This window comes from Enterococcus canintestini (assembly GCF_001885735.1).
In the GTDB taxonomy this organism is placed as follows: domain Bacteria; phylum Bacillota; class Bacilli; order Lactobacillales; family Enterococcaceae; genus Enterococcus_C; species Enterococcus_C canintestini.
The window spans coordinates 1-57,671 of the sequence record NZ_JXKG01000007.1; the positions used below are offsets into that span (position 1 = coordinate 1).

Consider the following 57,671-nt stretch of genomic DNA (forward strand, 5'->3'; position numbering starts at 1 on the left):
CTTTTGAAGGGTGGTTATGATTTGTCAAAAAAGAAAATTCTATAGTAATTTCTAATATTTTTATGAAAAAATTAGTATTTGTGTAATCTAAGTGAAATGTTGCAATCTAGTTGTAAATAAAAGTGTTTTCATTACAAAAGACAGTAGTTGCTGAAAATAAACTGTAAGTTTGTTGTCATCCTTTTCATGAAAAAACGTGCTAAATTAAGCAAGTCAAAAAAACGAAAAGGGGTCATTAATTGAAACTCAAAAAAACAATTTTAACAATTTCACTTCTCGGAAGTTTATTCTTTTCAGCCACAGCTTTTGCCTCAGAAAATACTGATAAATTAGCAACTGTAAAAACTGATGTAACACAAACTGAGGCTAAAATTAACGATTATAAATCACAAATTCAACAGTTACATGCTGAAATTGAAAATAATGAAACAACAAAAGCAACCTATAGTGAAGAGTTGGATGAAGAAATCGCCACATTGGCTACAATTAAAGCAGAATTAACTGAAAAACAAGCGCAACAAGAAGAAGTAGAAGCATCATTTTTAGGTACTTCCCTTGACTTATTCCAAGGTCTCCAAGGAAAAGAGCAAATTAAAGCGCAAGTTACCAAGCTAAAAGAAAAACAAAGTAATCAACGTATCGAAGTTGCCACTTTACAAGGTAAAATTACCCAAGTGGAACAAATGAACCAAGAGCTAACAGATAAAATCGCAAAGTTACAACAAACACAAGCTACGGCAGAAAAAAATGTTGCGGAAAAAAAGGCGACGATTGTCACTTTAACAGCAAAAGTGAAAGCAGAAGAAGAAAAAGCTGCTAAAGTAGCTCAAACTGGTTTTGCCGCACCGTTAGAAGGTAGTTTAAACATTAGTAGTCCTTTTGGTTGGCGCCAAATGCCTCTTGGTGGCGGAACAGAACATCATGACGGTATTGACTTAACTGGTTCTACGGGTCAAACAGTAATGGCAGCACGAGATGGCGTGGTAGTGGAAGCGGGCTTTGATGCAAGTTGTGGTAATCATGTTATCGTCAAACATGACAATGGTTACTATACTTATTATTTCCACTTAACAACTATTGAAGTCAGTAACGGTGCTAGCGTTAGTGTCGGCCAACGCATTGGTGGCATGGGAACCACAGGGAATTCAACCGGTGTTCATTTGCACTTTGGTGTAGCGACTGGTCTGTGGGAAGGCTTTGTTGATCCTGCTCCTTTGATTGGTGCGTAATAAAGTTATAGAATTAGCATAAAAATTAAAAGCACGAAAGTTGTGGCTATCATTTTCCAAAAAAGCAGTTATTGGGAAAACGATGCGGAACTTTCGTGTTTTTTTAGTTGAAATTTGAAGAAATTTGAAAAACAATTTATTAAAATTCTATCTTATTGCTTGAGAGCTGAACGAGTTCATTTAGCTTTTCTTATGATCCAGCACACAAACGAACTCTTGGCGACATTAAGGCGAAATGCTAAGAAATTTGAGGAGCAATTTCATATCATTTCGCCTTAATGCTAAAGAGTTAAGCGCGTTTGTTTAGCTTTTCTTATGCCCATAAGCCAGGAGATGCGGTAATGACTAATTTTTCTTTAGTAAAGGGGTGTTCGAGATGCATTTTTTGCGCATGAAGCATTAAACGTGGCGCTTTTTCTTTACCATAAAGAGGATCTCCGATAATAGGATGGCCGATGCTTTTTAAATGGACTCTGATTTGATGCGTGCGACCTGTTTCAAGTTGGCAATAGATTTGACTGTGTTTCCCACTTTTGAAAATGGTGACGTGGGTAATAGCTGTCTGACCATTTTTTTCATCGATAATTCGTTTGCGCCGATCGTGACGATCGCGCCCGATTTTTTTGTTAATTGTAGTCGCATGGGCCAAATTGCCACTAACGATTGCTTGATATTGGCGGTAAATATGCTTTTGTTCTAAGAGGCGACCTAAAATTGGTAAGACCAATGGATTTTTAGCAAATAAAATAGCACCACTGGTTTCTTTATCTAAACGGTGCACCACATAAGGGCGTTGTCCTTTTGGGGCAAGATAAGCCGCCACGTCATTTAGTAGCGTATCTTTTTCTGTCGGCTGATTAGGGTGTGTTTTAATTCCGGCAGCTTTATTTGCAACCAACAGATGTTCATCTTCGTATAAAACATCCACTTTTTTTGCCTTTCCCAAAGCAACTTCTTGATACGTATAATCTTCTGGTTCAATCTTAAGTGTAATACGATCGCCAGCGTGACAAAGTTCATGAAACATAACGGGCTCACCGTTTTTACGGACATTTTTACGAACGCGCAAAAAATGACGTACTTTACGAGGAACTAACCACTCTTTTTCAAGTAGTTCACGAATAGTCATTTCTTTTTGAGCGTTAGGGAGTGTGATTGTGTATTCCATAGTAACCCTCAATTCTTTTTTACATGCTAACTTTTATTAGATTTCTTAAATACAGCTTTATTTTAAAAGATATTTAAGAAAAATGTAACGAATTACTGCATTTTCTTTGCTAAAATGTGCTAGATTTAGTTTAATATGCTATTTTCAGTCTAAAGACGCAGGTTAGTTTGTAATTTTCCTGTTAAACTGACACAAATTAAATGAGTGGAGATTGTTATGGATATAAAAGAAATTTGGACAAAAATAAAAGAGGCTTTGCGCACTTTTTGGCAATGGTTAAAGCCTTATTTACAGCAATTTCATCAATGGCGCAAACGTGTTTGGAAAAAATATCACGTCAATAAAATTATCATTTTATTAGGCTTGATTGCCGTACTAGTTACTAGCAGTTATTTATTTTATTTATCCAAACAAGTCGATGTGGATCGCTTGCAATCAGACTTGAAGAACACAACAGTTATTTATGATAAAGACGGCGATACAGCTGGTAAATTGAATTCAGGCAAGGGGACGTATGTGGAGATGGATAAGATTTCTCCTAATATCGTCAATGCTGTCGTTTCAACAGAAGACCGCAATTTTTATAATCACCATGGGTTTGATATTAAAGGGATTGCCCGTGCAGCGGTAAGAGCGGTAATTAATCGCAATACTTCTGGTGGTGGTGGGAGTACCATTACCCAACAGTTGGCTAAAAATGCCTATCTTACTTTAGACCAAACGTTTAGTCGTAAGGCCAAAGAACTGTTTTTAGCGATTGAAATTGAAAAAAAATATACCAAAGATCAAATTTTGACGATGTATTTAAACAACGCCTATTTTGGTAATGGTGTTTGGGGGGTGCAAGATGCCTCGAAGAAATATTTTGGTGTGAACGCAAGTGAAGTAGAACTAAGTGAAGCAGCTACTTTGGCGGGGATGTTAAAAGGACCAAGTATTTATAATCCGATTGACCATCCTGATTTAGCCAATGAACGGCGTAATGTCGTTTTAAGTGTTATGGTGGATAACGGTAAAATTACCAAAGAGCAGGAAAAACAAGTGGAACAGACCAATATCGCCGATTCGCTGTACGATGCTTATGATAATGAAGATACTGGCAATAAATACCCGTATTTTATTGATGCGGTATTAGATGAAGCAGAACAAAAATACGATATTGATGACTCAGATATTTTAACCAAGGGCTACAAAGTATATACAACTTTAGATCAGCAACAACAAATTCAGATGCAAAATGTTTATGACAACAATAATAATTTCCCTAGTAATGCAGCTGACGGCGCGATGCCACAATCGGGTTCAGTTTCTATGGATCCTAATACCGGCGGAATTCGCGCGTTAGTCGGTCGCCGCGGTGAGCATACGTTCCGAGGCTTTAGTTTTGCAACACAAATGAAACGTTCACCAGGTTCAACGATTAAACCAATTAGTGTCTATACGCCAGCTCTTGAAGCAGGTTATAAGCCAGATAGTATTTTAAAAGATGAAAAAATGAGCTTTTATGATGTGAAAAACTACGATGGCACGTATTCTGGCGAAGTTCCTATGTATCAATCTGTCGCTTGGAGTTTAAATGCACCGGCAGTCTGGTTACTACATGAAATTGGCATTGACAAAGGCTATAAAAAAGCCCAAGAATTTGGTCTTTCTTTAACTGAAAAAGATAAATATTGGGGCGGGGTGGCACTAGGTGGTTTAGAAAAAGGCGAATCGCCAATGACGATGGCCGCAGCTTATGGCGTTTTTGCCAATGGTGGCCAATTGTATACACCACATGTAATTACTAAAATTGTCGATTCAAAAGGAACGGTGATTGTCGATAATACCAAACCAAAAGGAAAACGAATTATCTCAGAAGAAACTGCTAACCAAATGACCAGTATGCTGTTAGGAACATTTTCAAACGGGACAGCAGCACAAGCCAATCCAGGTTATACGATGGCTGGAAAAACTGGTACTACTGAAACAAACTTTGATTCCAGTAAAGCCAATGACCAATGGATTGTCGGATACACACCAAACGTGGTAATTGCTACGTGGTTAGGTTTTGAAAAAAGTAGTAAAGAGCATTATCTATCAGGAACTAGTGGGGATGTAGTCGGGAAAATTTTCCAAGCCGAAGCTGCTAATATTTTACCTTATGTAAAAGAATCTGGCTTTGCCGTAGCAGACGCCTATCAAACTAACGGTAAGGTAGTCGCTGCAGATGAAGTTAACCGCGATCAAAATAGTGAAACGGACTGGAATAAAACGATGGATGATTTTGCGGAAAAAGCCAAAGATGGTCTAAGCGAAATTGGTGGTAAAGTCAAAGAAGGCGCAAAACGAGTCTTTCAAGATATTTGGGGCAGATTAAATGGTAACTAAAGTTTTTATGTTACAATAAATCATATCAAATAAAAGTGAGGTTACAAGATATGGCGAACATTTATGACACAGCAAATCAATTAGAACGTGAAATTAGAGAATCACAACAATTTGGTGATTTAAAAGCATCTTTTGAGCGCTTAAAAGAAAACCAAGAAGCCCATGCTTTATTCCAAGAATTTCAACAATTACAACAAGGTCTGCATGAAAAAATGATGTCAGGCGAAGAAATTTCAGAAGAAGATGCAAAAAAAGCCCAAGAATTAGCTGAACGGGTGCAAAAAGAAGATTTAATTAACGAATTAATGCAAAAAGAACAAGCGTTTAGTGCAGTTGTTAATGATTTAAACCGCATTATCATGGGCCCAGTTCACGAATTATATAACTAAAAATGAAGAAGAGGTGTGACAAATATTTTGTCATACCTCTTTTTTTGCAAATAAATGGTTTTAAAGCAGCAATTTCTTTACCTTCTAGACCAGAGAAAAAATTTTTTAAGTTGACTGTGACGGGATAGTCAGTAATGTTGGTTTACAGGAAAAATATAGTTCTTTTTTGTTTTTACGCCAATCAATTTTCATAAGCTACGCCTTTTTTTAGTGGTTTTGTAGAAGAACGTTTAATCAATTTAACAGAAATTTGCTTATCGACAGGTTTTATTCCGGTTTGTAACCATTTTAACAACAATTGGGCCGCAGTGGTTCCAATCATTTTAAAATCTTGCAAAATAGTCGTTAGCGCCGGATCAAAAAAACGAGCCGCTTGGGTATCATCAAAGCCGACTACAGCTAGATTCGCTGGAATTTGCCAATTTTGCTGACGTAACTGTTGAATCGCACCTAAAGCAAAAAGATCATTCTCACAGACAAGGGCAGTGACTTCATTTTGTAACAGATAATGGCTTAAATCAGAAGCGTTCAAATAAGTATCTTCTAAGTGACTGTGAAAGGGAATATTTACTTCTGCTAAAGCACGCAAATAGCCAAAGTAGCGCTGGCGGGTAGATTGCGGGTGGTGTTTGCTACCAAAATAATAACCAATTTTTTTATGACCTAACTGAATTAAATAATTAGTCGCTAAATAGCCGCCGCGTTCATTATCAGCTGTGACTGCTGGAAAAGGTAAATCGTGAACTTTTTTGTCTAAAATAATCGCAGCAAAATTTTGGGCAGCTAAAGAAAGTAATAAATCCAGATGGGCTTCTTCATCTCGTGGATAGTACAAAAGGCCATCAAATTCGGCCATGATAGCAGTGGCACTGCGTTCAGTTAAAAAATCATAATTTGTCAAAAACACATCAATTTTTTCGGCTTGAAAAACCGCCATGACGCCTTCACTTAAAGGAGCAACTGATAGTTCAGTACTTTCTTCTAAAGGCAAAACTAGTAAAATACGCTGGGGTTGTTTTTGCTTTAATTCGTTTACAAAGCTACCACTTCCTTGAATGCGGGTAATGAATCCTTCTTGTTCTAAATCTGTCAGAGCTCGTTTGGCGGTAATCCGGCTGACGTGATAATCAGCAGAGAGGGCTTTTTCAGTGGGTAATTTACTCCCAGGCGTCATCATTCCGGCTAGAATTTTTGCTTTTAAATCTTTTTTTATTTTTTGATATAAAGGCTGCGTCATTTTAGGCACCTCCTAATAACTTTTAATTTTTGATATATTCTATTGCCATAATAGCATATTTTTTTTTGAAGCAGGATAATAAAAAAATATTCTGAAAGCGTAGACATAATTGGACTACCCAAGTATAATCAAAATATAAATTGATATATCAAATTTAGCGATAGTTATAGTATACGCTGCTAAAACTCTTTAGAAAATACATAAAGTAAGTAGCGTTCATTATTAAGGAGGAACGATATGTATTACGGTGGTATTGAAGCTGGTGGGACAAAATTTATTTGTGCTGTCAGTGATGAAAAACAAAATATTGTAGCCAAAACAAGTGTACCAACGACAACACCTGAGGAAACTTTGCAAAAAACATTTGAATTTTTTGATCAATACGAGATTCGTGCAATGGGGATTGGTTCATTTGGACCGATTGGAATTGACGAAAGCAAAGACAATTACGGCTATATTCTGGCTACGCCCAAACCAGGTTGGTCTGAATTTGATTTCTTAGGACAAATGAAAGAAAAGTATGACATTCCTTTTGTGTGGACGACAGATGTCAATGCGGCAGCTTTTGGCGAGTTGAAAAAAGGCGCAGCACAAGGGAAAAAGAGCTGTATCTATTTAACGGTCGGAACGGGTATTGGTGGTGGTGTGGTCATAGATGGTAAAATTTTCTCTGGCATCAATCATCCTGAAATGGGGCATATTCATGTAAAACGTCATCCAGATGACGATTATGAAGGGACTTGTCCGTATCATAAAGACTGCTTAGAAGGGTTAGCCGCAGGGCCTAGTCTGGAAGGTCGCACTGGCATTAAAGGTCAAGATTTACCTGAAGATCATCCAATTTGGGAAATTCAAGCTTATTATATTGCCCAAGCATTAATGGCGTATGTCCTAACATTAGCGCCAGAACGGATTATTTTAGGTGGGGGTGTAATGAATCAAGATCATCTATTGATGAAAATCCGCCAAAGTTTTGTAGAACAAGTTGCAGGTTACGTGGAAACACCGCCTGTTAGTGAATATATTGTTCGTTGGGGCTTACCAAACGAAAGTGGTATCACCGGCTGTTTATTATTGGCTGAAGAAGCTGTAAAAACAAAATAAAGCACCGAGTCAAACAATTTTCTTTCTGATTAGCATATTAGTTGCTGCGGAGAATTGTTTGGCTTTTTGATTGCGTTTTTTATGAGCTGGCTCAATTAAAAGGCGAACAAATTTTCGTACTTGTGGTGACGAGATAAGTAAGAAATGTTATGATATAAAGGAATCTAGCAACTTTAGCAGGATTAAAAAAGTTTGTTTTAAAAGTAGATTCCATTTTTTAATTTATTCAATAGTAGTTCACTACTGTTTTGAAATTATAGAAATAAGGAGGGCGTGACCATGCGCTTTATCCACGTCGCCGATTTACATTTTGATCGGACCTTTGAAGGATTGTCCGAAGAAATACCGGTAGATTTTTTAAAAAAATTAAATCAAGCCAATGAAAAAACATTAAAAAATATTGTTACCACAGCGATAGCGCAACAGGTAGATTTTGTCATTTTTGCTGGGGATACGTTTCACCAAATGAACCCTTCTTTGAAAAATCAACAGCTTTTAATGGCCCAATTTCAACAATTAGCCCACGCTGAAATTCCAGTTTATTTAATTTTTGGCAATCATGACTATTATGAAGAGAGTCGTTACTGGTTTTCTTTTCCTGAAAATGTCGTTTTATTTGAAACAGAAACAGTCAAAAGTATTGTCGCCACCACCAAAAATGAGGAAAAATATGCTATTTCAGGCTTTAGTTACCGTCATCAATATTTAAAAGCAGAAATGGTTAAACATTTTCCTGTGCGTAATTTAGAAGTTGACTATCATCTAGGTCTTTATCATGGGGATATAAATGATGCCAACTTTGCACCTTTTAGTTTAAACGAATTAAAAAGTAAAAATTATGATTATTGGGCGTTAGGGCATATTCATCAACCGACAAAGTTGAGTGATGAAATAATTTATCCCGGTACCCCTCAAGGTCATACGAAAAAAGAACGAGATCTAGGAAATGTCTTGTTGGTGGAGCTAGCAAAAAATGAGCTAACTGTTACAAGAATCCCTGTTGCAGCTTTACGTTGGCAAAAAAAGACGATTTCTTTAGCCGACTGTGAAAATAACGCGGCGGTAGTAAGCTATTTAACAAAGCAACTTACGCCTCTGACAGAAAATACCGCAATGTTGTACGAAATTACTTTAGCCAATACAGCCCATTTACAAAATTTTACTGCCATGATAACAAATGGCCAGCTACAAGATTTGTTGAATCAGCAGTGGCCTGACTTGGTCTTTGTGCATACTTTAAAACTTGAAGAAGTAAAGGAGAAAATTTCATTGCCTGCTAGTGAGGCTTTAAAAACGCAGTTATTACAAGAATTTAGCCATGAGGAAATTTTTAATGAAGTGCTGGCAGAATTGGCGGGCAATAAAAATACAACAAGATTATTAGCAGATCCTACCTTTCGCCAAGAAGTATTGACACAAGTAGCTGAGGAGTTAAATCAGCAATTTGAATGGGGGCAAAGCTAATGCGAATTTTAAGAGCTGAAATTACGGGTTTTGGTAAGTATCGCCACCAGCAATTTAATTTTGCTGACGGCAACCAATTGTTTTATGGCAAAAACGAAGCGGGAAAATCGACCCTGTACCAATTTATTTTAGCAATGCTATTTGGCTTTCCCATCAAAAGAGGACGAAAACGTGATTTTGAGCCTTTAGATGGAACTAGCTATGGTGGACGTTTAGTTATTGTCTTATCCCAACATGGAGAAGTAACGATTGAACGTTTTAAACAAGTCAATCGCGGGAAAGCTAAAGTCTACTTCGGACAACAGACCGGAGGCGAACAGCTGTTAACGCAATTGCTTGCGCCTTTAAATCGCGAATTATTTGAAGAGGTTTTCACCTTTCAACAAGAGCAGTTGTCGCAGTTGGATCGTTTGCAAGAAAAACCACTCCATGATGCTCTAATCTCATTAGGAATCACAGGGAGTAAAAAATTATTAGGCAAGCAACAAGAGTATGTTGATAATGAACAAAGGCTATTTAAAGTAAGAGGACAACGACAAGCGTTAAATAAAGCGTTAAAAGAGCAAGAACAAATTGCGCAACAAGTTTATCAACAAGAAGCAAAAGAAGCTGCGATGACGGAATTAATGGCCAAAAAACAACAAGATGAACAACAACAGCAGCAACTGACAGCACAACTGCAAAAAGCGCAGCAAGAGTACCTTACTTTAAAAGAACAAGAACGTAGCTTTTCGCAATACGAAGAATGGCAAGCACTCCAAAAAAAATATCCCCACGATGATTTAGGAGCAGAACCAGAAAAACTACAAGAATTTTACAATCAATATAATCAACTAAATACCCGCTTAGCCCAGGGCAAACAAGAACTTATTGCCTTAAATGAAACTCAAGGACTAACCGATCGCTATCGTTTTTATTTGGAACACGAAGCGCAAATTAAAGGTTTGTTACAAGAACAAGTAGCAGCGGTGCGTTTAACAGATGATTTTCAAAAACAACTGGAAGAACAACAACGTTTAATTGAAGAGGTTACACTTTTAGAAGATACGTATCATTTTCGTGTGGAAGAAGATGCGAAAAAAAAAGTTCAGACGACCAAAAAATTGGCCCAACACTACCAACAACTCACAACAGAAGTAACAGAGGCAAAACAAGAAGCCAAATGGCAAAGTAAACAAGAAGAACTGATCGCAATTCCCAGACGACAAAAACAACAAGAGCCAAGGTTTGCTCTTAGTACGCTGTTTAGTTTTGGGCTAGCGCTCCTTTTATTTATTAGTGGCTTTTTGATAGGGAATCTACGGGTTATATTGTGGTTTGTAAGTTTTTTGGCAGTCGCTTTTGGTTTTTACAGTCTGATCCAAAATAAATCTGAGACTGTAAAAGAGGCTAACTTAAAAGAACCCGAGTTGCAAAAAAATAATCTCCAAACTCTAGTAGCTAAAAAAAGTAAAGAGCAAGAAGCAATATGGTCTAAATTGCAACAAGAACTACCCAATCTGACAAACCCGCAAGATTTAGCTGTTGCATTAGTTCAACTAGATAAGGCCACAGAAGATTATGTCGAAAAAAATAATGCATTGATGCTAGCTGACCAAAGATTAGCGCAATTGGATCAAGCATACGGTGCGCTTTTACAACGGTTTAACTTTTTAGAAAAGTGGCTACCACAAGAAGGGCGAGATATTGTGCAGCGTTTACGGCTCTTACAAAACTTTGCCGATGAAATGCAAGAAGTAAAACTGCAACAAGAACAGCCGACTGCAGCCTTACTTATTCGTCAAAATCAACAATTACAAGAACAGCTAGATAAATTGTTAGCTGAAAATCAGACATTACTGCAAAGTGTCGGAATTACGCAACCTACCGAGATTCCACTGTGGATTGCGCAAATGCATCAAAAGGCTGGTGATTTAGCCCGTAAACAAGAACTAGCCAAACGCTTAACCAAACTTTTCCCTAAAAAAATAACGGCAAGTCAATTAGCAGTAGAATTATCTAACGCAAAAGATAAAGTCCAAGAGATTCAGCGACTAGATCGTCAATTAAATCGTAGCCTCCAAAAAACGCAGTTAAAAATTGAGCAGATGCAACGAGATGGTACGCTAGATGAATTACGCCAACGACTAGCTCAAGCCAATAGTAAAGTCTATGACTTGGCTTTACAATGGAGCAAAAATAAATTAACCGCTACGTTACTTGGGGATTTAGCCACAGAGCTTTCGGATAAACAACTACCGCAATTACTGCAAAAAAGTAGTCACTATTTAGCAATTTTAACTGGCGGAAATTATAAAGCGCTAGATTTTGTAGCAGAAGAACTAACTGTTAAAACAGAAAATAAAGCTTGGAAGATTTATGAACTTTCAACCGGAACGAAAGATCAGGTCATTATGGCAATCCGTTTTGGTTATTTGGCACTACAAGCAAGAATCTTATGTCCGTTAATTATTGATGATGGTTGGTTACATTATGATAGTAGCCGCAAAGAGCAATTAGCTGTACTGTTAAAAGAATTTGCGCAACAGTATCAAGTGATTTGTTTGTCTTCTGACGTAGAAATGGTAAGCTATTATGAGAAGTTACAACAAAAAGTTGTGGTTATAAAATAAATTTGTACCAATTTTTAATGCTAGCCAACTAGAAAAAAGCAGTAAAGGAGATCGCTATGAAAAAATTAAGAGATTTAGCAGTGGATGAAGAATTTCAAGCTTTTCTATTAATCAAAAATGCTGATGTGCGTTTAGCCAAAAATGGCAAAAAATTCATCGCTTTTACTTTCCAAGACACAACAGGTACTATTGATGGCAAATTTTGGGATGCTTCTGAAGAAGAAATTAATAAATTTGAAGCGGGAAAAGTCGTTGCATTACAAGGTAAACGAGAATTATATAATGGCAATCCACAAGTTAAAATTATTCACATGCGTCTAGCGCGCCCAGATGAGCCAAGTGAACCAACGCAGTATATGGAAAGAGCGCCTTTGAAAAAAGAAGAGATGGAAGAAGAAATCAATCAAACATTATTTGAAATCATTAATCCCCATTGGAATCGCATTGTGCGCTTTTTATTAAATAAATATCAAAAAGAATTTTTTGATTTTCCAGCAGCTAAGCGCAACCACCACGCTTTTGCTGGCGGGCTGGCTTATCACACGGTTTCCATGTTACGTTTAGCTAAAGCCATCGTAAAAGAATATCCTGAATTAAATCCGTCTTTATTATATGCGGGGGTTATTTTACATGATTTAGGTAAAGTAATTGAATTATCTGGTCCGATGTCAACTGAATATACATTAGTCGGAAATCTAGTGGGTCATTTGGTTTTAGTAGATGAGGAAATCACTAAAGCATGTATTGCATTGAAATTTGATGAAAATGAAGAAGATATTGTTGTTTTACGTCACATGGTGTTGGCTCATCACGGCCTGTTGGAGTATGGCTCTCCTGTGCGCCCGCGAATTATGGAAGCGGAAATTTTACATCAAATTGATAATTTGGATGCTTCAATGCAGATGATGTTGACGTCTTTACGCCAAACGCAACCGGGAAATTATTCTGATCGGATCTTCGGAATGGATAATCGCAGTTTTTATCTCCCAAAAGATGTTTAATATACTTGGAGCAATGAAAAAGCTTGTTTTGATGGTGTCTTTTAAAAAAGATGCTGTTTAAAACAAGCTTTTTATATTTTTAAATAGTTATGTTCTGTAGAAAATAACGTTAGCTTTCTTAAACTTTTTATAAGGGAATGGAAAATTTTCTGGTAATTTCAGTAAATCAAAATTTACTATGTTATCTTTTTTGATAGAGGATTGGTAAAGGAGATTTAGTGTTGTGGAAAATAAAACCGGCTTAAGTTTAGCTGAAGTAGAGTTACGAAAAGAACGCGGCTTACAAAATAATTTTACAGAAAGTGCCACCAAATCAACAGGAGCTATTTTTTATGATAATTTAGTTACGTTATTCAATTTTTTAAATCTATTAATTGGTATTTGTTTATTTTTAGTTGGCGCTTATAGCAATATGTTTTATTTGCTGATTATTTTCGTCAATATTACAATTGGAATCTATCAAGAAATTCATGCCCGCAATCTGGTACAGAAACTTTCCATTGTAAATAAAAAGCAAGTTCGTGTTATACGCGATGGGATTGAATTGGCGTTAGACTCTACGGAATTAGTAATGGATGATTTAGTCAAACTAGCAGCAGGTGAACAAGTTCCTTCTGATATGGAGGTAATTTCGGGCTTTGCTGAGGTTAATGAAGCGATGCTGACAGGGGAGTCAGATTTAATTGGTAAACAAGCAGGAGCAGCATTGTTATCGGGGAGCTTTTTAGTCAGTGGCGAAGTTTTCGCTCAAGTGATCCATGTGGGAAAAGATAATTATGCCGTAAAATTAACCAATGAAGCAAAAACCCATAAACCGTTGAATTCGGAATTGATTAGAGCGATTCGACAGGTGTCTAAATTCACGAGTTTTGTCATTATTCCTTTTGGTATTTTATTATTTTTAGAAGCTTTCGTTTTACGTTCTAGTGGCGTAAAAGAAGCGGTAGTGGTTTCAGCGGCAGCGGTTTTAGGGATGTTACCCAAAGGACTTGTTTTATTAATTAGTATCGCGCTGACAACTGGGGTAACCAAATTAGCCAAAAAAAGAATTTTGGTGCAAGACATGTATGCAATTGAAACATTAGCACATGTCGATACCCTTTGTTTAGATAAGACCGGAACGATTACTGAAGGAAATATGCGGGTCTATAAACTTCATAGTGTGGATGAAAATTATAAAGAGCAACTGCCGGCAATTATTGGCAGTTATTTAAAAAATAGTACCGATAGTAATGTAACCATGCAGGCCTTACGGGATTATTTTCCTGAAACTACAAATTATAGTGCCAGTGACATCACACCATTTTCTTCAGAGCGTAAATGGAGCAAAATGAATTTAGAAACAATTGGAACAGTATATTTAGGTGCACCAGAGCGAGTCTTGGCAGGCGATAATATTCCTCCAGTGGTTTTTAACGCCCAAAAAAATGGCTTACGCGTATTGGTGATTGCGGTAGCTGAAACCTCAGAAACTAATATACTTAAGCGTAAGGCAATTGCTGTTATTGAAATTGAAGACATCATCCGAAATAATGCCCAAGAAACATTGGCCTACTTGGAACAAGAAGGTGTCGCATTAAAAGTCATTTCCGGTGATAATCCGGTCACGGTGTCAAATATCGCCAAGCGTGCTGGCTTGCCAAATTATGATAAATATATTGATTTAACCACGTGTCAAACAGATGAGGACGTGAAAGCTGCAGCTTTGCAGTATACAGTTTTTGGTCGCGTAGCACCTCATCAAAAGAAATTATTAGTCCAAGCATTAAAACAAGCGGGTTCTACTGTGGCGATGACTGGTGATGGCGTCAATGATGTTTTAGCTTTGCGGGCAGCAGATGTCAGTATTGCCATGGCAGATGGAGATGCGGCTACACGTCAAATTTCCAATTTAGTCTTACTGGATTCTGATTTTACTACACTTCCCGCGGTTTTATTTGAAGGTCGCCGAGTAGTAAATAATGTCACTAAAGTTTCCGGCATATTTTTCATTAAAACGATTTATTCTTTCTTGTTATCCGTTATTTGTTTACTAAGTGTGCAAGCATTTCCTTTTATTCCGATTCAAATCACATTGATTGATTTGGCAATTGAAGGCTATCCTTCTTTCTTTTTATCTTTTGAAAGTAATAAACAAAAAGTTACCGGTAAATTTTTACCCACCGCGCTAAAAGCTGCCTTACCAAACGCTTTACTTGTGGTACTCAATGTCTTAGCTGTTACCGTTTTAGCTAGTCAGTTGAATTTGTCACAATTAGAGGCAACTACTTTAATGTATTATTTATTAATTGGGATTAGTTGCTTGGCAGTTATTAAAGCCTGTCTACCACTTAATTTTTTACGTCTCTTTTTAATTATCACGACAATTGGTGGGATTTATGTGGCGGCAATGCTCTTTTCTCACATTTTAGAAATTGGCTGGTTGACGGCTACAACGCTACCATTATTTGTAATTGGCATGTTAGTTAATGGTGTTTTATATAGTATCGTGACATTGTTGAAAAAGAAAAAAAGTTAGCAAAAGCAAAAAAACCTCGCAGCCTTAGGCTACGAGGGTTTTTAATCTTGAACTTAAAAGAGTCAAATAATTGGATACTGTTATTAATTTGATTCAGCAGTTGAACTTTCTGCTGTTTCAGAACTCTTTGTTTCAGAAGCAGTTGTTGATGAATTTTCAGATTCTTTGGTTGAGCTTGAAGTTTCTTTTGTAGAATCTTTTGTTTCAGCAGCTTCAATAAAGTCGCTTAAGATATTTTGTAATGCTTGATCTTTAACTTTCACGTTAGCATCTTTTAGTTCTTGCCCGATTACTTTAGCAGAGAAAGTAGAGTCAGATGCTTTGGTGTTAATCGCAATTTCTTTTAATTGTTTTTTGTAAGGTTCCATGTCGTTACCTTTAGCTTTGTTTTTGTCCATCCGTACAACATAGTAGCTTGTCATCATTGTAGATTGGTCAGTAACAGGAATTACGTCAGAAATTTCACCATCTTTAAGTTTAAAGGCAGCTGTTTTTACATCAGCTGGGACACTTGCTGTTTCTGAATCAAATGAAACTTTACCACCTTTTTCTTTAGTGGCAGAGTCAGTTGAACTCTTCTTAGCAATTTTTTCAAAGTCAGCATCTTTTTTACTTACTTCTTCTTTTAATTTTTTCGCTTCATCTTCACTGGCAGCTGCAATGATGTGGGCATCTACTTCTGGATGGAATGAATCCCAAGCAGTTTTCAAATCTTTATCGGTTACTTTAACGTGAGATTTGATTCCTTTTTCAAGGGCAGCTTGTTGTGTTAAATATTCTTTGAAGGTTTTTTTAGTGAAGCCAGATTGTTCCAATTGTTGTTCAAAGCTATCACCGTAAATTTTTGCTTGTTCATTGTATTGTTTGTCGATTTCTTTTTGGTCTACTTTATCACCGTATTTGTCACCGAAAACTTTTAAAATAATCATGTTACGGATTGTTTGTTGGTTAGTAGACTCATATTTTGCTTGATCGTAGAAATCTGAAACCGTGATTTTTGCCCCTTTCATAGTGGCGATGTCTTGATCTTTAGTGCCACATGCAGCAAGGGATAAAACAGCCATGGCGCTGATAGCGGCTAATAACATTTTTTTCTTCATTTAGTCGAGCACTCCTGTATTTTCAATTTAATTTTCACAAATATTACTATAGCACATTCTGTTTTTAAAAAAAATCACTGGTGTTAAGTTTCAAACAAAATTCACACAATGGTCGCTTTTCTTTATTTTTCCTTAGAGTTTGCTACTGCATTATCTGTTGTAGGATCAATTGCAGCCAATGCATTCGCATGATTTGTAAGGGTTGTGACTTGATCTTTAATTTGGGTGATGCGCGGTTCTGCCTGAAATTTAAAATCCGTGATATCTTGTTCTAGTCCAGCAGTAAAAGCAGGAATAATTTCTTGTGCTGTTTGTTGGGTCGTTAAAAGTGCTTTTTTAAAATTATTTAAACTAGCATTTAAATCTTGCGTGGTTTTAGTGGCCACTTCCAATTCTTTGGTTAGTTTTTCACGAGTTTCATTCCCACTTCTTGGCACGGTTAATAACGTTCCTACACCACCAGCGATAGAACCTACCACTAATCCTTTTAGAAAGCTTTTTATCATTTAGTTCACCTGCTTTGCAATCGCATCGGCAATAGCCTGCATTTCATCTGGGTTGTGCAAACCTTCATGATCACCAAAATGAACGGAAAAATCATCTGTTTTTTCATAACGTGGAATCAAATGAATATGGGAATGGAAGACAGATTGGTACGCTAATTCTTTATTGTTGTTTAAAATATTTAAACCTTCCATATCAGGAAATGCTGCTTCTAGTGCCCGGGCAATTTTAGGAATGCGGGCAAAAACGGCGCTAGCTAATTCTTCGTCATATTCAAAAATATCCGTAACATGTTTTTTCGGGATAATCAGTGTATGTCCTTTTGTAACTTGCGAAAGGTCTAAAAAAGCGTAGACGACTTCATCTTCGTATACTTTATAGCTAGGAACATCACCAGCTGCAATTTTACAAAAAATACAATTTTCCATGAAATTCATCCTCTCTAGTTGGCTGCGACTATTTAATGTCGCATTTTTGCCAAGTTTTATTATCCTTACTTTACCACAATCAGCTAGTTTTTTTCAGCGAAAGACTGTTTTTTGGTATAATGGGGCTTGTTAGCAATGAAATGTTACTACCAAGCTAAAGGAGCTTATAAAATGAGTTTAATAGTCAAAGACTTAACCGGTGGCTATGGCCAGTTTCCGGTTTTAAAAGATTTGAATTTCACTATCGCACCTGGTGAATTAGTTGGTTTAATTGGTTTAAATGGTGCAGGGAAAAGTACAACCATTAAAGAAATTATCGGGTTATTACAACCGCAAAAAGGGAGTATCACTTTAAATGATCTAACCTTAAAAAAAGATCCGGAAAATTATCGCAAACAAATTGGCTATATTCCAGAAACGCCATCTTTATATGAAGAATTGACTTTAAAAGAGCATATTGAAATAACAGCCATGGCGTATGATATTAAGCAAGAAGAGGCATTGAAGCGAGCAGAACCGCTCTTAAAAACATTTCGCTTAGAAAATAAGTTGGATTGGTTTCCGGCTAAATTCTCTAAAGGGATGAAGCAAAAAGTTATGGTGTTGTGTGCCTTTTTAATTGAACCAAGTCTTTATATTATTGATGAGCCTTTTTTAGGCTTAGATCCATTAGCCATTAATGCGCTACTAGAATTAATGGAACAAATGAAAAATAATGGTGCTGCGATATTGATGTCTACGCATATTTTAGCGACAGCCGAAAAGTATTGCGATCGTTTTATCGTTTTACATGAAGGAAAAATCATTGCTCAAGGTAGCTTAGCTCACTTGCAAGAAACTTTTGGTTTACAAGGGGCCGATTTGGATGAAATCTATTTGCACTTAACTAAAGCGCAGGTGACTGAAAATGCATGAGCTATTTAAAAAACGACTAGGCAATCACCAACGCCATATCCAAAAATATTTACGTTATGTATTTAATGATCACTTTGTTTTAATTTGTGTCTTTTTACTAGGTGGAGTCGGACTTTACTACTCTGAATTTATCAAAACATTACCGAGTCATTTTTGGCCGGCATCAGTTGTGATACTTTTTGTTTTGTTGGCAATTTTACCGCTTGGCAATTTTGCCACCCTCACCCAAGAGGCTGATATTGTTTTTTTACTTCCGAAAGAAAGCGCGTTAAAAGATTATTTTAAAAGTGCATTTTATTATTCTTTACTACTGCCTTTTTTTATCGAATTACTAATTTTAGGTTTTTTGATGCCATTACTGGTGGCAACAAGTTCACTTGATTTTTCGGCTTTTTTTCTTTTATTAATCAGTCTATGGTCTTTGAAGTTTGCTCAATTAAAATTAGCGACATTAAAAATTTATCAAGTCTCCTGGCAATTTTTAAGACAGGTGGAAGTAGTCTGGTTTATTGCTGCTGCAATTTGTCTAGGGGTAAGTATTTTCTTGAATGCTTTTATCGGAGTACTTTTAGCGCTGGTGACAGCCATTGGTGCACAACAGTTTGTAACCAAACGCGAAGATAACTTGGACTGGGAAAAAATGATTCACTTAGAAAAGAGTCGCTTGCATCGCATTTATCAGTTTATTAATCTTTTTACGGACGTGCCAGAAATCACAGCTACTGTCAAACGGCGAGCTTATTTAGATGGTATCTTGCGGCAGATTAAACCAATCCAACGTAATACTTATCTTTATTTATATGCTAGACGTTTTGTTAGAGGTTCAGAGTACAGTGGACTTTTTCTCCGCTTAGTGATTATTGGTAGCTTACTGTTATATTTTGTTCATGATCTTTACTTTAGTTTGGGACTAGGGATTTTATTTATTTATATGATTGGTTTTCAGCTAATTCCTTTATACAACCAATTTCGTTATATGATTTTGACACAACTTTATCCAGTTGCAAGCTTACAAAAAGCAAAAGCATTGCAATTTTTGCTATTTATTTTATTAGCAGTTGCCGCTCTTATCTTTGCTCTTATAGCAAACATTGCCTTATCTAATTGGACAGATCGTTTCTTAGTAACCATTGCGTATTTTCTCATGGTATTTTTCTTTACCAAATGGTATGTGCCAAGTCGATTAAAGAAGATGGCGTCCTAAGGCAAATTAAAATAAAAAAGCTCTTAAAAAAGGGAGCGGGGGAACGTATATGCGCTTGACGTTATGGCCTAAGACCGCTAGAATGGTGGTACTTTTGTTTTGAAGGAGGAAGAGCAGATGGATATTCAGTTAGGCCAAGAATGGAATTTAAGTCCTATTAAAGGCGATACCGGAAAAGCCTATATCGGTTCGCGGGAAAACGATAAAGTTTTTGTGAAACGGAATACGACGCCAATGCTTGCTGCTCTTTCAAAAGAAGGAATTACTCCTCGTCTAATTTGGACCAAAAGGACAGGAAACGGGGATACGTTTTCTGCACAAGAATGGCTAGAAGGTACGATTTTAACGGCAGAAGAGATTGGGAAAAGAAACGATGTGGTGGATGTTTTATATCAGTTGCATCACTCGCAGTCGTTAAAGCGGATGTTACAAAAAATTGGCGGTGAACTTTTAACGCCTAAAATGATGTTGGAACAATACGAAAGTGCGCTCGCTAACCCAATTGGTGAAAATCGTTTTTTGCAGTTAGTCTTGCATTATTTAAAACATAATATACCAGAATTTACCGCAGCCGATGCGGTAGTTGTTCATGGCGATGTCAATCACCGTAACTGGCTAGTTTGTCGCAATTATTTATATTTAGTTGATTGGGATTCTATTTGTTTTAGTGATCCAGCTGTAGATATTGGTACTTTTTTGGGGCATTATCTACCCAAGTCTTCTTGGAGTCGGTGGTTAATGAGTTATGGCATGATGCCAAATGGAACCAACTTGGAAAAAGTTTACTGGTATGCGTTAATGTCACTACTACAAGAAGTAAAAAAATATTATGTTCGTGGCGATTTTGAAACGATGAATGAAGTGATCATTCAGTTAAAACGAATTTTTAGTGAGTAGGGCGATGTCTTTTGCAAAAGCTTTAGACTTTGCTCTTTTTTTACGGTTATATTTTTAGGAAGAAGAAAGGAAGAAATTATGCGGGTAAGAAAAAGAAACGGTGCCGAAGAAATGTTAGTGGCACATCCAGAAATTGTAATTGCTGAACCAACTGCTCATAAAGGGCGTTGGCATGAAGTTTTTGGCAATAACCAACCGATTCAAATTGAAATTGGAATGGGAAAAGGCCGGTTTATTAGTGGAATGGCAAAACAAAATCCAACGATTAACTATATCGGGATCGATATGCAAGTCAGTGTAGTTTCCCATGCGCTAGATAAAGCTTTAGCGGCAGAAGTGGATAATTTGAAACTGTTACATGTTGATGGTTCAGCATTGACAGAGTACTTTGCTGAAAGTGAAGTCGATCAAATCTATTTGAACTTTTCTGATCCGTGGCCCAAAAAACGCCATATTAAACGACGCTTAACTTCTCCAGACTTTTTAGCGGTAGATGAAGCAATCTTGAAGCCAAAAGGTGAAATTCATTTTAAAACAGATAATCAAGGCTTATTTGAATATTCTTTAGCTAGTTTTTCTCAATATGGGATGACGTTAAAACAAGTTTGGTTAGATTTACATCACAGTGATTTTTCTGGTAATGTGATGACAGAATATGAAGAAAAGTTCAGTGGAAAAGGGCAACCAATTTACCGCGTAGAAGCTCAGTTTGCTGATAAAACAAAAAAAGTATCATAACAGCTGAAATCTTCTAATTTGTTTTGAAGAAAATTTCAATAAACTCAAATGAGGTTGTGACAAAAGCGACCAGTTTCAAGAAATAAGACGGAATTTTCGAAAATTGTTTTTTAAATTTGGGGAATTTCGTCTTATTTCCGAAGAAGCTGCTTCTGACATACCGTTTATTCGGAAATAGAGGTTGTGACAAGAATTTTGTCACAACCTCATTTTTTTAGTTTAAAGAGATTATAACGTTTTGATAATAGATAAGTTTATTTTAACTTATTGCTTTGAAGTTACCCGCAACCTTTCGCTTTTCTTTGATCTAGCTTTACGAACTAACTCGCTGCGACAATAAGCTAAAATTTGAAGAAATCTGAAAAGCAATTTATTAAAATTCTATCTTATTGCTAGCGAGCTGGACGAGTTCGCAAAGCTTTTCTAGTTGTCTAGCACATGTAGCAACTCTTCGGGAAAAATTCAAAAATTAGTTTCTGGTCAAGTGCACCAGAAAACGAATTTCTGAGATTTTTCCAAAGAGTTACCCACTACCTTTCGCTTTTCTTGTTTAAAAAATTTATGGCTTAAAACGAAAATTATAAATTTAGCGTATCTCATTATGAGGAGGAAGGAGAATGGATGTTACTTGTTTGTCAGAAAAATTGATCAGATATGGTATGACACATCAGATGGAGGACTTATACATTACCCCGCAAAAAGACCAATGGCAGCTTCAATTTAGACAAGGAAATAAGCGGATCGTCTTTGATACTCTCAAAAAAGAGCATGCGGAAAAATTAATTGCGCGGTTTAAATACTTAGGCCAAATGGATGTCGGAGAAAAGCGGAAAGTACAACTTGGGGCCATCACTTATGAAACTGCGGTTGGCAAACAGCGCTTGCGTCTTTCGATTGTGGGCAATTATGAAGGTAAAGAAAGTTTAGTTTTGCGTTTTTTACAACCTTTAGCAAAATCAGCTCATTTTTATTTTCCAGAACAGTTGGAAATTATCCGTCAGATGACAAATAGACGGCGTTTGTATTTATTTAGTGGTCCGACTGGTTCTGGTAAAACCACGTTAATGTATCGCTTGGCAAAACATAGCGTAGGACAAGTGATTACAATTGAAGATCCGGTTGAAATTGAAGAGGATACTTTTTTACAGCTACAAACCAATACTGTAATTGGTCAAACCTATGATACTTTGATTCAACTGGCGTTACGTCATCGACCGGACTGTCTTATTATTGGTGAAATCAGAGATTCCTTAACTGCAAAAGCCGCAATTCGTGCAGCATTAACCGGTCACAAAGTTTTTGCTACCGTCCATGCGGCCAATTTAGCCCAAACGAAAAGTCGCCTACGTGATTTATTGCCTAGTGAAAATGAATTGGACTATTGTCTAGGGGGAATTATCTACCAGCGCTTATTAACCGATATTAATCAAAAGACAGCCGGATTACTCGCTTATCAATTTGAAAAAGAAGTTCCTTTATCCAATTGGCAGCAAAATTTGAGGCAATTAGTTGAAGAAGGGCGAATTCATGAAGAAATTTTGCAACAAGAGCAATGATAAACAACGTTTAGTCAAAACATTGGCAGATTTATTATTAAGTGGCTTTACCTTACTGCAAGCAATTGAAGTGCTCCAACGTAGTCATGAATTTGATGAGTTGAAACTGGCGGCATTTCGTAAAGCACTGGCTGCAGGGACAGCATTAAGTGAAGTTTTTGTGACAATTGATTTTACAGCCGCTGAGATTGCACAAGTTCAATTAGCTGCAGAGCAAGGTTTATTAGCAGAAACATTGCGTCAAATTGCTGAACAACTGGAGTTAGTCACTAAACAAAAAAGAGCTTTGCAGCAAGTTTTAAGTTATCCCTTGTTACTACTGCTTTTTGTAAGTGGTGTCATGGGCAGTTTGCATCACTTTTTGCTGCCGCAGTTATTAGCTTCAGATATGTTACCTAAAAACCATTGGGGGCTTTTATTCCTACGCTATAGTCCTTATGTATTCCTTATTTTTGTGATTGGAATTTTAGGAACGTCTATTTTGTTAAAATGCTATTTCAATAAAATATCTGCTTTGAAACAAGCTACATTTTTTAGTCATTTACCATTAGTTAATCATTTTTATCGCTTATTCATCGGTAGTTATTTTGCACTAGAGTGGGGCAAACTCTTTTGTCAGGGACTAGAAATCAACCAAATTATTCAGGTAATGCAAAAGACTGCTCCGAATTCTTTATTGTGCCAGATTGCTTGTGAACTGGATGGTGCATTGCAACAAGGAGAACCGCTTAGCAAAAAGCTACAAACCTATCCGTTTTTGCCACCAGAATTTAGTCTGATTGTATTTCAAGGCCAAGCAACAGGAAAAATGGGAACGGAGTTGATTTTATACAGTAAATTATGTAGTCAAAAATTGAATTACAAAGTGGAAAGAGGCATTAGTCTGATTCAGCCAGTAGTTTTTGTCGTTATTGCGATTTTGATTATTAGTGTTTATGGCGCCTTATTTTTGCCGTTGTATGAAAATATACAGCTGAATAACTGAAAGGGGAGTAAGCTCGTGTGGTTTAATATCAATAAAATCAAAAAAATAAAGGAAAAAAAGAACTATTCTGCGTTCACGATTATCGAAATGCTAGTCGTGTTATTTATTATTAGTATCTTGTTATTACTGTTTGTACCTAATCTCTCAAAACAAAAAGATCAAGCTGAAAAAGGTGGCGAGACTGCGGTTGTGAAGACTGTCGAAACACAAATTGAACTATTCAAATTAAATAATCCCAGTGGTGTAGCCAATGAAGAAAGTATGGTACCAGAATATGTTACAAGTGAACAATGGGCAATCTATGAAAAATATAATCAAAATTCAACCGAGTAATCGTCAAAATGCTGGTTTTACCATTGTAGAATCTTTAATAACTTTGTTTGTGATTTCTATTTTTCTTTTCATACCAACATTAACGTTACAGCCATTAATCGCAAAAACGAAAGTCGAATTATTTTTAGCACAATTTGAACAAAATTTTTTGTTGTTACAACAAACCGCAATTACCCAACAAATTGAGACAACATTGAGATTTGATCAAGAAAAAAGAGTATTGCAGTATGAAATTTTAGAACAAGAAAGCTATCCTGATTTACCGCTACCAGAGGAGTTAAGTTGCAAGATGCCACAAACTATTGTGATAAAGGCGGATAGTGGTAATTATTCGGGGATGGAATCTGTCATTTTTCAATGGGAAAAGACAAAAATTATGTATCAATTTCAATTAGGAAGTGGTCGCTTTGTCAAAACAATTACCTAAAGGCTTTATTTTGTTAGAGGCTTTGGTGTCGTTGAGCATTTTAACCGGCTGTGCTTTAATTTTAATTCACCAGCAACAACAACTATTAATGAGAAGTGAAAACGCCAAAGCACAGTTATTGCAAAGCCGGATTATGTATGAAGAAGCACGGATCATCTTGCGACATGACGGGGTAAATTTCCATACTGTAAGTTATGAAAAGCAAGATTACGTTATTCATTATAATCCACGAACCTACTATTTTTATTGTCAAAGAGATAATCATCTCATGGAGGTTAAACTTGAAAATTAATGGGTTTACACTTTTAGAATGTTTAGTGGCGCTCTTCATTTTTAATTTGTGTTTGTTGTTAATTAGCAGCCTTTTTTTACGGACGATACATTTAAAAGAAATTGTTACCAAAAGACAAGAGCAGGAGTTTGCGACTTTTATGCTCCAATTAGAAAATGAATTGCAAGATACAACGTTACTTTCTTGCACTCCAGCAGTTTTAAAGTGCAAAACTACTGAAGGTAAGACAATTTCAATTGAAAAAGGAGATAATATGATTCGTAAAAGAGTAGATAAAGAAGGACATCAGCCGCTTTTAATGGACGTTTATCATCTCCGCTTTTCTAAAAACTTGATGACCAAAACCGTTACTTTACAAGTCTTTTTTCAATCAGGAGATGTTTGTTATGGAAAATGGGTGGAAAACTGAGCATAAGGCCGGTATTTTATTATCAACACTACTCTTAGTTGCCCTAATTAGCTTACTAAGTTACAGTGTCTTAACGCACCATTTCATAACGGCGACTGCCGCGATTAAAACAGAGCGCTTATATCGGGCTAAAACAATGAGAGAGTTATTTTTAGTTTACTACTTCACATTATCAGATGAAAAACAACAAAAAGGGACAGTGGAGTTCTCAAATGGGTCTTGTCAATTTGAAAAAGAACAAAAAGACTTAAAATTATTGATTGAACTAGAGAAACAAAATTTTCATTTTACCGTCAGTGAAACAGAATTAACTAAGCTATCCCAACGATTTAAAGATAACAAAAAATCTGTTTCTTATTAAGAATATAACAGTTGCTGAGAAAACCTTACCATTTGTGTTTCTCAGCTTTTTGGTATCCTTATCAAAAAAGGTCTATGTTCGTTGTTTCACAAACAAAAATGTGAATTTTTGATTGATAAATTTTAGGGAATCGGCTATCATTAAACAGGTATAAAAGGTGTTATAATCTCCAGAAAGAAGGTGTCTTATGTTTCCTGATCAATTTGAAGAAGCTTTTTCATTGAATCTTGAAGCCATCCAATTGCTGCAAAATGCTTTGGGGTCCTCATTTCTGGATGCATACATCGAGAATGTGGAAAACCAATTGGACGGATTTAGTGTACGAGTACTAGATGGCGTGCCAGATGACAAAACAGTTGCTAAAATCGACACACTGTACACAAAACTAAAGGAAATCTCTTTATCAGGTGAAGATTTACGGAAATTATCCCAATTACTTTTACTAAAGGGCAGTAAAACAGAACAATTACAAGCTAATCATCAATTAACACCAGATGGGCTCGGATTTTTATTTGTCTATTTACTAGAACAGTTTTATCCCGATAAAAAACAAGCAGTGACTATTTTTGATCCTGCGGTGGGAATGGGCAATCTATTATTGACAGCGCTATTAAATCTGCAAGCTGCTGGCTATCAGGCAAAAGGAGTCGGTGTGGATATTGATGATACATTACTTGCAGTTGCCGCAGCTGATACCGAGTGGACCAAAGGCGATTTACAACTTTTCCACCAAGACAGTTTACAAGATTTATTATTAGATCCAACTGATGTAGCTATTTCTGATTTACCAATTGGCTATTATCCTAATGATCAAAAAGCACAAGAATTTATTACCGGTGTAAAAGACGGCCATTCTTATGCGCATCACTTATTAATGGAACAAGCAATGAATTACGTTAAAGAAGCAGGCTATGGCTTGTTCTTAGTACCAAGTAATCTATTAGAATCTGAACAATCAGCTTATTTTAAAAAGTGGATGGCAGAAAAAGTCTTTTTACAAGGGCTAATTCAATTGCCAGATCAACTTTTCCAATCCGAACAATCCCGTAAAAGTATTTTGATTGTCCAAAATCGTGGAGAGTCTGCTATTCAAAAAGAGGTCTTTTTAGCGAAACTTGCTTCACTAACTGATGAAAAAGTAATCGCTAAATTCTTTAAACAATTTGAAGACTGGAAATCAGCCAATTAATTATTTAAAAGGAGAGTAACATGTCTAAAACAATCGCAATCAATGCAGGAAGTTCAAGTTTAAAATGGCAATTGTACCAAATGCCAGAAGAAAGTGTTGTCGCTAAAGGAATCGTCGAAAGAATTGGTCTAAAAGATTCTATTTTCACGATTAAATACGGCGAAGGCCAAAAATATAATGAAGTTGTCGATATTAACGACCATGAAGTCGCAGTTAAAATGCTATTAGACAAATTAATTGAATTAGAAATCTTAGCAAACTACGATGAAATCACAGGCGTTGGTCATCGTGTTGTACATGGTGGTGAAACGTACAAAGATTCTGTTGTAATTGATGATGAAGTCATGAATAATATTGAAGCATTAGCTGAATTTGCACCACTGCATAACCCTGCCAATTTAATGGGCATTAAAGCATTCAAAAAAATCTTACCTGATATTATCAGTGTGGCAGTTTTTGATACTTCATTCCACGCAACAATGCCTAAACATAACTATTTGTACAGCTTACCAATGGAATACTATACTGACTTTAAAGTACGTAAATACGGTTTCCATGGCACAAGTCATCGCTATGTTTCCCAACGTGCGGCTGAAATGTTAGGAAAACCAATTGAAGAATTAAAAATCATCACTTGCCATTTAGGTAATGGTGCTTCTATTACAGCTGTTGATGGCGGAAAATCAGTGGATACTTCAATGGGCTTCACACCACTTGCTGGGGTGACAATGGGAACACGTTCTGGTGATATTGATCCTGCTGTTTTACCATACTTAATGGACAAATTAAACATTAACATTGAAGCGATGGTTGATATTTTAAATAAAAAATCTGGTTTACTTGGTTTAACTGGCCTTTCAAGTGACATGCGCGACCTTGAAGCAAACTACGACAAAGAAGAAGTAAAAGTTGCGTATGATGTATTCACTGACCGTATCCGTAAATACATTGGTGGTTACGTAACCACAATGAATGGCGTTGACGCAATCGTCTTCACAGCTGGTATCGGCGAAAACGATGCTCACGTTCGTAATGAAGTCATCAAAGGCATGACTTGGTTTGGTTGCGAAATTGATCCAGAGAAAAATAAAGTACGTGGTGAAGAATTAGAAATTTCAACACCAGAATCAAAAGTCAAAGTGTTATTAATTCCAACTGATGAAGAATTAATGATTGCCCGCGACGTTGAACGTTTACGTTAATTTAAAGAATAGCGAGTCATTTGCAAACATCCTATGCTCCTAATAGTGTAGGATGTTTTTTTATTATTTTTTACGATTGGAGTGTATATGCGAACAATAACAGAACAATTTGCGCTTGATATCGGCTGTTTGCCCACAGACTTAACTACGGATACTTTTTGTTATGGACAACCTACCAAAGCTATGTTTTCTTATCATCGATTTGCCGGTGTTGCGATTGTGTATCAGGGAAAGCTCTATATACGAGCAGATAATGTATCCTTAGTTTCACAATAAAAAAAACAGTATCAAGGCAAAAATAATCAATGGTTTTTCGACCTACAAAATATTCAAGCTTTTCAAGCAATTTTAATAAAAAATGGCTATCGTCTAAAAGAATGGGGAACTTTTTTATTGCCACAAAAAATAGTTAACAGTGAAGAGGAGGCTTTTCAATTTTTTTATGGAGACGATATCAAACAATTTAGAAATCAAAAAGATTTTGACCAATGTTTTATGTATAGCAAGGAAGACCCGGATAAGCTAGGTGTAGCCTATCAAATAAATAATAAAATTATTGGCATGGCGGGGTGTAATGAAAACGGTAAGTACTGTTGTGAAATTGGAATAAATATTTTGCCAAATTATCGTAAGCAAGGTTTGGCTACAAAATTAATTCAGAAACTGACAGCTGAGATTATGAAGGCAGATATGGACAGAATTCCTGTCGCTAGAACAGAATTTTCCCACACCGAATCTTTAAATGCTTTTATAAACGCAGGATACAAATTAGGCTGGACGGCTATTAGTTTTGAAAAAGAAGAGTAAATAATTCACTTGTGCGATAGAAAATAGTTGCTTATTTTCTCTTCTTTAGTTGTTTCAGTAAAAAATGAGCTATAATTCACTATTTATCAGCTGACTGCACAAACATATACTTATTAGTGATGAAGTAAAGAGTAGGCAAACATTTTTTTATGTTTGCTTTTTTTAGTCAAAAATTCTAATAAGTTATTGACCTTTACATAGAAATCGATTACACTCATTTTATAAAACGTCATATAACGTTATACAAGATAAAATCGCACTGTTCTATTCGAAAAACAGGGATGTACCTGTACGTAATTTAAAAAGTCTGCAAAATTTAGGAGGACAAAAAATGGATGTAACAAAAACAGTTGAGAATATTTTGGCTAAAAATGAAGGACAGCTTTCCGGTGTTTACTTTGTTGCTTGTGGTGGCTCTTTAGTGGATATGTATGTAGCCGAATATTTTATGAAAGCTGAGTCAAGCAAATGTTTTACTGGTTGGTATACTGCAAATGAATTTTGCCATGTGCCACCCAAAGCTTTAGATGAGCAGGCAGTGGTAATTTTATGTTCTCATGGTGGCAATACTAAAGAAACAGTTCAAGCAGGTCGAGTTGCCCAAAGTTTCGGGGCTCAAACAGTAGGATTAACCCATAACAAAGAAGCGGACTTATTTGAAGTTTCAAACTATAGCTTTTTGTATGATTGGGGCGCAGATGCTGAAGTGAAAAATAATCCAATGGCTATTATTTTAGATTTAACTGTTTCATTAGTTGCGCAAACAGAAGGCTATGCTCACTACGACAAATTTAAAGAAGGTATGGGGATTATTGATACAGTTGTAAAAAACGCCATTGCCCAAGTACAAGAGCGGGTAAAAGTTTTTGCTGATAAATATCAAAATGACACGATGTTCTATATTATGGGAAGTGGCCCTAGCTATGGCCATGCCTATGGCTTTTCTATTTGTTCATTAATGGAGATGCAGTGGCTGGATTCCACATCAGTCCATTCTGGTGAATATTTCCATGGGCCTTTTGAAGTGACCGATCAAGATCGCAATTACATTATGTTAATGAGTGAAGGACGCACTCGGCCTCTAGACGAGCGGGCAAAAACATTTTTACAAGAATATGCCAAAAATGTCGAATACGTCGATGCCAAAGAATTAGGGTTGGATTTAATTCCCACTGAAGTAAATGAATTTTTCAATCCGATTTTATTTTATAGTGTTTTAGCTGAGTATCGTTTGGCTTTGTCTAAAGTACGCAATCATGATTTAGATGTGCGTCGTTATATGGGAAAAGTTGCTTATTAAAATCATTATGTGTGAGGCAGTTAGAAGATAACCTAACTGTCTTCTCCTTAATCAAAAAAATGCAATTGTTATTTCATTTTTGAATGGACAAAAAGAAAGGGGCAGTTTTATGAAAGTTCTTGGATTAGGCGATAATGTAGTGGATAAGTATGTCAATTATAAACTGATGTATCCAGGAGGCAATGCACTGAATTTTGCCGTTTTTTCCAAAAAATTGGGTGTAGACAGTAGTTTTATGGGTGTCTTTGGTACAGATAAAGAAGGACAGTATGTTAAAAAAGTGGTAGAAGAAATTGGTTTAGACAATAGTCATTCTCGGCTAGTTGAAGGTGAAAATGGCTGTGCTCGCGTAGAAATTAAAGACGGGGATCGCATTTTTTTAGGCAGTAATGAAGGCGGCGTGACCCAAACCAATCCGATTCGTTTAAGTGCAGAAGATCAAGACTATCTTAAAACCTTTGATCTGATTCATATGGGACTTTATAGTCATGTCAATCACCTGTTGCCAGTGTTAAAAGAATTGCCTGGCAAAATTTCTTATGATTTTTCTGACGATTTTACAGAAGCTGAAGTTCAAAAGGCGATTGCTGCGGTAAATTTTGGCTTTTTCTCTATGAGTGATGAAAACGATGAAGATGCAAAACAATTTTTACATGAACATTTTACTGGCAACAATGAAGTCTTGGTTATAACAAGAGGTGCCAATTCTGCTATCGCCTATGATGGCCAACGTTTTTATGAGGTGGTTCCTGTGTTAAAAGAACCTGTGGATACAATGGCTGCGGGAGATTCTTTTTTAACTGCTTTTTTAATTAATTATTTAAGTGGGGATGATATTTCTACTGCCATGAAAAAAGGAAATGATTTTGCCGGCGATTCTTGTCTGATAGAAGGATCTTTTGGCTATGGAGTTAGCTACGAGTAACTTGTGTTCAGCTAAGGCATTTGGTACTCTACTTTAGGAGAGATCTTTTGATCAAAAACTAAGTGAGGGACGAATATGCTTGATGCAAATGCACAATTGCCATTATATAAACAGTTAAAAGAAGTTATCAAAACAAAAATAAATACCGGTGAATATACCGAAAATAAACGTATCCCGACAGAACCAGAATTTATTAAAAACTACGGTGTGAGTCGTATTACCGTTCGTAAAGCGATTGAAGAGTTAGTTGCTGAAGGCTATTTGGTAAAAAAACAAGGTAAAGGGACTTTTATCAGTGGGCACAAGGTCTTGCGAAAAATTGAGTATGTTACAGGATTTAGTGATAGTGGTAAAAGCAGCCAGTTAAAGACGACAAGTAGCCTATTAAAAGAAGAAATTTTAACAGCAAATCAAGAACTAGCTGAAAAATTGGAAATTCCCGTTGGCGCTAAAGTTTTATATACCCAAAGAAAGCGTTTGGGTAATGGGACGCCTCTACTATTAGAAAATAATTATTTTGATTATGCCCGTTTTGCTTTTTTACAAGAGGAAGATTTAACTGGTTCTTTGTATGAAATCTTACGCAAACACGATATTTTACCCATCAATCCAGGTGAAACGACTTTGGAAATTGTAACAGCAGATGATTTTATGGCCAAAACAATGGCGGTTGCGATTGGGACACCGTTTTTTTACATGCAGACAGTAGTGAAAGACCAAAATATGCGGCCCATTCATTTTGGCAAACAGTTTTATTTAGGGGATGCGTACACTTTTAGTATTTGATTCACCGCAAAGCTATGTGCTAAAAGGAGGAATCATGGAAAAAATTATTCGCACAAATTACCTTTTTGATGGGATTCATCCGGTGCAAAAGGGTCATATTGTGATGAAAGATGACAAAATCATTGCCAAAGAATTTAACTGGGATTATGGATTAATTTCGGATAAACGCAAATTACTTTGCTATGATGATGATTTTGTTATGCCAGGTTTAATGGACAATCACGTCTTTTTTAGCGGTTATTTGCGCATGCAGGCGGGAATTGATTTAAGTGATTGTCACACCAAAGCCGAAGCCTTAGCGAAAATCAAAGCTGTAGCAGCCAAAAAACATGGGGGACCTATCTATTTTCATGGATTTGATTGTGAAACGTGGCCAGAAAAACCGACCAGCCAAGACTTAGATGACTTAAATTATTCAGGTGCCATTAGTGGCATCGATCAAAAGCGTTCTTACTGTTGGCTAAATAACTATGCTAAAGCACGTTATGATTTGGATGAGACAGGTACTAGTGCAGAGGCTGCTGTAAAATTAATTAATGAATTATTGGCAGATAAAAAAGAGCTAACCGCAGCTTATCAGCAGTATGAAAAGACGCTGCTTGCTTGTGGTGTTGTAGCAACAAAAGAGATTGTTTTTGATAGTGCCGATTATTTCACCTGGCGACCAGAAGGGAAAATTCAGACGCGTTTTTATATTCAAGCCGTAGCTGAGTCTTTGGATATCCCACGGCTGATAAATTACCAACAAACTACTTTTCCTAAAAATGTAACATTTGGTGGCGCTAAAATTATGGTAGATGGCGTCGTGGCAGAGGAAACGGGGGATACTTATGGTGCTTATAGTTCTGGAATAGACCAGCCACAAATTGATTATAATAAAATTGCCTACTTGGTTAAAGCTTGCAATAGTCAAAATATCCCCTGTTGTTTAACAACAGAAGGAGATAAAGCGGCAGCAAAAGCTGCTGAAATTTTAGCTCAAAATAGTAAGCGTTTACCTAATGGTGTTTATAATTCAATTAGTGATTTGGAAATGATCACTAAAGAAACTGCCCAACATATGGCAGAGGGGAAAATTGTCGCCGAAATTTATCCCCAAGTATTAGGTTTAAATGAAAGCTATGAAAAAAGTTATATGGAAAAAGTTTTGCCATACAAGTACGCATCACGATTTTTTAATTATCGTGCTTTGGAGGAGGCGAATATCTTGATTACTAGCGGAACGGACTTACCACTTTTTATAACGAATTTACCAGAAGCAATTATGCGCAGCGTTTGGCGGAGATTTCCTCAAGGTAAAAAACGTTGGCAAGAAGAAAACGGACTTAATTGCCTTAGTTTACTCCAAAGTTTTACGAAAAATGCTTTTCTAGCTAATGGAATAAAAGATTGTGGCACGCTTTTGAAAGGACAAAAAGCGCATTTAGCGATTTTCAATGAAGATTTAACGACACAAGATATTACGCGACTAGAGCAAGCAAAAGTGATTGCTACGTATATTGACGGTCAGCTAGTCTATCAAGTATAAGTTTCAAGTTTTATACAACGTTATAAAACGTATATGCGTGTATCAAAGGAGGAAAAGATATGGAAGTAACAGAAAAAACAAAAAAGAAATTTACCTTTCCCCATAGTTATACTCTAATTTTTTGTTTGATTGTCGCAGCGGCAATTCTAACTTGGATTATTCCCAGTGGTCAGTTTGAAACAGTAATAGAAAATATTAATGGCACAGAAAAAACGACCGTGATTCCTGGCACCTATCACCAAATTGCTAAATCAGGTTATGGTCAGGGAATAGGTGCTATTTTAGAAGCGCCAGCAGCGGGAATTATATCAGCGGTTGAAGTAGTTGCTTTTGTATTGGTAGTAGGTGGCGCGTTTGGGGTGATTCTAAAAACAGGAGCGGTAGACCGCGCTTTGTTCTCCTTGGCTACGTCGCTTGGAGACAAAGGAATTCTAGTGATTCCTTTATCTATGATTTTGTTTAGTTTAGGTGGTTCTACCTTTGGCATGAGTGAAGAGGTGATTCCGCTATTCGCAGTATTTATTTCGCTGATGTTCTCATTAGGATATGATTCAATGACAGCTATTTTAATTTTATTTTTGGGAACACAAGTAGGTTATGTTGGTTCAACCATTAATCCTTTTAATGTCTTAATTGCTCAAGGTGTAGCTGGTGTACATGGTAATCCATTATTATGGTATCGGGTTATTTGTTGGTTGATTTTAACGGTGATTGCGATTATTTTTACTATGAACTACGCTCGTAAAGTAAAAGCTAATCCGAAAAGTTCTGTGGTTTATGCAAGTGATCAATTAGTTAAAAGCAAATTTCAAAATTTTGAACAAGATAAACCTTTTTCTGGCGGTGACAAGTTGATTGTGGCTGGTTTTATCGGTGGTTTAGGTGTAATGATTTGGGGCATTATTGCACAAGGCTGGTATATGGTCGAAATCTCAGCGCTATTTGTAGCTTTAGCGTTGTTTGCTGGAGTTGTGGCAAAATTTGGGCAAAAAAAAATTGCGGAAGCTTTTGTGGAAGGTTGCGCTGATTTTGCTTATGCTGCGGTCATTATCGGTTTGGCACGAGGCGTTTTAGTAATTTTAGAAAATGGCATGATTATCGATACAATTTTGAATAGTTTGGCAACTCTTTTGGGTGGACTACCTAAAGCCTTATTCTCTACCATTTTATTAGGTGCTCAAGTTTTAGTGACATTTTTTGTACCTTCGTCTTCAGGTGCTGCGGCTTTAACGATGCCTGTTATGGCACCTTTAGGAGATTTACTTGGTATAAATCGAGATGTCATTGTTTTAAGCAATCAGTTTGGGAATGGTTTGATGAACATTATTTCTCCAACAGGTGGCGTTTTATTGGCTGGTCTAGCGATTGCCGAAATTAATTTTTCGAAATGGTTTAAAGTTGGTTTAAAAGCTTTTGGTATACTAGCAGTGACTGCGGCGATTTTACTTTATATTGCCACTTTATTTTAGTTATAAGATAGAATGTCAATAATTAGCTTTTTTTCCTAGTTTAAAGATAAGGCAAATGTAAGATTCACCCAAATTAGTGATAAATCAGGTATAATAGTTGTGTGAGTCTAGCGTTCAACTTCAATTCGTTAGAATCATTTTTGCAATACTAAAAAGAAGCAGAATGTGATTATCTACGCCAAATGGGTAATTAACGACTGCTTCTTTTTAAATAAAATTTTTAGTAGCAGAAAGGTTGAAATTTCAATCTTTCTGCTACTTTTTTTTAGTCATTTAAAAATCAATTGAATTTTTTGAGGTAAAAGTATTGACAATTGTTCGGTACCGAAATATAATCGTCAACGAAATAAAGTTCGGTACCGAAATGTTCGGCACCGTAATAAAAGTGAGGTAATTTGAATGAGTAAATTAAGTGATCAATTATTAAAACAAATTCGTTTCATCAGTGATGCTGGTAATGCATTTATGAGTAAGCGTCAGAAATTAACTGGGCAACAACGTGTACTGGCAGTATTGCGTCTAGAAGATGGTTTAACACAGGGCTATCTAGCGGATATTTTGGGGTTGAGTCCAAGTTCTTTAGCAGAATTGTTGAAAAAATTGGAAAACAGCGGTGCGATTAAGCGCGTTGAAGACGAGCAGGATAAACGGATTAAAATGGTATTTTTAACAGCTGAAGGCAAGAAGCAAGCTGAAGCGTCAGCACAAGCGGCAGATACTATTGAAAGTGAATATTTTTTTGATGGTTTAACAGAAGCTGAAATGTCAGAATTAGCTACTTTGTTGCAAAAAATAATGGACGGTTGGAGTGAGGAAATGAAGCAAAAAGCAGAGGCTTTTGTCGATCCATTTGATCGTCTTGCAGCTGTTCAAAATATGAAAGCCGCTTTTAAAGAGCGTTTTGGCCAAGAATGGTCAGAAATGGATGCGGCTGAAATGAATAAATTTCGACGCCAAATGAAGAAAAAAATGCGGGAAATGTCATTTGAAGATTTTGAACAAATGCGCAATTTTCGTGGTGGTTTTGGCGGTTTTGGCTTTGGTGGCGGACCAAGAGGTGGACGCGGCGTGCATCACGGTGGTCGTAATTTTCACGAAAATCATCAACATAAAACTAGCGAACAACAAGAAGCTTGGTTTGATTTTTGGCAAAATAAATTTGGTGGTATGAAACCCAAACAAGAAAATCATGATGATTCTAACCAAGATGATGATTGGCAAGATTTCTAAAAAGTAACCGAAATGAGAGTGCGACAAAAGTCTTGTCGCACCTCCTATTTCCGAATAAACGTTGTGACAGAAGCAGCTTTTCTCACAACCTCGTGCTATAGGTATATTAATAAAATTATCTTGTCTAAAAGTTTGAAATTTCAGAGAAACTATCGAGATTGCAAACTTTCGTTGGAATTGAGTTTTATCTAAACATTTAATTTTGAAAAGAGGAATTTACAATGCCACAAGGTGGATGCGGCCGTGAAGCTGCAATATTTGATGATGAATTACCAAAACCAAAAGGAACATTTAAATTTAAAGATTTTTTGAAACTGATTAATAGTGTTAGTCCCAAAAAAGGGCTCTTTGCTTTTGGTCTATTATTAAGTTTAATTACCAGCGGTGCTAGTTTAATCGTGCCGCAATTAACTAAAGGATTAGTTGACACCAGTGAATTAGCAAAAATTGATGGTAAAATGGTGGCGGTCTTAGGCATAGCTTTTATCGTTTATTTGGGCTTTGGTGCAATTGGCGGTTACTTTTTACGTTATGTCGGTGAAAGCTCGATAAAGACATTACGGGAGAAACTATGGCATCATCTTTTGCATCTGCCAGTAGGTTATTACGACAATCACAAATCAGGTGAAAGTAGTTCCCGACTGGTAAATGATACAAGTGTCATTAAAGACTTGGTTACAACCCAATTCCCTAATTTTATTACCGGTGCTATTCAATTAGTCGGATCTGTGATCATCTTATTTATTATGGACTGGAAAATGGCAGCCTTAATGTTTATTTCAGTGCCAATTGTGATGGTAGTCATGCTACCAATTGGCAAAATTATGATGAAAATTGGTAGACAGATGCAAAGTGCATTGGCGGATTTTAATGCGGATACGACTGAAAAGATTTCTGAAATTCGTTTAATTAAATCCAGTAACGGTGAAAATTATGAAATGAAACATGGTGGTCGTTATATTGATAAAATCTTTAAATTAGGATTAAAAGATGCCAAGGTTGAAGCAATCTTACAGCCAGTTATGATGACGACGATGTTGGGATTGTTTGTTGGTATTTTAGGTTATGGCGCAGTGCGCGTACAAGCTGGGACGCTAACCAGCGGGGAACTGGTTGCTTTTTTATTGTATCTTTTTAATATCATTACACCAGCTGCTAGTTTTGCGACCTTCTTTTCTCAAGTTCAAAAAGCGATGGGAGCAACAGAACGGATTCAAGCAATCCTAGACACACCAACAGAAACAATTACTGTTGATACAAATATTACTGTCACCGGGAAAACGATTGAAGCGAGTCACTTATCTTTTAGCTACGATGAATCAAAAGTGATTTTACAAGACGTCTCTTTTACTGCAAAACCTAATACGGTGGTCGCTTTTGCCGGACCGAGTGGGGGTGGGAAATCAACTATTTTTGGATTGTTGGAGCGTTTTTATGAACCAAAATCTGGCACGATTACCATTGGTGGACAAAATATCAATGACTTATCTTTGAAAGATTGGCGTTCACAAATTGGTTATGTTTCACAAGATAGTGCTGTTTTTGCTGGCAGTATCCGGGATAATTTACAGTATGGATTAGATCATTTACTAACAGATGAAGAAATGTGGCAAGGGTTATCATTGGCTTTTGCAGACCAGTTTGTAAGAGAATTTCCTGATCAATTAGATACTGAAATTGGTGAACGAGGAGTTAAATTATCTGGTGGACAAAAACAACGGATTGCAATTGCTCGTGCCTTTTTACGTAATCCGAATATTTTGATGTTAGATGAAGCGACAGCTAGCCTAGATTCGCAATCAGAAGAAAAAGTGCAACGGGCATTAGATCAATTAATGGCAGGACGGACGACATTAGTGATTGCGCATCGACTTTCAACCATTGTTGATGCTGATAAAATTTACTTCATCGAACATGGAGAAGTTACCGGCAGTGGTACGCACCGTGAATTAATCGTGACACACCCGTTATATGCTAAATATGTTTCAGAGCAAGTAGTGGAATGAAAGTTAAAATTGTAACGTCCAGTTTAAGGCAAACTAGTTGTCTTAAACTGGGCTTTTTGCAATATTTATAAATTGGTAAAATGATATGGTGATACCTCTTTTTGAAGAAAAGCTAAATTATTTAATTATATTTTCAATTAAAAGTAAGTTTTATATAGCCATGATAGTATTTATTTAGCTGATAGTAGCTTTTTTAGAGAAAATATAGCAAACTTAAAACAAAGAGAGGATGAAGGAAATGGCAACGATAGGATTTTATGGTGCGGGAAATATGGGACAGGCAATGCTTGCTGGTTTGCTAGAAGCAAAACTTTACGCGCAAGATGCGATATTTGTCTATGATGCTTATAAACCATCTTTGGAAAAAATCAAGAGAAATTTTGGTGTTAAAACACTGACAGATAGTGATGAACTCATTCAAAAAAGTGATATTATCATTTTTGCAGTTAAGCCGAATGTTTTACTCGAAGTATTACCGCAAGTCGCAAAAGTTATAAAAAATGAACAACTTGTAGTGTCTATAGCTGCCGGGATTACCATTGATACGCTAGTGGATTGTCTTGGAGAAACTCAGAAAATTTTGCGTGTTATGCCTAATACTCCGGCATTAGTGGGAGAAGCAATGTCAGCGGTCGCGGCTAATGCAGTTGTTACTTCAGAAGAAATTGCGCAGGTTTTAGCTATTTTCCGTAGTTTTGGTAAAGCCGAAGTTGTTCCTGAAAAGATGATGGATTGTGTCACAGGATTAAGTGGTTCAGGTCCTGCATTTGTTTATTTGTTTATTGAAGCATTAGCCGATGGCGCTGTTTTTGAAGGCATGTCACGAGAGATGGCTTATGAATTTGCAGCACAAACAGTCTTGGGTGCGGCTAAAATGGTGATTGAAACAAAAGAACATCCGGGCGTTTTAAAAGATCAGGTAACTTCACCTGATGGTACGACTATTACAGGTGTAAAAGTTTTGGAGACTGAAGGCTTACGAGCAGCTATAATGGTAGCAGTCAGTGCGGCTACCAAAAAAAGTCGACAGCTGGGAAATTAGTGGAGGTCTTAAAATGCCGAAATCAACTTTTTTAAATCTAACCGCCGACAAACAAGAAAAAGTTGAAACAATTTTATTGGCAACTTTTTATAATCGGCATATTTCACAAATCAAAGTATCTGAGATTGTGGAAAAAATGGGTATGTCACGGGGGACTTTTTACAAATATTTTATCGATTTAGCTGATGCACACAACTACATCGTTCAAAAGGCTTCGATTGCGGTCCATCGCGATATTTTAACTTCAGTTTATACCACGTCAGAGGATTTATTTGAAGGAATCGCGAACTATTTAGAAAAAATCGCGGTAATTAATAAAACGGCCACAGAATGGCAACAAATTCAGTTGCTGACAGCAAATCCGGCAGTTTTTGCTAAGCGTAATCATAGTAACAACGGGCAAAATGCGATGGTATTGCAATGGCAGGAGCTGCTGTTGAAAAACGATATTGAGTTGGATACGCTAGAAGAAACACAAGAACTCTTATTTTTAATTATGGATTTTGTCATGGAGATTTTGACGGCTTTTATCGTTAACGATTGGGATGAAAAGCAGTTATTAAAAGTTTATCGGATGCGGATTAAATGGTTAAAAAATGGGATTCAAAAATAATAGATTGGAAACATTTGTTAAAACATTTAGCTTAAGTAGAACTCTTGGATGTTCGCTTAAGCTGAATGTTTGTTTTTATTTTGTAAACTTCCTATCCTAGTTAAAGTGAAGGAAGGTCATCGACTACGATATTGTCAAAAAGTTTATTCGATTTAGTGAAGGAAAAATTCGAGATTTGTTGACAACTTTAGCTGTCAATAAAAAGTTTGATGGCAAAACATTAAGAAAAAATTAAGCGGATTAGCGCTTATAAGCAAAAATAGTGACAAAATGTCACTGTGAGATTAAAGTGAACAACGTACTCAAGCAAGAAAATTGTAAATAGGTAAGGATGATGAATATGTTTTTAGCACTTAAAGAAATGCGCTATGCAAAACTACGTTATGGTCTAATCATTGGCATTATGCTGTTGGTTTCTTACGTAGTCTTCTTGCTATCAGGACTAGCTTCAGGACTAGCGCAAGAATTTATGCAAGCGGCAGATGATTGGCAAGCAGATACAGTGGTTTTGGCCAAAGACGCCAATAAGTCATTAAATGCTTCACAGTTAACGCTACAAGATTTTAATGATGTAAAGACAACAAGCAAAAAGGCGCCAATTAGTATTTATAATGGTGCTGCTAAATTAGATAAGAAGACAACAGATATTACATTATTTGGTACAAGTTCAGATGCGTTCATGTTGCCAAAAGTTACCAAAGGCAGTAATGATTTAAAGAAAAATGATATCATTATTTCACAAAATTTAGCAGATGAAGGTTATCAAATCGGCGATAAAATTACGATTGGGAAATACGAAGAAAAATTAACAGTCGTTGGTATTTTTAAAGCTACGTATTACACGGTTACACCAGTTATATATGCGGACACAGAAACATTTGTAAATGTGAAATATAACGGGCAATTACCACAAGATAACACTCAAATGCCAATCAATGGTATTTTAGTCAAAAAAGGTAGTCCGGATTTAACAAGTGATCAAAAAGAAGATTTGGATGCTTTATCATTAAGTGATTTTATTGAAGCCATTCCAGGTTATTCAGCTCAAAACTTGACGTTAAATGGCATGATTTACTTCTTATTTATCGTAGTCACAGCAGTCATTGGGATTTTTATGTACGTGATGACATTACAAAAGACAGCGACTTTTGGCATTATGAAAGCAGAAGGTATCTCAACTGGTTTTATTGCCAAATCAATTATTGCACAATCTTTCATGGTCGGGGTAATGGGCGTGATTGGCGCTGCTGTATTGGCCTTTTTAACTAGTCTGATACTACCGAGTGCCATGCCATTTCAAATTGTGACAAATGATTGGCTCTTATATGGTGTTGTCTTAATAGTTGTAGCTGTTATTGGCGGACTGTTTTCAATTCGAACAGTAACCAAAGTAGATCCAATTACAGCAATTGGAGGTTAAAAAAATGGAAAATGCTTTAGAAATGAATAATGTAAAAAAAGTTTTTGGTAGTGGTCATACGCAAATTACCGCTTTAAAAGGTATTGATTTTGCAGTTAAACCGGGCGAATTCGTCTCGATTATTGGTCCTTCTGGTTCTGGTAAAAGTACTTTTTTGACAATTGCTGGGGGGTTACAGACGCCTTCTAGTGGTAGCATTTTAATTAATGGCAATGACTTTACCAATTTAAATGAAAAAAAACGGAGCCAACTACGCTTTAAAGAAATCGGCTTTATTTTACAAGCTTCAAATTTAATTCCTTTTCTAAAAATTGAGGAACAATTTTTCTTAGTGGATAAAGTGAAAAAAGCCAATTTAGATAAAGAACGTGTGGAAACCATTTTACGTTCTTTAGATATTTTAAACTTAAAAGATAAATATCCCCGTGATTTATCCGGTGGTGAACGACAACGAGTAGCTATTGGACGGGCTTTATACAATGATCCGAGTGTTATTTTGGCAGATGAGCCAACCGCTTCATTAGATACAGATCATGCTTTTGAAGTTGTTAAACTTTTAGCTCATGAAGCGCATCAAAATAAAAAAGCCACTATCATGGTGACCCATGATCCTCGCATGACACAATGGAGTGATCGGGTGTTGAAAATGACAGATGGTGTATTACAACCAGTTCCAAAAGAAAATTAAAAAAACTGCCTGTTCTCAATAATTTGAGAGCAGGCAGTTTTTTTAGGTAAAGAGCTTTTATATTATTTTAGAAATAAGTTTTATTTACCGGCGTGATTGCTAGCAAAATGAACGTGCTCGCTACAACAATAAGCAGAAATTTAAAGAAATATGAAAAAATAATTGATTAAAATTCCCGCTTATTACTTGCGAGTGATCCACCTTTTTTACTTTTCATATTTTAAATGCTGTGTTTTACGGATTCATTTTCAATTTCCCCGAGTTCTACTTGAATGGTGATATGAGAAAGGGCAAAATTTTTCGTTAATTCATGATCTAACTTTTCTAAAAATTGATTGTTATCTGCCAGTGTTTGCCGACAAATGTGAACAGTCAGCGCATTTTCAGTTGTGCTTATTCCCCAAATGTGCAAATCGTGGATGGCTAAAACACCAGGAGTAGCTTCAATGAATTTCTTTACTTCATCGTAATCGACAGCTTTTGGAACAGCATCAAGGGATAAATTGCCGGCATCGCGTAATAATCCCCATGTGCCAATAAAAATGATGACAGCAATCACTAAGCTGATAACAGGATCTAACCAGAACCAGTGGGTGAATTTCACAATAACGGCAGCAACTACCACCCCAACAGACACCAGCGTATCAGCAGCCATATGCAAAAACGCACCTTTAACATTTAAATCGTGGTGTTGATCTTTCATAAAAAGATAGGCGGTAAAACCGTTAATTAAAATACCGATTAAAGCTACCACGATAACTTTATTTTCAGCGACTGGTTGCGGATTTTGTAGTCGTTGTAGTGCTTCTACTAAAATACCACCGATGGCTACTAATAAGAAAATTGCGTTAAATAAAGCGGCTAAAATCGAGCTGCGTTTATAACCATACGTCCGATTAGATGTGCGCGGTCGACTGCTTAATAAAACGGCTACCCATGAAACAACTAGTCCTAAAACATCACTTAGATTGTGACCAGCGTCAGCTATTAAAGATAGCGCATTAGCTGAAAAGCCAAAAATTGTTTCGATAAAAACAAAAATTAGATTAATTAAAATCCCCAATTTGAAGGCATGATTGATATTGGTGGGGGTAGAATGATGTTCATGCATGTGATTTCCTCCAAGTCTAATGTGATAAATTTATAATGATTCGGATATGTACATAAAACGCATGAATATGTAATCATATATATTGAGTTTAACATAATGATTAAAATTGTGCGAAGGATAATGAGCATCTTTTATAAATGAAACTTGTAAATAAAATCTCATTACATATTAGGGTGGACGTGTAAAGACAGCAATATTGTTTTGGATGAAGATAGTTTGCTTTAAAAATTACAGAAAAATGTTCAAAAAATGAAGGTTATTTAATGAAAAAATGAGTTGAAATACGATATTTTATTTAAAGATAAAATTATATAATAAAGGCGTATTTAAGAATTTAAACTATTGAAGTTGAAATGTAGAAAAAGTTATTTTTCTTATTTAAAAAATAAAGAAAAAATAGAGGAGAGGGCTATGAAAAAAAGAGAATTGCTATTTGCGAGCATTATGTTAGTTTGTCTTTTATCTGCTGGAATTAGCTTTTTTAAAGTCTACGCCAGTGCTGAACGACGGATGGATCAAGTGCTAGTCGACAAGATTACATTGCCCGCTGCCACAAAAAAGCATGTAATGAAAGAAGCATTATTAGAAGCTGCCCACTTAAATGAGATGCCGCAAGTTACAAAAGTAGAAATTCCGCAATTAGTTTCTATGCAAGAAGCTAAAATTGGCCAGTATCAAATTCCTTTAAAGGTTTATGTTCGTTTTAATAAAGTATTAACTCGTACCGTAACAGTGAATTTAGTTGATCAAACGGCGCCAGTTATTCACCAAGTAAAACCATTACAATTTTCTTATGGTGCAAAATTTAAGTGGGAAGATTACCTAGATATCAAAGATGATGTGGATGGTACAATCTCCTTAGCTGAAAGCCAAATCGACAAGGTAGACACTAAAAAAGTCGGGAAGCAAAAAGTGACAGTACAAGTCAAAGATAGGGCTAATAATATAGCAAAAAAAGAGCTAGAAGTAGAAATATTCCCAAAAATACAACATAATGCGACTGCCAGCGCAAAAAATACAGAATATGACAGTGTCAACCGCGCCCTTGCACCTAAAACAATTAAGGCGCAATCACAAGGTCAAACACAAAAAGAAATGTCTCCTACTTCTAATGAAGAAAGTCCTAATTCAAATAAATTAAAAAACGTCTTACAATTTAATGGTCAAACCATTCCTTTTAGACACATGCCAGGCGCTAGTGCGGCTCCTGAAACAGGGGCGGCAACTTGGAAGGGGACTGGCTTGGTTAAAGATGGGGAACCAACCCATTTTATTGGTCACAATCCAGGTGATTTTCATAGTGTGATGGAACTGTACGTTGGCGCACCGATTACAGTTTATGATGATTACGGTGACAAAAAGACTTACCATGTTTATGAAGTGATAGACGTTACAGATGAAGGATATAATGCAAATGATTTAAAAGATGACGTGTTGCCACGACTATTGGATGAAAAAGGAGAGCGCATTAGCTTACAGACGTGTATCGACGAACAGATTAATCGTTGTGTATTGGCTCGTTAATAAAAAACTGAAACAGGTGATTGAAAAGTCAACCACTCGTTTCAGTTTTTTTATTATCGTTAGCATTTAATCTTTTTCATTTTCTGGTTCTACTACTTTATTATCTAAATCAGTTCGAACCACCAACACATCACAAGGAGCGTTACGAATAACATATTCTGAAACAGAACCGATGAACAGACGTTCCACTGCATTTAATCCTGTTGCACCCAACATAATCAAGTCTACCTCGTGTTCTTGCGGTAGTTGTTTGGCGATAATTGGTTTTGGTGCGCCGTATTCAATCACAGTTTTAATGTTGTGACATTCTTGTTCTTTGGCGTAAGTGGCATAATCATCGAGAGTTTGTTTGGCCATTTCTGTCGCTTGTTCTGCTAACATGCCATCAAAAGAAGATACAGTTTGGAAAGCACGTGTATCAATAACATGAGCAATGAGTAGTTTTGCTTCATTTCGCTGCGCAACATTCACCGCTTTTTTAAAAGCTAATTCTGCTTCACTGGAACCATCAACAGCCACCATAATTGTTTTATATTGTTGTAACATTTTTCTCACTCCTTTACTTTGACAACGCCTCATAAAGCATCTTGTTATCTACAGTTTTATTGTAAACTACTTTAAGAGAATTGCAAAAAGGAAGCTATTGCAAAAAGATTATTTATTAAGTGATTTGGCTAATTTCAGACTAAAAAGAGCTGCAAGAATGAGTGCTAGAAAGATGTAGAGCAAAATGATAGTTTTTAAATTTACGACTGCTGTGATAAAGCCTAAAATTGCAAAAACAAAGTATAGTTGACCATAAGTATTTAAAAAACTTAAATCTTCTTTATTTGAAGCTAACAAAGGTGTTAGTAAGTGAGGCTTTTTCAATAAAATATAGCTTAAAAACAATAAAACTAAAGCAAATAAAATGACTAAGATCCGAATCATAAAATAAAACTCCTCTAAGTTAAAAATAAAAGCCGTCTGTCAAAAGACAGGCGGCTACATTCATAAAGAATGGGTAATATCCGTCGATGCCGTTATTCGTCCCATAGTATTGATCCCGCAGTTTCTAGCAGGTGGGTTCCACGGTTAGAGTATCGAACTACCAAAGGAAAAGGCATGTTACCAACTCTCACACAGGACGGATCCCAATATATCAATAAAAATGTTCGGTCAACACACAAAAAGGATAACTCGTACATCACAGAATTCCCACTTACATAGTAGCATAGGGGGACAAAAGTAGCAACCAGATTGCTTTAGTTTTGTAAACGCTATCTATGACAACTTATCTTATTAAGACTACTGTAGTGTCATGTAAAGCAGCTAACGTAAACAATTTTTGGAAAAAGTGTTCACATTTTTAAGCTACTTAAACGAAATAGTTTAGTCTGATAGTTTTTTCGTTTTACGGTTTTGTTGCTGCCACTCTTTGATACGGTAATACTGTTGACCTAAAGCTTGTTCATATTTACCGGATGCTTTTGGTTGATAATAGTGGGCATCTTTAATTTTATCTGGTAAATATTGTTGGTTTACCCAAGCGTCTTCAAAATTATGAGGATACTGATAACCGATACCACGAGCTAAATCTTTTGCCCCTTGGTAGTGACTATCTTTTAAGTGGTCAGGGACATCACCTGTAGCGCCAGTGCGGATGTCTTGAATAGCTGCATCTAGTGCTGCATAGGCAGAATTTGATTTAGGTGAAAGACATAAGTCTACTACACAATCTGCTAAAGGAATGCGAGCTTCTGGGAGTCCTAAGCGTTCGGCAGCTAAAACGGCATTAACTGTGCGCGCGGCTGCGGCTGGGTTGGCCAAACCAATATCTTCATAGCCGATAACCATTAGACGACGGCAAATAATCGCTAAATCTCCTGCTTCAACTAAACGTCCTAAATAATGGAGTGCAGCATCGACATCACTGCCTCGAATGGATTTTTGAAAAGCAGAGATCACATCGTAATGGGCATCGCCATTTTTATCATGGGTAAGAGCTTTTCTTTGGATACATTCTTCAATAATGCTAAGTGTTAAGTGGATAATGCCATCTTGTTCGGGAGTTGAGCGTACGGCTAACTCCAAGCCATTTAAAGCGCTACGTAAATCACCGTTAGTAGCTCGTGAAAGATGAAGGCGGGCGTTTTCATCAATTTTGACTGGATAATTTCCCAGACCGCGCTCTTTATCTGCTAAAGCCAAATCGACCGCTTGTAAAATATCTTCTTCTGAAAGTGGCTTGACTTCAAAAATTTGACAGCGACTTCGAATCGCCGGATTGATGGTAATATAAGGGTTCTCGGTTGTAGCTCCAATCATGATAATGCGTCCACTTTCTAAGTGAGGCAAAAGAAAATCTTGTTTCGTTTTATCTAAGCGATGAACTTCGTCTAGTAATAAAATTACGGTTCCGCTCATTTTAGCTTCTTCAGCTACGACTTGTAAATCTTTTTTAGTATCAGTAGCGGCATTTAACATGCGAAAAGCATATTTAGTTGAGCCTGCAATAGCAGAGGCAATACTCGTTTTGCCAGTACCTGGTGGTCCATATAAAATCATCGAAGACAACATCTTGGCCTCCACCATCCGACGAATAATTTTACCTGGTCCAACTAGCTGTTGCTGGCCGACGACCTCATCTAAATTACGAGGGCGCATACGATAAGCAAGTGGCTTTTGCATAGGAAGAAAGCCTCCTTTTTTAGTTTATAAAATTAATTGAAAAATTTTGAATTGTAATTACTAAACGTGCATTTTAGTTACAAGAACAGATTATAAAATTTTGCTCTTTTTAGCTACGGATAGTTAACCCGATAAGCTGATTAAAGTATAACATAGCTTTTTTGAAATGAAATTTTAGCGCTGAAGAGATGAGATTGGGGAATTTTTAGAAGCAATTTGCAGAACAGTTTCACACAATTTCGTCTTAATGCTAAAGAGTTAGCCACGTTTGTTCCACTTTTTTTATAATTGTGGTAAATCCTTAAAAATCAACTGATTTCGTGGTCAGAAGGACGTCTTTTGTGTACAATGAGAAAAGGTGAATGTCATGCAAACATTAAAAGAAGTAAAAGAAATTTTGAATACAAAAACAACATCGGAAATTGCGGAATACTTAATTGGCATGTATATCGAAAATATCACACCAAAGGGCATTACAGCCGGATATATTGTCGATTGCGAGGCGTATTTAGGACCAGAAGATGAGGCCGCACACAGCTATGGTATGAGAAAAACGCCCCGTGTACGAGCGATGTATGAAAAAGCGGGAACGATTTATCTTTATACGATGCATACGCATTTGATTTTAAATATTATTACGCAGAAAAGTGGTTTGCCGCAAGGTGTGATGATTCGCGCACTTGAGCCAGCAGAAGGAATAGAATTAATGAAAGAAAATCGGGGCGGAAAAAATGGACCACAACTTAGTAACGGTCCAGGTAAGTTAGTGGCAGCTTTAGGGGTCACCAAAGATTTGTATGGACAGTCTATCTTTTCTAGTTCCTTACGATTGGTGCCAGAAAAAAAGCGCACTGCCAAAGAAATTTTACGACTACCACGAATTGGAATTCCTAATAAAGGTCAGTGGACACAAATGCCGTTGCGGTATGCGGTAGCTGGAAATCCCTATATTTCACAACAAAAGAAAAATCAAATTAGAGAAGATTGGGGCTGGAAATAAAAATGAAAACGAATATTTTAACTTATTTAGATGAAGCGTTAACTAAAAAGGTATCTGATTATGATGTCGCCCTTGATTGGGATAAAAAAAATCATACGATTGAAATCGTCTTACGTCTTTTTGCAGAAAACAAAGAAAAACTGACCATTGACGATGCCACAGGGGTGGAGTCAGAAGAAGAAATTATTGAATTTGAAGATGGTATTTTATTATTTAATCCGGCAAAATCAAAATTTAATGAAGCTGATTATTTAGCCGTTTTACCTTATGAAGGCAAAAAAGGTATGGCAAAAGCGATGCTAGACGGTTTAGTGGACTACTTAAAAGATGTCTTAGATAAAGGTCAAAGTGACTTGTTAGACTTTTTAACAGATGAATCAGCGGCTGTTTTTGAGCTGACGTTTGACCATGATGTTTTATTTGCTTTAATGAACAGTTATAAAGCAAAAGATGGGGATAGTTATATTCCTTATCCTGCTTACTAAAATGTATAAAGTAGTGTAGAGCAAGTAAAATAGCGTTTAGCGCTTTAAACTGCTGAAAATCTTAATTGAGGTGTACAACAATGAAATGGAATGAAATTAAAGTAGAAACCGCCAGTGAAGCAGTTGAAGCTGTAGCCAATATTTTAATGGAAGCTGGTGCTAGCGGGGTGGCCATTGAAGATAGTCTAGATGCAGAGTATTTTCAATCGGACGCTTTTGGTGAGATTTTAGATAAGACAGATTTTATTAACTTAGAAAAAGGGGCCGCAACAGTACAAGCTTACTTCCCAGAAACAACCTTTTTACCAGAAATCTTGCCTTTTATTAAAGAGCGTATTAATAAACTACCTGAATTTGGTTTAGCGGTGGGAAAAAATAATGTGACCACAAGTGAAGTTTCTGAACAAGATTGGGCGACAGCTTGGAAAAAATATTATCATCCAGTCCGTGTCACGCGCTATTTAACGATCGTACCGCAATGGGAAAGTTACCCAGCGACAATGCCAGAAGAAAAAATTATTACGTTAGATCCCGGCATGGCTTTTGGGACAGGAACACACCCGACAACAAATTTAACATTACAAGCATTAGAGATGACTTTACGTGGTGGCGAAACGTTACTAGATGTCGGCACTGGTTCAGGGGTATTAAGTATTGCCAGTAAATTTTTAGGTGCAAAAGATGTTTATGCTTTTGATTTAGACGAGGTGGCGGTGCGCTCTGCCCAAGAAAATATGGATTTGAATCCTGTCGCAAAAGACGTTCACGTGAGCGCTAATGATTTATTAAACGGGGTTACAATTGAAGCTGACGTAATTGTTGCCAATATTTTAGCTGACATTATCATCAAAATGGTTCCCGATGCTTATCGTTTATTAAAGGATACTGGAACGCTGATTGTTTCAGGAATTATTGAAGATAAAAAAGCGGAAGTACTAGAAGTGCTGGAGGCAAATGGATTTTACGTGGCGCAAGTCTTGCAGCAAAAAGATTGGTTTGCGATTATTCTGAAAAAAGAGGAAGTTTAACATGCAACGTTATTTTATTTCAACGCCTTACCAAAGAGAGGAAATTCGTTTAACCGGCGAAGCTTTCCACCATATGATTCGGGTAATGCGTATGAAACCAGATGATGAAGTTTATCTTGTTTACGCAGATCAAATTGCGATCGTTGCAAAAATTGTCGCAATTGAAGAAAATGCGGTTATTTTAACAGAAGTGGCAAAAGAGTTGCAAAACAAAGAATTACCCCTTCTAGTTACGATTGCCAGTGGTTATCCAAAAGGTGATAAGTTGGAATGGATTGTTCAAAAAGGGACCGAGCTTGGTGCTTATGAATTTATTGGTTTTCCCGCACAAAGTTCAGTCGTGAAATGGGATGAAAAAAAATTAGCTAAAAAACAACAACGTTTAGCTAAAATTGCCCAAGAGGCAGCTGAACAATCCCAACGACAATTAACACCAAATGTAACTCTTTTGGCAAATGAAGGACAGTTGTGGGATAAATTAACCGACTATGATGCGATTGTGGTAGCTTATGAAGAATCAGCTAAACAAGGGGAAAAGGCACAGTTAGTAGAAGTTTTGCAAAGTTTGCCTGCTGGTAGTCGGCTGTTGGCTATCTTTGGACCAGAAGGTGGTATCACACCTGCTGAAATTAAAAAAATGACCGCAGCTGGCGGTAAATTATGTGGTTTAGGACCGCGAATTTTGCGAACTGAAACTGCCCCTTTGTATTTATTAAGTGCAATTAGCTATCAATGGGAATTACTATAAAGAGGTGAAAGTATGGACGTTAGTGAGGTTGTCAGCTTACGCTTAGTTAACCCAGCTATGACAGATTGGGATTTTAAAGATCAACTTTTAGCATTACAAATCCAACCGGTAAAAGAAATCGTTGTGTTGCCAAATCACCTAGAACGTGCAAAACAACTTTTGGCGCGAACAACTATAAAAATTGGCACAGTGATTGACTATCCTTTAGGAAATGGTACGATTGCTAAAAAAGCTTTTGAAGTGGGGAAAGCTTTTCAAAGTGGAGCTGATTTTTTAGAAATTACGGTTTCACCAACTATGCTAATTCAGCAAAGTGAGCAAGCACAAGTTTTACAACAGACATTACATTCATTGGCAATGGCTTGGGGTGAAATCAGAATTCGGGTGGATAGTCGTCATTTAAAAGAGCTCCAAAAAATTGAAATTGCAGAAACTATTAAAAAATTAGGTTGGAATCATCTTGTACTAGGAGAAGGTGATTCTTTTGAAAATGCCAAGCATGATGCTACCATTTTTGCCTATGACGCAGGTAAGGCTGTGGAGTTACAAATTAATCTGATTAAACCCGATACAAAACAACTACAAGAATTACTTTTAAGTGGGGCAGACTGCTTTGGTGTTTTTACGTTAGAGAATTTAGATTTAACGGCAAAATTAAGGGTAGTTTAAATAAGGTTGCAGTAATTGAAATCACGTTTACATCTAGTGTATAATAAGCCTAATTATGGAAAAGTACCGCTTTAAAGTCGGTACTTTTCTTACTAATCGCACTAGTAGTGTTTAGAATTAAAGCGTAACGATGTTTAACTTTAGAGAGGAACTTTTGGGACTATTAAGTCGAAATTTTGAATCAGTACATGCTGAATGATCAAGATTCCGCCTTAGTACTTCGTGAAAAGTCCTTTGTAAAGTTTTTCTTATCAGTTGTGAAAAAGAAAAGAGGTATGCTTGTGGCAAAAGATGAAATACTAACAGGTCCTGGCGTGATTCGTTTAGTTAGTCAATATATGAGTGCCGAACATGTGGCTTTTGTACAAAAAGCTTTAGATTATGCTACTGAGGCCCACAAAGAACAATTTCGCAAATCTGGGGAACCTTACATTATTCATCCGATTCAAGTTGCTGGTATTTTAGCTGAACTGCATATGGATCCACACACTGTTGCTACGGGCTTTTTACATGATGTAGTAGAAGACACACCCATTACTTTAGCGGATTTAACCCGAGACTTCGGCAGTGATGTGGCTATGTTAGTGGACGGGGTTACAAAACTTGGGAAAATTAAATACAAATCTCATGAAGAACAGTTAGCGGAAAATCACCGTAAAATGTTAATTGCCATGGCACAAGATTTACGGGTAATCATGGTGAAATTAGCCGATCGTTTGCATAATATGCGCACGTTAAAACATCTAAGAGAAGATAAACAACGCCGAATTGCCAAAGAAACACTGGAAATTTATGCGCCATTAGCCCATCGTTTAGGGATTAGTCGGATTAAGTGGGAATTAGAAGATACGGCACTTCGTTATTTAAATCCACAACAATACTACCGCATTGTGCATCTTATGCAGACAAAGCGAGATGAGCGAGAAGCTTATGTGGCAGAAACAGTTGAAGAAATTCGCGTAGCCACCGAGGAATTGGATATTTACGCCGAAATTTATGGTCGTCCTAAACATATTTATTCAATCTATCGCAAAATGGTCGACCAAAAGAAAAAGTTTGAAGAGATTTATGACCTGTTAGCTATTCGAGTTATTGTAGATACTATTAAAGATTGCTATGCCGTCTTAGGTACCATTCATACAAAATGGAAACCAATGCCAGGCCGTTTTAAAGATTATATTGCAATGCCAAAAGCCAATATGTATCAGTCTTTACACACGACAGTAATTGGACCTAAAGGCAATCCAGTGGAAATCCAAATCAGAACCCATGAAATGCACGAAATAGCAGAATTCGGGGTAGCTGCACATTGGGCTTACAAAGAAGGCAAAACCGATAAAGTGAAGCCGGATAAAATGACCAATCAAATCAGTTGGTTCCGTGAAATTTTGGAACTTCAAGATGAAAGTTACGATGCTTCTGAATTTATGGAAGGTGTTAAAGGCGACATTTTTAGCGATAAAGTGTATGTTTTCACACCAAAAGGCGATGTCACCGAGTTACCTCAAGGATCTGGACCACTTGACTTTGCGTATAGTATTCATACGGATGTGGGCAATAAAACCACTGGTTCCAAGGTTAACGGCAAAATGGTACAGTTGGATTATAAATTAAAAAATGGGGATATTGTTGAAATTTTAACCTCACCAAATTCTTTTGGTCCTAGTCGCGACTGGTTGAAATTAGTGGCAACGAGTAAAGCCAAAAATAAAATCAAACGCTTCTTTAAAGCGCAAGATCGCGAAGAAAATGTTCAAAAGGGTCACGATGCCGTTTATAAAACGTTGCAAGAAATGGAATTCTTACCAAAAGATTACATGAACAAAAATAAAATGGCAGAACTTTTGGAACGCTTTAATTATCAATCAGAAGATGATTTATATGCCGCTGTTGGTTATGGCGAAGTGAGCCCTACCACTGTAGCTAATCGTCTCACAGAAGAAGAACGTCGCCTACAAAAAGAAGAAAAAGAAAAACAAAAAGTACAAGATTTAATGAATCAGCCACCTACTAAAAAAGAAGAACGGATGAAAGTTCGTCATGATGGTGGTATCGTTATTGAAGGGGCAGACAACTTATTAATTCGTATTAGTCGTTGTTGTAATCCTGTGCCAGGAGATGACATTGTCGGTTATATCACCAAAGGCCGTGGCATTTCCATCCATCGCCGTGATTGCCCAAATGTTCAGACAGAAAACGCTCAAAAGCGTCTTATTGAAGTAGAATGGGAAGATACTTCTAATAATTCAAAAGAATATGACGCTGATTTAGAAATTTATGGCTATGATCGTTCTGGTTTATTAAATGATGTTTTACAAACAGTTAACGCTATGACCAAGCGTTTACAAAGTGTGGAAGCAAAATCGAATAAAGATAAAATGGCAACGATTCGTATTACAGTTGGCATTCAAAATTTAACCCATTTAAAACAAATTGTGGATAAAATTAAACAAATACCTGAAGTTTATAGCGTCAGACGGACAAAGGGGTAAAAGATGAAAGCAGTTATTCAGCGCGTCAAATCTGCTAGTGTAACGATTGATAATCAAATTGTTGGCAGTATTCAGCAAGGATTTATGATTTTACTGGGAATCCATGAAGAAGATACTAAAGAAGATGTGGATTATTTAATCCGTAAGATTACCATGATGCGCATTTTTGAAGATGAAGCTGGTAAAATGAATTTGAATATTGAGGCAGTTGCCGGCAGTATTTTAAGTGTTTCGCAATTCACACTTTATGCAGATACTAAAAAAGGTAATCGTCCTAGTTTTGTCAAAGCCGCGCGACCAGAACAAGCGATTCCGCTTTACGAAGCGTTTAATGAAGGCTTACGACAAAGTGGTTTGCAAGTAGAGACTGGAAAATTTGGGGCCGATATGCAAGTAGCACTAGTAAATGACGGACCGGTAACAATTATTATAGATACACGAGATAAATAAAATATGACCTGAAGGAAAATGCTGTTAAAGTGTTTTTCTTCAGGTCTTTTTTAATAAAAGGTGTTTATCTTTTATAAAGATAAAAAAGATAAAGTTAAATTGCTCCAGTTGTTAGTGATGCTGGGTATAGTAACTTCGTAAAATATCTAAAGGATCAACGTCTGCTTTTTCTAAAGGCTGTGATGAAAAGTCTCCTGGTGGAAATACTACTGGTTGATCATTTTTTAAAATTTCAGTTTTAACGATCTGGCCATAAGCGATAAAATAAATTTTTTGTTTTTCTTCTGTTACGGGGATTTTTAAAAGCAATTGTTGTTGTTGGCAGAAATCTGTGCGCTGTTTTATATAATGATAGAAGTGTTGGCACAGCTCTAATTGTTCTTTTAGTAATTGGGCATGTTCAAAGTTTTGCTGGTTGGCGCTATAGGCGATACGTTGGTTTAATAAAGTAAAAAAAGTGGTTTCTTTACCAGCAAAAAAGGACTGGCAATTTGAAAAACGGGTCGCTAATGGTATTGTTTCTACTTCCGGTAGTTGTTGGCGAATCATTTGTTGCGTTACCCGATTGGTACCAGGCAATAGATAGGTCTCAGCTAAGATGGATAAAATCTGAGGTAATTTTTTATATTGACGAAATGGCCCAAAGCTCGTGTTAGTAGACGTTGGTGTTAGTTGCATTTTTGCTGCGCTAAAGTCGACATAACAGTAATTTTGATAATAGTTCATGATGCGATTGTAATGCGGATGAATTTCTTGGATTAATCGGCACTCCAATAATAACGCGTCTAGTTCAGTCTCCACTAATCGAACTTCCAAATCGGCAATATTAAAAATCATCCGCTGCACTTTTTTAGAATGTTGCTGGTTTTTTTGAAAATAAGAACGAACGCGCTGTTTTAAATTTTTTGCTTTCCCTACGTAAATCACATCGCCGTGAATATCTTTCATTAAATAAATTCCTGGTGTGGTAGGTAATCTTTTTAATTTATCTTGTAAAGTCATATTCTCGTCTCTTTTTATCATTTTAGTGGGTTTAGTATAACGTAAAAAGCTCATTTAGCCAAAATACATTTAACCAAGTAATTCTCAAAAATTAAGGGTACAATAATAACGAGGTGAAAGAGATGGAAACAATTTTTGTTGATCGTTTTAGTATTGATTCTTATCAATTTGTGGTTGGGCGCATTGCAAATGGCGTTTGTTACATTGGCATAGAAGATGTCGCAGCTACTGAATTAGCTAAATTTTTTAAAGGCTGGCCCTTACAAGCTGTAAAAGGGAGCAGTGAGGATGTCAAAAGAGAATTAACGGCATATTTTAATGGAACATTAGAAAAATTTAATTTTCCTGTTGCTCTAATTGGAACTGATTTTCAAAAGAAAGTATGGCAAAAAGTAAAAGAAGTTCCATATGGTACCACGACTTCATACAGTCAGATTGCCCAACAAGTTGACAATGAAAAAGGAGTACGAGCCGTCGCGAATGCAGTAGGACGCAACCCGTTAATGATTGTTGTTGCCTGTCATCGCATTATCGGTAAAAATGGTCGGCTAACAGGTTATCGTGGTGGTATCCCAATGAAAGTAGCTTTGCTGGAAAAAGAAGGAATATCTGAATTTGCATATTAAATTTTTTTAAAGAAAATAAAAAGACAAGTAACCATTGTTGTATTATAATTAATTTATTATCATGTAAACACTTTAATTTTAATATAATTGATTGGAGGACGACAGATGGCAACGATTGGCACTTATTCGCATCAGGATATTTCACCTGATAATTCTTTATTTTCTAGTTTTAAAACAATGGTAGAATCGGTTTTTTACGGTAATAATGTCACGCCGGTTTTAGATTTAACGACCGCTTATAATTTAGCAAAAGAAGCACCAGGGGCAGTTATTACCGATATGCCGGTAATTCACACCAAAGAACTAGGCTTACCGGAGGATGCTAAAATACTTGTTTTTAATGATGGGAAAGTCACCGGCCGAACAGCTGCAGCTCGTAGAGTAATTGGGCAGCCAGGCATTGACCGGACACTTTTTGAAGGAATATTACGGCAGGCATTGTATACAGGACGCAGCCAAAAGTTTTATCGTGGTGAAGTTGTTGTCGGCTTGGATTCAGAATTTATGGTAAAAGGGCATTTATTATTGCCAACGGGTTATGAAACCAATTTTTATTCTTATTTATTGAATTTTCAAATTTTAACCAATGAGTTTCAGAAGTTATACGGAAATTCTATTTCATATCCTGAAAACGATATTTATTTATATGCTGATCCAAATTGGTCACATCCTGATTTTCCTCATGGCTTAGCATTATTTGATCCAGAACATAACGTTGCAGCAGTGTTAGGTTTAAATTATTTTGGCGAACTAAAAAAAGCCACCTTAACTCTAGCTTGGGCCACAGCTCATCGTAATGGTTTTATTGCCTGTCATGGTGGCATGAAACAATATCACAAAAAAGATAGCAAGTTTACAATGGCAGCTTTTGGTCTTTCTGGATCAGGTAAATCTACTATTACGTTAGCCAAACACGGGGATAAATACCAAGTAGATGTTTTACATGACGATGCTTTTGTTATCAACAAAGAGCATGGCTCAACGACTGCCCTAGAACCGGCTTATTTTGATAAAACACAAGATTATCCTTTAGATGATGAGGCTGTAAAATATTTTCTGACTTGTCAAAATGTCGGTGTCACCTTAGACAATGAAGAGAAAAAAGTCATTGTTACCCAAGATATCCGCAATGGGAACGGACGCACAGTTAAATCCCGCTACGTAACAAAAAATCGGGTAGATCATTTAAATGAAGCGATTGATGCAATCTTTTGGATTATGAAAGATGACAGTTTACCCCCAGTTATAAAAATTGAAGATCCAACCTTGGCAGCTGTCTTTGGCTTAACCCTTGCAACCAAACGAACCACTGCTGAAAATGTAGTTGGAAATGTCGACTTGGATAAATTGGTAATTGAACCCTTTGCCAATCCTTTCCGATGCTATCCATTAGGGCAAGATTATGCTGATTTTCGTGATATTTTTGCTAGTAAAACGACAGCGACTGCTTGTTATATCTTAAATACCGGTTTTTACAAAGGTAAGAAAGTGAAGCCTAAAGATACATTAGGCTCAATTGAAAAAATCGTAGATGGAACCGCTGAATTTAGTGCCTTTGGACCGTTGAGTAATATGAGTTATTTACCAGTTGACGGTTTTGAAGTTGATTTTTCCGATCCAACTTATATTGATCAGTTGCGGATTCGAATGCAAGGGCGTCTTGATTTCATTTTGGCGCAAAAAACAGAAAATGAAGGATACAACGCTCTTCCAGCAGAAGTCGCCCAAGCGATGGAAAAATTGCTGGCTGAATTAGCTTAAATAGTAAAAAATCCGCAAAAAAAATTTTTTTGCGGGTTTTCTTTTGATTAACGTAATAGCGATGAGATAAAAGTAGCAATGAAAATGGGAGTGAAAAAAATGTTATATGAAAAAAAAGATCGCCGCGAAGCAGAATATTTAGAACCCATATTTGGAACCAAAAACGAAGATGAAGTCTTACCTTCTTACAAATTGGCTCAAGAATCAGTGGAACCGCGGGTTGCGTATCAAATGATTAAAGATGATCTGTTAGATGAAGGCAAAGCACGATTAAATCTAGCGACTTTTTGTCAAACTTATATGGAGCCAGAAGCGGTGAAACTAATGAGTGAAACATTAGATCGCAACGTGATTGATAAATCAGAATATCCCCGGACAGCAGAAATCGAGAATCGCTGTGTCAACATTATCGCAAATTTATGGCATGCTCCAGAAAATTTTATTGGAACTTCGACGATTGGTTCTTCAGAGGCGTGTATGTTAGCGGGCATGGCTATGAAATTTGCTTGGCGTAAGCGGGGCGAAAAAGCTGGAATAGCACTAAAAGAAAAAAAGCCCAATTTAATTATTTCTTCTGGCTACCAAGTTTGCTGGGAAAAATTTTGTGTTTATTGGGATATTGAATTACGGGAAATTCCATTGACGACAGACTGTCTTTC

The 57,671-nt window shown here is 36.6% G+C and carries 55 protein-coding genes and 1 other RNA gene (1 of these 56 running past the window's edge); 45 read left to right on the plus strand and 11 right to left on the minus strand.

Annotation, left to right across the window (positions count from 1 at the left end):
- Positions 1-239: 239 nt before the first annotated feature.
- Positions 240-1,229, plus strand: a complete 990-nt coding sequence (locus RU96_RS05655; protein ID WP_071864566.1) for a M23 family metallopeptidase — start codon at positions 240-242, stop codon at positions 1,227-1,229.
- A gap of 313 nt (positions 1,230-1,542) precedes the next feature.
- On the opposite strand, the gene RU96_RS05660 is transcribed toward RU96_RS05655, so the two are convergent.
- Positions 1,543-2,397, minus strand: a complete 855-nt coding sequence (locus RU96_RS05660) for an RluA family pseudouridine synthase (protein WP_071864567.1) — start codon at positions 2,395-2,397, stop codon at positions 1,543-1,545.
- A 216-nt stretch (positions 2,398-2,613) separates the two neighbouring features.
- Between RU96_RS05660 and RU96_RS05665 the strand changes: the two genes are divergently transcribed.
- Both RU96_RS05665 and RU96_RS05670 read left to right on the plus strand, forming a co-directional pair.
- Positions 2,614-4,767, plus strand: coding sequence for a PBP1A family penicillin-binding protein (locus RU96_RS05665; RefSeq protein ID WP_071864568.1), 2,154 nt, complete (start codon positions 2,614-2,616; stop codon positions 4,765-4,767).
- A 50-nt stretch (positions 4,768-4,817) separates the two neighbouring features.
- Complete coding sequence (locus RU96_RS05670; protein WP_071864569.1) at positions 4,818-5,156, plus strand: YlbF family regulator; 339 nt, start codon at positions 4,818-4,820, stop codon at positions 5,154-5,156.
- A gap of 181 nt (positions 5,157-5,337) precedes the next feature.
- Here the strand turns inward: RU96_RS05670 and RU96_RS05675 are convergent, their stop codons facing one another.
- Positions 5,338-6,393, minus strand: a complete 1,056-nt coding sequence (locus RU96_RS05675; protein WP_071864570.1) for a GntR family transcriptional regulator — start codon at positions 6,391-6,393, stop codon at positions 5,338-5,340.
- Between the two features lie 237 nt (positions 6,394-6,630).
- On the opposite strand from RU96_RS05675, the gene RU96_RS05680 reads away from it, so the two are divergent.
- From RU96_RS05680 to RU96_RS05700, 5 genes are all read left to right on the plus strand, one after another.
- On the plus strand, positions 6,631-7,497 hold the full coding sequence (locus RU96_RS05680) for an ROK family protein (RefSeq protein WP_071864571.1): 867 nt from the start codon (positions 6,631-6,633) through the stop codon (positions 7,495-7,497).
- A 279-nt stretch (positions 7,498-7,776) separates the two neighbouring features.
- Complete coding sequence (locus RU96_RS05685; RefSeq protein ID WP_071864572.1) at positions 7,777-8,961, plus strand: metallophosphoesterase family protein; 1,185 nt, start codon at positions 7,777-7,779, stop codon at positions 8,959-8,961.
- Entirely contained in the window at positions 8,961-11,573 is a 2,613-nt protein-coding gene (locus RU96_RS05690) for an AAA family ATPase (protein WP_071864573.1), read from the plus strand. The genes RU96_RS05685 and RU96_RS05690 overlap by 1 nt, the downstream gene beginning before the upstream one ends.
- 56 nt (positions 11,574-11,629) lie before the next feature.
- Positions 11,630-12,574: a 3'-5' exoribonuclease YhaM family protein gene (locus RU96_RS05695; protein WP_071864574.1), complete on the plus strand. Its 945-nt coding sequence runs from the start codon at positions 11,630-11,632 to the stop codon at positions 12,572-12,574.
- Between the two features lie 223 nt (positions 12,575-12,797).
- Positions 12,798-15,092 (plus strand): cation-translocating P-type ATPase, encoded by a 2,295-nt coding sequence (locus RU96_RS05700; RefSeq protein ID WP_071864575.1) that lies wholly within the window; start codon positions 12,798-12,800, stop codon positions 15,090-15,092.
- Between the two features lie 83 nt (positions 15,093-15,175).
- Here RU96_RS05700 and RU96_RS05705 read toward each other — a convergent pair whose 3' ends face one another.
- From RU96_RS05705 to RU96_RS05715, 3 genes are all read right to left on the minus strand, one after another.
- On the minus strand, positions 15,176-16,192 hold the full coding sequence (locus RU96_RS05705; RefSeq protein WP_071864576.1) for a peptidylprolyl isomerase: 1,017 nt from the start codon (positions 16,190-16,192) through the stop codon (positions 15,176-15,178).
- Positions 16,193-16,314: 122 nt separating this feature from the next.
- A complete protein-coding gene (locus RU96_RS05710) occupies positions 16,315-16,698 on the minus strand; it encodes a YtxH domain-containing protein (protein ID WP_071864577.1) in 384 nt (127 codons plus the stop codon).
- Positions 16,699-17,124: an HIT family protein gene (locus tag RU96_RS05715; RefSeq protein WP_071864578.1), complete on the minus strand. Its 426-nt coding sequence runs from the start codon at positions 17,122-17,124 to the stop codon at positions 16,699-16,701. It lies immediately after the preceding gene.
- 171 nt (positions 17,125-17,295) lie between these two features.
- Between RU96_RS05715 and RU96_RS05720 the strand changes: the two genes are divergently transcribed.
- From RU96_RS05720 to RU96_RS05845, 26 genes are all read left to right on the plus strand, one after another.
- Positions 17,296-18,039: an ABC transporter ATP-binding protein gene (locus RU96_RS05720; RefSeq protein WP_071864579.1), complete on the plus strand. Its 744-nt coding sequence runs from the start codon at positions 17,296-17,298 to the stop codon at positions 18,037-18,039.
- Positions 18,032-19,243 (plus strand): ABC transporter permease, encoded by a 1,212-nt coding sequence (locus RU96_RS05725; protein WP_071864580.1) that lies wholly within the window; start codon positions 18,032-18,034, stop codon positions 19,241-19,243. The genes RU96_RS05720 and RU96_RS05725 overlap by 8 nt, the downstream gene beginning before the upstream one ends.
- A 117-nt stretch (positions 19,244-19,360) precedes the next feature.
- Positions 19,361-20,140, plus strand: a complete 780-nt coding sequence (locus RU96_RS05730; RefSeq protein ID WP_071864581.1) for a phosphotransferase family protein — start codon at positions 19,361-19,363, stop codon at positions 20,138-20,140.
- A gap of 78 nt (positions 20,141-20,218) precedes the next feature.
- Positions 20,219-20,878 (plus strand): tRNA (guanosine(46)-N7)-methyltransferase TrmB, encoded by a 660-nt coding sequence (gene trmB, locus RU96_RS05735; protein ID WP_071864582.1) that lies wholly within the window; start codon positions 20,219-20,221, stop codon positions 20,876-20,878.
- Positions 20,879-21,495: 617 nt separating this feature from the next.
- On the plus strand, positions 21,496-22,434 hold the full coding sequence (gene comGA / locus RU96_RS05740; protein WP_071864583.1) for a competence type IV pilus ATPase ComGA: 939 nt from the start codon (positions 21,496-21,498) through the stop codon (positions 22,432-22,434).
- The gene (comGB, locus tag RU96_RS05745) at positions 22,406-23,419 is read left to right on the plus strand and encodes a competence type IV pilus assembly protein ComGB (RefSeq protein WP_071864584.1); all 1,014 of its coding nucleotides are present in this window, start codon (positions 22,406-22,408) and stop codon (positions 23,417-23,419) included. The genes comGA and comGB overlap by 29 nt, the downstream gene beginning before the upstream one ends.
- 15 nt (positions 23,420-23,434) lie before the next feature.
- Entirely contained in the window at positions 23,435-23,752 is a 318-nt protein-coding gene (comGC, locus tag RU96_RS05750; protein ID WP_071864585.1) for a competence type IV pilus major pilin ComGC, read from the plus strand.
- Positions 23,721-24,179, plus strand: a complete 459-nt coding sequence (gene comGD, locus RU96_RS05755) for a competence type IV pilus minor pilin ComGD (RefSeq protein WP_071864586.1) — start codon at positions 23,721-23,723, stop codon at positions 24,177-24,179. Before comGC ends, comGD begins: the two co-directional genes overlap by 32 nt.
- Positions 24,151-24,471 carry a hypothetical protein gene (locus RU96_RS05760; RefSeq protein WP_249024152.1) on the plus strand — a complete coding sequence of 107 codons (321 nt, stop codon included), beginning with the start codon at positions 24,151-24,153 and terminating at the stop codon, positions 24,469-24,471. The genes comGD and RU96_RS05760 overlap by 29 nt, the downstream gene beginning before the upstream one ends.
- Positions 24,461-24,880 carry a competence type IV pilus minor pilin ComGF gene (gene comGF / locus RU96_RS05765; protein WP_071864588.1) on the plus strand — a complete coding sequence of 140 codons (420 nt, stop codon included), beginning with the start codon at positions 24,461-24,463 and terminating at the stop codon, positions 24,878-24,880. The genes RU96_RS05760 and comGF overlap by 11 nt, the downstream gene beginning before the upstream one ends.
- On the plus strand, positions 24,858-25,241 hold the full coding sequence (gene comGG / locus RU96_RS05770; RefSeq protein WP_071864589.1) for a competence type IV pilus minor pilin ComGG: 384 nt from the start codon (positions 24,858-24,860) through the stop codon (positions 25,239-25,241). The genes comGF and comGG overlap by 23 nt, the downstream gene beginning before the upstream one ends.
- 187 nt (positions 25,242-25,428) lie before the next feature.
- Entirely contained in the window at positions 25,429-26,430 is a 1,002-nt protein-coding gene (locus RU96_RS05775) for a class I SAM-dependent methyltransferase (protein WP_071864590.1), read from the plus strand.
- 20 nt (positions 26,431-26,450) lie between these two features.
- Positions 26,451-27,632 (plus strand): acetate/propionate family kinase, encoded by a 1,182-nt coding sequence (locus tag RU96_RS05780; protein WP_071864591.1) that lies wholly within the window; start codon positions 26,451-26,453, stop codon positions 27,630-27,632.
- 87 nt (positions 27,633-27,719) lie between these two features.
- A complete protein-coding gene (locus RU96_RS05785; RefSeq protein ID WP_071864592.1) occupies positions 27,720-27,908 on the plus strand; it encodes a hypothetical protein in 189 nt (62 codons plus the stop codon).
- Between the two features lie 117 nt (positions 27,909-28,025).
- Complete coding sequence (locus tag RU96_RS05790; protein WP_071864593.1) at positions 28,026-28,439, plus strand: GNAT family N-acetyltransferase; 414 nt, start codon at positions 28,026-28,028, stop codon at positions 28,437-28,439.
- 331 nt (positions 28,440-28,770) lie between these two features.
- Positions 28,771-29,739 (plus strand): SIS domain-containing protein, encoded by a 969-nt coding sequence (locus RU96_RS05795; protein WP_071864594.1) that lies wholly within the window; start codon positions 28,771-28,773, stop codon positions 29,737-29,739.
- Positions 29,740-29,848: 109 nt separating this feature from the next.
- Positions 29,849-30,664 (plus strand): fructoselysine 6-kinase, encoded by an 816-nt coding sequence (locus tag RU96_RS05800; RefSeq protein WP_071864595.1) that lies wholly within the window; start codon positions 29,849-29,851, stop codon positions 30,662-30,664.
- 75 nt (positions 30,665-30,739) lie between these two features.
- Complete coding sequence (locus RU96_RS05805) at positions 30,740-31,450, plus strand: GntR family transcriptional regulator (protein WP_071864596.1); 711 nt, start codon at positions 30,740-30,742, stop codon at positions 31,448-31,450.
- Between the two features lie 34 nt (positions 31,451-31,484).
- Positions 31,485-32,978 (plus strand): amidohydrolase family protein, encoded by a 1,494-nt coding sequence (locus tag RU96_RS05810; protein ID WP_071864597.1) that lies wholly within the window; start codon positions 31,485-31,487, stop codon positions 32,976-32,978.
- 59 nt (positions 32,979-33,037) lie between these two features.
- On the plus strand, positions 33,038-34,447 hold the full coding sequence (locus RU96_RS05815) for a YfcC family protein (protein WP_071864598.1): 1,410 nt from the start codon (positions 33,038-33,040) through the stop codon (positions 34,445-34,447).
- A gap of 399 nt (positions 34,448-34,846) precedes the next feature.
- On the plus strand, positions 34,847-35,677 hold the full coding sequence (locus RU96_RS05820; RefSeq protein WP_071864599.1) for a MarR family winged helix-turn-helix transcriptional regulator: 831 nt from the start codon (positions 34,847-34,849) through the stop codon (positions 35,675-35,677).
- Between the two features lie 221 nt (positions 35,678-35,898).
- Positions 35,899-37,683, plus strand: coding sequence for an ABC transporter ATP-binding protein (locus tag RU96_RS05825; RefSeq protein ID WP_071864600.1), 1,785 nt, complete (start codon positions 35,899-35,901; stop codon positions 37,681-37,683).
- Between the two features lie 238 nt (positions 37,684-37,921).
- Positions 37,922-38,725: a pyrroline-5-carboxylate reductase gene (gene proC / locus RU96_RS05830; protein ID WP_071864601.1), complete on the plus strand. Its 804-nt coding sequence runs from the start codon at positions 37,922-37,924 to the stop codon at positions 38,723-38,725.
- A gap of 13 nt (positions 38,726-38,738) precedes the next feature.
- Positions 38,739-39,338, plus strand: a complete 600-nt coding sequence (locus tag RU96_RS05835; RefSeq protein WP_071864602.1) for a TetR/AcrR family transcriptional regulator — start codon at positions 38,739-38,741, stop codon at positions 39,336-39,338.
- Between the two features lie 340 nt (positions 39,339-39,678).
- Positions 39,679-40,758, plus strand: a complete 1,080-nt coding sequence (locus RU96_RS05840) for an ABC transporter permease (RefSeq protein WP_071864603.1) — start codon at positions 39,679-39,681, stop codon at positions 40,756-40,758.
- Between the two features lie 4 nt (positions 40,759-40,762).
- Positions 40,763-41,446 carry an ABC transporter ATP-binding protein gene (locus RU96_RS05845; RefSeq protein ID WP_071864604.1) on the plus strand — a complete coding sequence of 228 codons (684 nt, stop codon included), beginning with the start codon at positions 40,763-40,765 and terminating at the stop codon, positions 41,444-41,446.
- Between the two features lie 220 nt (positions 41,447-41,666).
- Here the strand turns inward: RU96_RS05845 and RU96_RS05850 are convergent, their stop codons facing one another.
- Complete coding sequence (locus RU96_RS05850; protein ID WP_071864605.1) at positions 41,667-42,557, minus strand: cation diffusion facilitator family transporter; 891 nt, start codon at positions 42,555-42,557, stop codon at positions 41,667-41,669.
- Positions 42,558-42,968: 411 nt separating this feature from the next.
- Here RU96_RS05850 and RU96_RS05855 point away from each other — a divergent pair, with 411 nt between their 5' ends.
- Entirely contained in the window at positions 42,969-44,081 is a 1,113-nt protein-coding gene (locus tag RU96_RS05855) for a sortase domain-containing protein (protein ID WP_071864606.1), read from the plus strand.
- A 66-nt stretch (positions 44,082-44,147) separates the two neighbouring features.
- On the opposite strand, the gene RU96_RS05860 is transcribed toward RU96_RS05855, so the two are convergent.
- From RU96_RS05860 to RU96_RS05875, 4 genes are all read right to left on the minus strand, one after another.
- Entirely contained in the window at positions 44,148-44,627 is a 480-nt protein-coding gene (locus RU96_RS05860; RefSeq protein ID WP_071864607.1) for a universal stress protein, read from the minus strand.
- Between the two features lie 108 nt (positions 44,628-44,735).
- A complete protein-coding gene (locus RU96_RS05865; protein ID WP_071864608.1) occupies positions 44,736-45,011 on the minus strand; it encodes a hypothetical protein in 276 nt (91 codons plus the stop codon).
- A gap of 73 nt (positions 45,012-45,084) precedes the next feature.
- A non-coding RNA gene (gene ssrS / locus RU96_RS05870) (6S RNA) lies at positions 45,085-45,279 on the minus strand.
- 173 nt (positions 45,280-45,452) lie between these two features.
- Entirely contained in the window at positions 45,453-46,751 is a 1,299-nt protein-coding gene (locus tag RU96_RS05875) for a replication-associated recombination protein A (protein WP_071864609.1), read from the minus strand.
- Between the two features lie 367 nt (positions 46,752-47,118).
- Between RU96_RS05875 and RU96_RS05880 the strand changes: the two genes are divergently transcribed.
- From RU96_RS05880 to dtd, 7 genes are all read left to right on the plus strand, one after another.
- Entirely contained in the window at positions 47,119-47,751 is a 633-nt protein-coding gene (locus RU96_RS05880) for a DNA-3-methyladenine glycosylase (RefSeq protein WP_071864610.1), read from the plus strand.
- 2 nt (positions 47,752-47,753) lie between these two features.
- Positions 47,754-48,236: a DUF3013 family protein gene (locus RU96_RS05885; RefSeq protein WP_071864611.1), complete on the plus strand. Its 483-nt coding sequence runs from the start codon at positions 47,754-47,756 to the stop codon at positions 48,234-48,236.
- An 80-nt stretch (positions 48,237-48,316) separates the two neighbouring features.
- Positions 48,317-49,264 carry a 50S ribosomal protein L11 methyltransferase gene (gene prmA, locus RU96_RS05890; protein ID WP_071864612.1) on the plus strand — a complete coding sequence of 316 codons (948 nt, stop codon included), beginning with the start codon at positions 48,317-48,319 and terminating at the stop codon, positions 49,262-49,264.
- Position 49,265: 1 nt separating this feature from the next.
- A complete protein-coding gene (locus RU96_RS05895) occupies positions 49,266-50,012 on the plus strand; it encodes a 16S rRNA (uracil(1498)-N(3))-methyltransferase (protein ID WP_071864613.1) in 747 nt (248 codons plus the stop codon).
- A 12-nt stretch (positions 50,013-50,024) separates the two neighbouring features.
- Complete coding sequence (locus RU96_RS05900; RefSeq protein ID WP_071864614.1) at positions 50,025-50,681, plus strand: beta/alpha barrel domain-containing protein; 657 nt, start codon at positions 50,025-50,027, stop codon at positions 50,679-50,681.
- 281 nt (positions 50,682-50,962) lie between these two features.
- On the plus strand, positions 50,963-53,173 hold the full coding sequence (locus RU96_RS05905) for a RelA/SpoT family protein (protein ID WP_071864615.1): 2,211 nt from the start codon (positions 50,963-50,965) through the stop codon (positions 53,171-53,173).
- Positions 53,174-53,176: 3 nt separating this feature from the next.
- Positions 53,177-53,623 carry a D-aminoacyl-tRNA deacylase gene (gene dtd, locus RU96_RS05910; protein WP_071864616.1) on the plus strand — a complete coding sequence of 149 codons (447 nt, stop codon included), beginning with the start codon at positions 53,177-53,179 and terminating at the stop codon, positions 53,621-53,623.
- 111 nt (positions 53,624-53,734) lie between these two features.
- Here dtd and RU96_RS05915 read toward each other — a convergent pair whose 3' ends face one another.
- On the minus strand, positions 53,735-54,625 hold the full coding sequence (locus RU96_RS05915) for a GIY-YIG nuclease family protein (protein WP_071864617.1): 891 nt from the start codon (positions 54,623-54,625) through the stop codon (positions 53,735-53,737).
- A 122-nt stretch (positions 54,626-54,747) separates the two neighbouring features.
- Here RU96_RS05915 and RU96_RS05920 point away from each other — a divergent pair, with 122 nt between their 5' ends.
- From RU96_RS05920 to gad, 3 genes are all read left to right on the plus strand, one after another.
- Positions 54,748-55,251: a methylated-DNA--[protein]-cysteine S-methyltransferase gene (locus RU96_RS05920; protein ID WP_071864618.1), complete on the plus strand. Its 504-nt coding sequence runs from the start codon at positions 54,748-54,750 to the stop codon at positions 55,249-55,251.
- A gap of 105 nt (positions 55,252-55,356) precedes the next feature.
- Positions 55,357-57,012, plus strand: a complete 1,656-nt coding sequence (locus RU96_RS05925) for a phosphoenolpyruvate carboxykinase (ATP) (protein ID WP_071864619.1) — start codon at positions 55,357-55,359, stop codon at positions 57,010-57,012.
- 99 nt (positions 57,013-57,111) lie between these two features.
- Positions 57,112-57,671: the start of a glutamate decarboxylase gene (gene gad / locus RU96_RS05930; protein ID WP_071864620.1), read on the plus strand. Its footprint extends 835 nt past the window's final position; 560 of the gene's 1,395 nt are visible here — the first part of the coding sequence; its start codon is at positions 57,112-57,114; its stop codon lies off the right edge, out of view.

What these genes read in the sequence shown, in the direction of transcription:
- RU96_RS05690 (WP_071864573.1), top strand. Translation starts at nt 8,961, where the DNA reads ATGCGAATTTTAAGAGCTGAAATTACGGGTTTTGGTAAGTATCGCCAC.
- RU96_RS05720 (WP_071864579.1), top strand. Translation starts at nt 17,296, where the DNA reads ATGAGTTTAATAGTCAAAGACTTAACCGGTGGCTATGGCCAGTTTCCG.
- RU96_RS05810 (WP_071864597.1), top strand. Translation starts at nt 31,485, where the DNA reads ATGGAAAAAATTATTCGCACAAATTACCTTTTTGATGGGATTCATCCG.
- RU96_RS05925 (WP_071864619.1), top strand. Translation starts at nt 55,357, where the DNA reads ATGGCAACGATTGGCACTTATTCGCATCAGGATATTTCACCTGATAAT.
- RU96_RS05865 (WP_071864608.1), bottom strand. Translation starts at nt 45,011, where the DNA reads ATGATTCGGATCTTAGTCATTTTATTTGCTTTAGTTTTATTGTTTTTA.
- comGD (WP_071864586.1), top strand. Translation starts at nt 23,721, where the DNA reads ATGAAAAATATAATCAAAATTCAACCGAGTAATCGTCAAAATGCTGGT.
- RU96_RS05730 (WP_071864581.1), top strand. Translation starts at nt 19,361, where the DNA reads ATGGATATTCAGTTAGGCCAAGAATGGAATTTAAGTCCTATTAAAGGC.
- RU96_RS05685 (WP_071864572.1), top strand. Translation starts at nt 7,777, where the DNA reads ATGCGCTTTATCCACGTCGCCGATTTACATTTTGATCGGACCTTTGAA.
- RU96_RS05785 (WP_071864592.1), top strand. Translation starts at nt 27,720, where the DNA reads ATGCGAACAATAACAGAACAATTTGCGCTTGATATCGGCTGTTTGCCC.
- RU96_RS05875 (WP_071864609.1), bottom strand. Translation starts at nt 46,751, where the DNA reads ATGCAAAAGCCACTTGCTTATCGTATGCGCCCTCGTAATTTAGATGAG.
- RU96_RS05780 (WP_071864591.1), top strand. Translation starts at nt 26,451, where the DNA reads ATGTCTAAAACAATCGCAATCAATGCAGGAAGTTCAAGTTTAAAATGG.
- RU96_RS05835 (WP_071864602.1), top strand. Translation starts at nt 38,739, where the DNA reads ATGCCGAAATCAACTTTTTTAAATCTAACCGCCGACAAACAAGAAAAA.
- RU96_RS05840 (WP_071864603.1), top strand. Translation starts at nt 39,679, where the DNA reads ATGTTTTTAGCACTTAAAGAAATGCGCTATGCAAAACTACGTTATGGT.
- RU96_RS05815 (WP_071864598.1), top strand. Translation starts at nt 33,038, where the DNA reads ATGGAAGTAACAGAAAAAACAAAAAAGAAATTTACCTTTCCCCATAGT.
- RU96_RS05885 (WP_071864611.1), top strand. Translation starts at nt 47,754, where the DNA reads ATGAAAACGAATATTTTAACTTATTTAGATGAAGCGTTAACTAAAAAG.
- RU96_RS05660 (WP_071864567.1), bottom strand. Translation starts at nt 2,397, where the DNA reads ATGGAATACACAATCACACTCCCTAACGCTCAAAAAGAAATGACTATT.
- RU96_RS05920 (WP_071864618.1), top strand. Translation starts at nt 54,748, where the DNA reads ATGGAAACAATTTTTGTTGATCGTTTTAGTATTGATTCTTATCAATTT.
- RU96_RS05805 (WP_071864596.1), top strand. Translation starts at nt 30,740, where the DNA reads ATGCTTGATGCAAATGCACAATTGCCATTATATAAACAGTTAAAAGAA.
- RU96_RS05795 (WP_071864594.1), top strand. Translation starts at nt 28,771, where the DNA reads ATGGATGTAACAAAAACAGTTGAGAATATTTTGGCTAAAAATGAAGGA.
- RU96_RS05820 (WP_071864599.1), top strand. Translation starts at nt 34,847, where the DNA reads ATGAGTAAATTAAGTGATCAATTATTAAAACAAATTCGTTTCATCAGT.
- RU96_RS05800 (WP_071864595.1), top strand. Translation starts at nt 29,849, where the DNA reads ATGAAAGTTCTTGGATTAGGCGATAATGTAGTGGATAAGTATGTCAAT.
- RU96_RS05855 (WP_071864606.1), top strand. Translation starts at nt 42,969, where the DNA reads ATGAAAAAAAGAGAATTGCTATTTGCGAGCATTATGTTAGTTTGTCTT.
- RU96_RS05705 (WP_071864576.1), bottom strand. Translation starts at nt 16,192, where the DNA reads ATGAAGAAAAAAATGTTATTAGCCGCTATCAGCGCCATGGCTGTTTTA.
- comGB (WP_071864584.1), top strand. Translation starts at nt 22,406, where the DNA reads ATGAAGAAATTTTGCAACAAGAGCAATGATAAACAACGTTTAGTCAAA.
- prmA (WP_071864612.1), top strand. Translation starts at nt 48,317, where the DNA reads ATGAAATGGAATGAAATTAAAGTAGAAACCGCCAGTGAAGCAGTTGAA.
- RU96_RS05775 (WP_071864590.1), top strand. Translation starts at nt 25,429, where the DNA reads ATGTTTCCTGATCAATTTGAAGAAGCTTTTTCATTGAATCTTGAAGCC.
- trmB (WP_071864582.1), top strand. Translation starts at nt 20,219, where the DNA reads ATGCGGGTAAGAAAAAGAAACGGTGCCGAAGAAATGTTAGTGGCACAT.
- RU96_RS05880 (WP_071864610.1), top strand. Translation starts at nt 47,119, where the DNA reads ATGCAAACATTAAAAGAAGTAAAAGAAATTTTGAATACAAAAACAACA.
- proC (WP_071864601.1), top strand. Translation starts at nt 37,922, where the DNA reads ATGGCAACGATAGGATTTTATGGTGCGGGAAATATGGGACAGGCAATG.
- RU96_RS05825 (WP_071864600.1), top strand. Translation starts at nt 35,899, where the DNA reads ATGCCACAAGGTGGATGCGGCCGTGAAGCTGCAATATTTGATGATGAA.
- RU96_RS05845 (WP_071864604.1), top strand. Translation starts at nt 40,763, where the DNA reads ATGGAAAATGCTTTAGAAATGAATAATGTAAAAAAAGTTTTTGGTAGT.
- RU96_RS05710 (WP_071864577.1), bottom strand. Translation starts at nt 16,698, where the DNA reads ATGATAAAAAGCTTTCTAAAAGGATTAGTGGTAGGTTCTATCGCTGGT.
- RU96_RS05900 (WP_071864614.1), top strand. Translation starts at nt 50,025, where the DNA reads ATGGACGTTAGTGAGGTTGTCAGCTTACGCTTAGTTAACCCAGCTATG.
- RU96_RS05665 (WP_071864568.1), top strand. Translation starts at nt 2,614, where the DNA reads ATGGATATAAAAGAAATTTGGACAAAAATAAAAGAGGCTTTGCGCACT.
- dtd (WP_071864616.1), top strand. Translation starts at nt 53,177, where the DNA reads ATGAAAGCAGTTATTCAGCGCGTCAAATCTGCTAGTGTAACGATTGAT.
- RU96_RS05860 (WP_071864607.1), bottom strand. Translation starts at nt 44,627, where the DNA reads ATGTTACAACAATATAAAACAATTATGGTGGCTGTTGATGGTTCCAGT.
- RU96_RS05695 (WP_071864574.1), top strand. Translation starts at nt 11,630, where the DNA reads ATGAAAAAATTAAGAGATTTAGCAGTGGATGAAGAATTTCAAGCTTTT.
- comGG (WP_071864589.1), top strand. Translation starts at nt 24,858, where the DNA reads ATGGAAAATGGGTGGAAAACTGAGCATAAGGCCGGTATTTTATTATCA.
- RU96_RS05895 (WP_071864613.1), top strand. Translation starts at nt 49,266, where the DNA reads ATGCAACGTTATTTTATTTCAACGCCTTACCAAAGAGAGGAAATTCGT.
- RU96_RS05850 (WP_071864605.1), bottom strand. Translation starts at nt 42,557, where the DNA reads ATGCATGAACATCATTCTACCCCCACCAATATCAATCATGCCTTCAAA.
- RU96_RS05725 (WP_071864580.1), top strand. Translation starts at nt 18,032, where the DNA reads ATGCATGAGCTATTTAAAAAACGACTAGGCAATCACCAACGCCATATC.
- RU96_RS05675 (WP_071864570.1), bottom strand. Translation starts at nt 6,393, where the DNA reads ATGACGCAGCCTTTATATCAAAAAATAAAAAAAGATTTAAAAGCAAAA.
- RU96_RS05670 (WP_071864569.1), top strand. Translation starts at nt 4,818, where the DNA reads ATGGCGAACATTTATGACACAGCAAATCAATTAGAACGTGAAATTAGA.
- RU96_RS05715 (WP_071864578.1), bottom strand. Translation starts at nt 17,124, where the DNA reads ATGGAAAATTGTATTTTTTGTAAAATTGCAGCTGGTGATGTTCCTAGC.
- RU96_RS05680 (WP_071864571.1), top strand. Translation starts at nt 6,631, where the DNA reads ATGTATTACGGTGGTATTGAAGCTGGTGGGACAAAATTTATTTGTGCT.
- comGA (WP_071864583.1), top strand. Translation starts at nt 21,496, where the DNA reads ATGGATGTTACTTGTTTGTCAGAAAAATTGATCAGATATGGTATGACA.
- RU96_RS05915 (WP_071864617.1), bottom strand. Translation starts at nt 54,625, where the DNA reads ATGACTTTACAAGATAAATTAAAAAGATTACCTACCACACCAGGAATT.